Here is a 57,671-nt window from a genome sequence, read left to right on the forward strand (position 1 = left end):
ACATATAGGGAAACATGCCGTTTGTGCAGGTAATTTACTTGCAAATGAGAATGTTACTCATGTTATGCTCAAACACTTCGAACAAAGTAAAGGCACGTTAGCTGAGCGTTTACTTTATGCATTAGACGCAGGAAAACAGGCTGGTGGAGAAGCAGGAGCAGTACATTCTGCTGGTCTTTTGGTTGTTGACAAATTGGAATGGCCAATTGTTGACTTACGCGTGGACTGGTCAGATCAACCCATTTCCGACCTTATCGCACTATGGCAGATATATGAACCGCAAATTGATGATTATGTTTTAAGAGCTTTAAACCCGATCAATGCTCGCAGCTATGGTGTTCCAGGAAATGAATAAATTTTTCGAGGGTATACAATGGAGGTGTATCCAAAGTGTTAAATCGAATTTCTTTAAGACAAATGGAATACTTTGTTGCAACAGCTGAATGTGGCAGCATCATTATTGCTTCGGAGAAGATACATGTATCCTCTCCGTCTATTTCTGCCGCAATCGCACATATTGAATCAGAATTACAAACCCAATTATTTATTCGCCAACATGCCAAAGGCTTAATCCTCAACACTGTTGGTAAAAGTGTGATGTTGGAATGTAAGAAGATCTTAAACCAAGCTTCAAGTTTATATTCCCTTGCGGCAGAATTTTCTGGTTCCATACGTGGGCCGTTAAAAGTAGGCTGCTTCCCTGCTTTTACCCCGATGATCTATGCCGATATCATCAATGGATTTTCCAACTTATATAAGCAAGTTTCTTTAGACCTTTACGAAGATGATCAACAAGCACTTCTAAATGCGCTTATACGTAATGATATTGATCTAGCTTTAACTTACGATCTCAATATTGATGAAAATATTATTCATTTTGAAGCTTTAACGAAATTGCCACCTCATGTATTGGTCAGTGAGGAGCACCCTTTAGCAATATTGCCTGTTGTAAGCTTAGAAGAACTTTCAAAGTACCCGATGATTCTTTTAGACATGCCCTTTAGCAATGAATATTTCTTATCATTATTTAGAGCTCAAAATCTTACGCCCAATGTTGTGCGTTCTTCAAAAAATATCGATGTCGTTCGTTCAATGGTTGCCAATAATATTGGCTACACGATTTTGAATGTTCGCCCGAAAAACACCTATAGCCTTGATGGTAAACGTCTGGTCCGTATTCGTATTGCGCATGAACATCGCCCGATGTATATCGGCATTGCGACACCGAAAAATGTACCCAAAAATATTGTTGTAGAAGCGTTCATTAGTCGTTGTAAAAGCTTTATCTCCGATCATTTTATTTCGGGTATGAGTTCGCCGCATTTCTACGATCCCTATATAAAAGCCCAAACACAAAAGGATTCCTCAGATGTCTAATCTGTCGAGTATTCAACTACTTAAAAAACTTGTTGCATTTGATACGACGTCCTACAAAAGTAATCTAGAACTAATCATGTTCATCAAAAACTTACTTGAACCTGCGGGAATCAGTATCACTTTAAATTTTAATCCAGAGCAGACCAAAGCCAACTTATTGGCAAGTATTGGTCCTAAAGACCAAGCTGGAATATTGCTCTCTGGACATACCGATGTAGTTCCAGTTGAAGGACAAGCGTGGAGTACCGAACCTTTCCAAGCCCTAATTAAAGACGATAAAATTTTTGGTCGTGGTACTGCTGATATGAAAGGTTTTATCGCCTGCGCGATACATGCCATGTTAAAAGCAGCACAAATGCCTGAATTGGCTAAGCCTCTACACCTTTGCCTTTCCTATGATGAAGAAATTGGCTGTATTGGTGTACGCGGAATCCTTGGCCTACTCTCTGAATTAATTATTCAACCAGAGCTTTGTGTGATTGGTGAACCCACCACTATGAATATTGCCACAGGCCATAAAGGCAAAGCAGTATTTAAAGCAATTTGTCGTGGACAAGAGGGTCACTCCGCTTTAGCCCCGTTATATGTCAATGCGATTTATTGTGCTCAAAATGTTGTTGAGGCCATTACCACAACACAAAAACAGATTGCGGAAGGTCCGATTGTCGATATGGGCTACGATGTTCCTTATACCACTGTACATGTCGGGAAAATACAGGGTGGTAAAGCTTTAAATATCGTTCCCAATGAATGTGTTCTAGATTATGAGATTCGTAATGTTGCAGAACAGAATACGGAGTCAGTTCAAGCGAAAATTTTTGAATATATCGAGCAAAGCCCTTATGCAAAATTTGTCAGTTTTCAAGAAATCAACCAATACCCTGGACTGAATACTTCAACCACTATTCAAGCAGTCAAATTTTTACAAAACCTCCTTGATCCAGCAACCGAACTACAGAAGATTTCATTTGGTACAGAAGGAGGATTATTTCATCAACAATTAAATTCTGCGGTATTGGTTTGTGGTCCTGGTTCTATTCAAGTTGCGCACAAACCTGATGAATATATTGAAATCTCGCAGATGCAACAATGTGATGCATTTTTTGAACGTTTGCTCAATCATATTAAGCGTTAAGACGTGACTGTGGATTTAAAAAGTTAGTTAAAAAAAATAAGTAACGCTTTTAATTTGTTTTTTCTAAACCCAAGGCTTGTATAAAACAAATTCACAAAATTGGCGAAAAATAATACGGTTAAACCTACTATATCGCTAAAATTTTAAGGAAGATGAATGAAACTAAAACAGGATTGGCTAGAACAACGCGCGCAGATAACACTGCCAAGTTGTGCCTTTATCGCCGGACAATTTATAAATACCACGCAGACCTATAAAGTATCAAATCCAGCCACCGCTGAGTTTTTAGTCGATATGTCAGCATGTGATGCCAATGACGTTGATCAAGCTGTTCAACATGCGAGAAGAACCTTTAACAATGGTGTCTGGTCTCGGTTAGCACCGCGTGAACGTAAGCAAATACTCAAAAAACTTGCTGAACTTATTCGTGAAAATGCTGAAGAGCTTGCCTTACTCGAAACCCTCAATGTAGGTAAACCGATTCAGGATTCACTGCATGTTGATATTCCAGGTGCAGCATCTTGTTTTGAATGGTATGCAGAAAGTATTGATAAAATTTATGATGAAATTGCCCCCACAAGTGTAGATCAACTGGCCTTAGTCAGTCGTGAACCTGTAGGTGTTGTCGCAGCTGTGGTCCCGTGGAACTTTCCGCTTGATTTGGCAAGTTGGAAACTTGCACCTGCCTTAGCAACTGGAAATTGTGTTGTATTAAAACCTGCAGAGCAATCGCCCTTTACTGCATTAAAACTCGTTGAGCTCGCAAAACAAGCTGGAATTCCAGATGGTGTATTGCAAGTGGTTACTGGCTTAGGACATATCACCGGTCAAGCACTTGGACGCCATCCAGATGTTGATTGTTTAGTCTTTACTGGATCTACCGAAACTGCAAAAAAGTTTTTGGCTTATTCTGCTGAATCGAATATGAAACCCGTTTGGCCAGAAACAGGTGGGAAAAGTGGCAATATAATTTTTGCTGATGCTGATTTAGATAAAGCTGTCGATAAAGCGATTTTTGGTGCTTTTTATAATCAAGGTGAAGTGTGTTCGGCAAATTCACGGATTTTATTAGAAAAAAGCATTTCACAACAATTTATAGATAAATTTATAGCCAAAGCCAAAACACTTAAGATTGGAGATCCTCTAGATCCCAATACCACGATGGGCTGTTTAATTGATCATCAACATGCGGATAATGTCAGAGCTGCTATTGATCAAGCCAAGGCTCAAGGTGCGCAGTCTCATATTATTCCGTTAAATTTAGATGCTGCTTTAGATCCAGCAACCTATGTAGCACCAACCATTCTAATCGGTGTCAATCCTGATTTTAAAATCTTCCATGACGAAGTTTTTGGTCCTGTGGTTTCAATCACAACTTTTGAAACCCAAGATGAAGCGATTGAACTTGCTAATGACTCAATTTATGGATTAGCTGCCTCAATTTGGACCAAAGATATTCAGAAAGCAATTCTTCTTTCTAAACAGCTTTTAGTCGGCACAGTCTCTATTAATACAGTAGATGCTTTAGATGTGAGTACACCATTTGGAGGATATAAACAGTCTGGTTATGGGCGTGATTTATCTTTACATGCAATTGATAAATTTACACAGTTAAAAACCACATGGATTCAACTGTAATTGTACAAAATGGTTTAGATTGGCTGAGTTAAAATTGTAAACCCGAAAGAGCACTCAATCAGTCAAAAAGAAAGATTGAAAGTGCTCCTGATGATATAAGGAAAATTTACACAATATAGCGTTTGCTTAACCCCCATTCTGCCAATATTCGACGGTAAGTTGTAGATGAACGATCTGCTTCAAAATGTGCTTCCATTGTAATATCTAATGGAAGCTCTTCTGGTTTTTGACTCTCTACCATGTCCTGATCCTCTGCAAAAATTTGTGCATTAAAATCGTAAACTGCCTGCAAATCGCCTGTGGTATCAAAATTACGGGTGAGTGGTACAAATAATCGAGTTTTGTTATGTGATACAGGACAACAGGCATTTAAAATTTTCAATATACCCTCGCGTGGAAATTCAACCTTTAACACCGCTGAAAATGGTGGGTAAACATCAAAAATTCGTTTCCATAAAAAGCCCTCTGGTGCCAGATGCTGTAAGCCATGCGGGTAGTTGCTCACATTACTGACATATTCAGTATGTAAACCATAGTCTGTACGCTCAGTGGTGTATTTGGGTACGACAGGATTTTCAGCATCTGCAAAAGACTGCTGATGTACCCAAGCAAAATGTGCGACATCAATAAAGCCTTCCAATTGCCGCCCGCTTGAACCCGCAATGTCAACAAATGGCGGCAGTACGGGCTGATGCTCAGGATCATCCCAAGTGTCCAGTATTGGAAAGTTTGCATGGCTTGCATCACGACTAAATAAACTTGTCCAAACCAAACCATATTTTAAAACTACAGGAAATTTGGTGAGACTAAAGCGCTCTGAGATATTTGTCAGGTCTGGCTGCGCTGGAATTTTTGTACATTGACCTGCTGTGTTGTAATGCAATCCATGGTAGGGACAAACAATCTCTTCACCTTGCACCCAACCTTTGCTGAGTGGTACACCACGGTGCGGGCAAATATCACGCACCAACTGAATCGCACCACTTGCCGTTTGATAAAGCGCCATTTTCACATCGAGGAGTTGTACTTGTTGTGGGTCTGTTGTGACATCTTGCACACGTGCGACAGGATACCAATGCTGAGCAAGTATTTCCCAGTCTTTAGGTTCAAAACCACTACATTGTGGCTGACTAAACAAGTTCAGAACTGGAATTGCATTCATACAAAACTCACAGAATATATTTAATTTCATGATCTTATGCTGTGATTTCAGCATAACGGTCAGCTAAAATCATGGCTGAGTTTTACATTACGAATTTTGTCTAATTCTGTCTATTAGAATGTTTTACTTATCTCATTCTAAAAAATAGAACACCTATCTGAAAATTATTTTTAGAAAAAACTCATCATTGGCATAAAAATCGCTTAGTGATCTGTAATTTTAGCGAGTTTCAAATTTCCTTGATTTTCATTGCTTAGGAATAAGTCCGTGAAATATAAATAATGGACAGCCATATGCCTGTGAATACAACTTTTTCACGATTTTCAGATTATTTTATTGCCGTTGCCAAGACAGGCAGCTTAAGAAAAGCAGCAGATCAACTTTATATTTCAGTATCAGCGGTACATCGTCAAATCGCACTTGCTGAGGAAGAGTTTGGCATTGATCTTTTTGAACGTTTACCCAGTGGTTTAAAACTGACACTTGCTGGAGAGTTACTCTATGCGGATTTGATTAAGTGGCAAAAAGAATTTCAATTAACCCGTAATCGTTTTGATGAAATTCAAGGGCTTTCTCGGGGAACAATTGATTGCGGATTGATTTCTGCACTCAGTGATGGCTTTGTTTTAGATTCAATTCAATATATGTATGACAACTACCCTTGGATCAATTTTAATTTTCATATCCAAGACAGTGAAACTGTGTCAAATATGATTATGGACGCTGAAATTGACTTTGGAATTTTATTAAACCCTAAAGGCCATCATCAATTAGAGGTTTTATCTTTTGTCGAAATCCCAATCGGTTTTGTTTTACCTAAAGATCATCCTTTAACAAAAAATGAGAAAGTTTATTTGTCAGATAGTGTCAACGATAAACACTTGATTCCTGGTGCACCGTTAATTATTCATGATTATGTGCAGACCTTGTATAAGCACCATAAATTTAGCCCACAGCAGCACTTAAATTGTAATGACATTCGAATGATTATGTCATTAATTCAAAAGAATTTAGGTATTGGCTTATTGTCATTTATTGATGCATATCCATATTTAGAACGTGACGAGCTTGTTTTTAAGCCGATTCGAGAAAAGGGTTTATATCCATTAACACTGGCTTTATGTGTTGCACCAAAACGACAACTTTCACGCGTGTCTCAAATTATGATTAAGCATCTTATTGAACAAATCGAAGCATTTAAGCTCAAGCTGACCCCTTATCAATAATCAGCTTTAGCTATGTTGTAATACATGAACAACAGCCCTTAAGCAGCAAAGCAATCACGTGTAGCTGAGTGATGACTAGCAATAACTCCCTAAACATATATGAATCAAAAGCGTTAGATTTCCAATGCTGAATTTAGATTCAGTAATTTAAATTCAGCATCGACCTAGCAAAATTTAATCTAATGGATTACCAATAATATTACTGATAATGCCACGCATAATATGTGGGCCTTGTTCTTGACGTAAGTCTTGATACCACGCTTCGGTCACAGCTTCATCTTTCATATGGGTCACATCACAGCGTTTGCGGGCACGTAATACTAACTCATTGGCGCGCTCATTACGTTTATTTTGATAACGTTTTAACGCATCCTCTAAGCCTAATGTATTGATTTGCAAAGCGCGTGCTAAGTAAATTGCATCTTCCATGGCTTGGCAACCGCCCTGACCAATATCAGGTGTGGTACTGTGAGCCGCATCCCCCATAATCACCACCCGCCCTTTATAAAACTGGGTAAAAGGTTCAATATCATGAATTTCTACTCGATTGATTTTTTGCTCATCAATCGCTTCAATTAAGTTTTGAACGGGCTGGCACCAGTCCTTAAAATATTGTTTAAAGAGTGTTTTATATTGGGCCTTACTGTTTTCTAAACCTACAGGTAATGGCACATCAAAGAAGAAGTAAAAACGTCGGTCTGCCACTGGCATAAGCGAAACACGTTTTCCCTCTCCAACAAAGGTTGTCCATTGATCGGCTTGGGCAAACTTATCTGAAATTTCGACTAAGCCATTCCAATTGACATAACCTGCATAACGACGTTCAACCTGTTCACCCAGTACATATTGGCGGGTCAGCGAATGTGTTCCATCAGCACCAATTAACAATGCTGTGGTGACTTCACTGCCATCTGCAAACTGAACTTTTATGTGTTGATCTACTTGTTCTAGTGCAACCATTTTTTTCCCAAGATGAATATCGTCACGGCCAAATTCATCCATCAACATGTTTTGTAAATCTGCGCGGGAAACTGGATAAGGCCGTTGCCCGACCTCTTCAATCAAAGGCATTAAACTAAACTGGGTCATGTGCTCACCAGTTAAGCCATCGATATAGGCTAAATGATCCATTTGACCACCAAGTTTGGCAACTTGATCCGTTAAGCCTAAATAATTTAAACACTTAACACCATTTGACCATAAAGAAATAGCAGCACCTACAGCTAGAATTTGTTCAGTTTGTTCATAGATGGTGACCGAATGTCCGAATTTTTTTAGTGCAATACCTGCGGTTAATCCCCCCATACCTGCACCGATAATAGTAATCTCCATCTATTTCTCCTCTGTCTGTTTCTTTAACACTTATGACTAAAATGCTAAAAACGTGCCATTTATTTAAAAATCACAACATTCCTTAAGCAAAGTTGGCATAGGCTATGCATGATGAGGACGGTAAGATATTGTTTTTATGAGTGCTTATTGAACTTTAAACACTGATATCAATCAATAAAATGATATAAATCGTAATATGAATGGTAAATAAATATGGCAACTTTACTTGCACCAAGTTTTGAGCTTCCTGCACATTTGCAACAATACAGCAATTTGGCAGATCCCCGAATTGGTACAAAAGTACTTGAATGTTCAGATGATTTTTTTGCAGAAGCACAACGAATGTTGCAATTTAATCCACCCATTTTTGTAGAAGATAAATTTGATGATCACGGCAAATGGATGGATGGATGGGAAACCCGCCGTAAACGCCATGCAGGCTATGACTGGGCAATTGTTAAATTAGGTGTTGCTGGAAAAATTACTGCATTTGATATTGATACCACTTTTTTTACTGGGAATTATCCTGCTTCCGCTTCAATTGAAGCCTGTTATGCACCAAATGGGGACTTAAGCAATGCACTATGGCAGCCCATTCTAGATAATTCCGTTCTTGGCCCCAGCCAACATCATATTTTTGACATTAAAAACTCAGCAGTCTTTACCCATGTACGCTTAAATATTTTTCCTGATGGTGGTATTGCACGTTTTCGCGTCTATGGTGAAGTGCAAATACAGATCCAAGATCGCCAACGTACATTAGATTTACTGGCACTAGAAAATGGTGGACGGGTGATTGCCTATAGTGATGCACACTTTGGTCATCCTCGTAATTTGATCAATCCGAATCGTGGGATCAATATGGGTGATGGTTGGGAAACCAAACGCCGCCGTGCACCTGGATTTGACTGGTGTATTTTGGCCCTAGGTCAAAGTGGTGTAATTGAAAAAATTGAAATTGATACCGCACATTTCAAAGGCAATTTCCCCGCTCAAGTATCGATTCAGGCGATTTATATTGAAAATGCGACTGATCCACAATTGATTCCGCAAAGTATGTTTTGGCCATTTCTACTCAATGCTCAGGATATGCAAATGGATCATATTCATGATTATGTAGCAGACATTTTAAACCATGAAAAAATTTCACATATTCGTGTCAATATGATTCCAGACGGTGGCATTAGCCGTATCCGATTATGGGGTAAAATTGCAGAGTGATTTTATGAAATATATCCAAATTCAGCCATTAACTGCTGAAGCTTTTGCAGCATTTGGTGAGGTCATTGCCTGTGCTGGCAATGACTATTTCCATATCAATGGCGCGCATACGGAACGCTATCATGCTTTATCTTTGGCTCAAGCGGCTAATGCTGAAGTCGGGTTGAGTATTTTTCGTAATATTCAAAAAACCCAAGTGCCTTGCGAAATTCAAATGCTTGAACGTCATCCAATCGGTTCACAGGCGTTTATCCCGATGCAAGGTCAATCCTTCTTGGTTGTTGTTGCAGCGGCTTTAGATCAGGATCAACCTGATCTTGATCATATTTATGCCTTTGTAAGCAATGGCCAACAGGCTGTAAACTATCGTGCAGGCACTTGGCATCATCCGTTATTGACGCTTGAAGCACCCAGTGACTTTACTGTAATCGATCGGATTGGTGAGGGTCACAATTGTGATGTTTTTCAATTTAATGAAAATATTGTCCTGACCTTATAATCACCATTTCATAACAGCAAATAAAAAATGCATGGATCAAAACATTCACACTAAAAGTGCTGAGAAGTACTGAGATAAGATTTTACCCTATGTTGTTAAAAAACCAGTGCAGCATTATTCAGTGTTGCGCTGGTTTGGAAAAATGATCTTAAGCTTATCTCAATCCTATTCATGCATTTAAAAACATGATCAGATAAAGATCATTTAAAAATGATATTTAATTAAGGCACTGACATTATTTTCATCTTTGCCTGAAATCCCATATTTATTATTCCAAACGGAATATTCAACGCCTAAATACAATTTCGTATCCGGTGAAATATGTTTACCCGCATTCCATTTCCACTGGGTGGTCCAGTTTAACTCACTGGCATGATCATCTTCAGCGGTTGACCAATCCAGAAAACCATCAACAAGAAAATCTTCTGATGCAATTTTAAAAGGCACACCAAAAACAAAAGTCAGCTGATAATCATCATCTATATTCTTATAGTTGTCTGCTTTATAAAAGTTTAATTGTGCATACTGGAAATATGGAATTGCTAAATCTACCCCGATCCCATACAGATAATTGTTAAACCCTTCACCGCCTTCCCATGTTGTGGCAATGAGAACGTCTTTGATTGGTCCTGCTTCCAACTTATGCCCTGAAATCGCGCCTAAGCTCAATCGTGGTGAAACTTCAAAATAGGTCTCATTGCCTGAAACATCATTATTGGTACGATCCGCAAATGCAAAGAAGTCCCCATATTTTAATTTGGCTGCATATTCAAAAGTAATGGTCGATTGGTCATCTTCCCGAGCAATTAATTCATAATTTTTTCCATATAATCCAGTAATGCTAAAGTCTTGCCAAATAGGCGCAGCATGAGTGCTAAAAGCGGTGCAAACCAAAGTTGAAAGCGCAGCAAATTGTGTTAATTTCATTGTATAAATTCCCCATCAGAAATAGCGGTAAACACCTGCGTGAATAAGCAAAAACAAAGCCAATTTTTTACATTTGGTCAAAATTTCATAAAAAAAGCCCAAATCAATGGGCTTTAAAATCATGAAAAAACTAGTTCTATAAAAGCTAGCTTCCACGATACGTGGAATAAGCAAAAGGGCTGATTAATAGAGGAATATGATAATGTTGTGCAATATCAAGGACTGAAAAATGAATCACAACTTTTGGGAAAAACGTTGCTAAGGCTAAACGGTCAAAATATTCAGCAGTATAAAAAACCAAACTATAATCCCCTGTTTTAATTCCACTTAAATTAAAATCTGCAACCCGTCCATCTTCATTGGTCCTTGATTCTGCAACAATATTGTCTTGGCTATCCAATAATTTTATCAGAACATTTACGGCAGGCTTGCCAAGATGCGTGTCTAAGATATGGGTACTGATCATGTTATTTCCTTTCTAAACATTATTTTAATTAAATCAATCATTTAAGCTTTAATTTTCACTCAGTTCATGATTGAGTCTTAACATTGTAATTTCACCAAGTTGTTGTTTAACAATACGCTGTTCTGTTTCAGGATCATTTAATAAACGATATTTCAGTGCTTGTAGAATTTCAGTCTGATCTAAGCCCATAGCACGAATTAAAAAAATATGACCAAATTTCTTTTCATAAGCAATATTGCCTTGCAATAAAGCATGTTGTGTTTCAGTGCTCTGTTTTATTGCTGATTGCTCTTGATGAGAAAATGCTTGCTCTTTTTCACTCAGCACTGCCTGAGCCTTTTTTTCACCGATCCGTGGGTGTGTCGCTAATGCATTTGCAATTTCTAACCATGTCCAAGTTGAGGCTTGTGCTTTTGCAAAATCCATTAACGCTTGAGTGTTGACAAATGGACGTTGTGACAAAATTTCATCTGACCAACGTTGAATGTGCACACAATGCTTGAGCAAGGTTGTAAGCTCTTCTGATGATGCTTGATTAAATTCTTCTATTTTCACAAATAATACCTATGCTTGAGTTCACTAAAATTTTCAAACACTTTTATATAAACTTTGCTGCGCGCTTTACTGCATTCAATTAAAAATAAAGTGCTTACCTTAAAAGCCACATCCTCATAGCGACAATTATGCGGCTGGATGGTGTTTAAACCAATGTTCAGCGATATCACCGCGACGACAGATCCAGACTTTTTCATGTGCCTGTATATAATCTAAAAAACGCTGTAATGCTTTAAAACGACCGGGACGTCCCAGGATACGACAATGCATTCCAATCGATAGCATTTTCGGCTCAGTTTCACCTTCTGCATAAAGCACATCAAAGGCATCTTTTAAATATTGGTAAAATTGCTCGCCACTGTTAAAACCAGCAGGCGCGCAGAACTTCATATCATTACTTTCTAAAGTATATGGAATGATCAGGTGCGGGCGGCTTTGGCCTTGTAAATCGGTTAAGTTTGTCCAAAATGGCAAATCATCACCATAGTAATCACAGTCATATTTGATCTGTGGAAATTCAGCCAATAATTTACGAGTATTTGGGCTATCTCGCCCTGTATACCAACCCATTGGTGTAGTGCCAAATAAGGTTTCTAGAATGCTAATTGCTTGATCAATATGCTGACGTTCCGTTTCAATATCTATATTTTGGTAATTTAGCCAACGCTGTCCATGTGAAACCACATCGTAATGGGCTTGTTGAATGGCTTCCACAATATATGGATTACGTGCCAGCGCCATGCCCACTCCAAATATGGTCATGGGTAAGTTACGCTTTTTAAACTCATGATGAATACGCCAGAATCCTGCACGAGCGCCATATTCATACATCGAATCCATCGACATATGCTTGTCAGGAAAACTTGCTGCTCCCACGATATCAGATAAAAACTGCTCAGAACCGGCATCACCATGTTCGATATGGTTTTCAGCACCTTCTTCATAGTTAAGAACAAACTGTACCGCTATTTGGGCTTGATTGGGCCATGCTACTTTGGGTACTTCACCGTGATAGCCAATGAGATCTCGTGAATAGGGAGTATTTTGGATTTGGTCTATTAAGTCTTGCCCACGTAAATAAGTTTTATTCACTCAAACCGCCTTTAAACTTTTCAATCACCATTTTTTAGTGTGAATGATCAAGCAGTTTTTATGCCAATCTCACTCATGCTTTAGTCAACGGGTTGGAAAGTTAACTGCACCTGATGACTTTTTCCCTTGAAAATATAGTGGTGTTTTCCAATTTGAAAACTTTGATTAGGTTGAAGAGCACTTTCCTGCTGAGTACGTACAATCATCGTATTATTTTCATCCGATTCTTTTAACAAGAATTGATAAATTTTATCCGTCATCTCTGCATCTAATAATTTATGCTGGATTCTATTTTGTAGATATTGATCTAAACGTTTTGTATAAAGTTCTATAAGTTTTTTATCACCAGAACTAAAAATGCGATCAAAATTATTTAAAGAAGTCACCTCTTTATTTACTGAGCTTAATCCTGTGGTTTTAATTGCACTCACTTCAAATTGATCAGTTCGTTCAAAAACCAGATTCAGACTTTCGAGATTGTCTGAAAAATTTGCATCTTGTTGTGAATATTGTTCATAAATATCACGAAAAAGTTTTTGATATTCATAGGATATAGACGCGTAATCATACAGATTAAAGTATTGCACCTTACTTACATCAGCTAAGTATTCAGCACATTTTTTCCCACATTGTTGTTTTTGTTGTTGACTGATTGCATTGGTCACTAAGTACTGTGTATAAAATTGATGCGCATCATCTAGATATTGAATCTTATGCGTCCATTTATATTTCACCAAACTTGCATCACCTGCTGCAAGGTAAGTTTCATATCTCAGAATTTTTCTCTCTTTTGGTAAATCTTTCTCCCATAAGTCACGATATTGATTTAAAATTTTAACGCCCGATATGGTGAAATCAGAAGCCGCTAAAGCACAATTTTTATCTTCTAAATAACCCAAAAAATCTGAAACAAAAATAACATCCATCGAATACACATCTATTTTTTCAGAATTTGAACGATTTAAAAATTTATACAACATGTTAAGAGGCATATAGCTTTCAAGCCCCTTACATTGTGTTTCAAGAGGTTGCGCAAATTGAGTTAAATCTGACTTTAAAGCCACAATATCTGCATATGTAGATACAGGTATAAACATAAAAACCGTCAATAGAGCAATTTTTCTTATTATAAAATTCATGCTGTTAATCTCATTTTATTTAAAAATAAAAAACTCTGTATTGTCTAATTGATGATTTAACAATGCATAACGAAAATCACGCATTAATTGTGATGATAATTCTCGCTTTTGCTCAACCAGCATTTTCAATAACTGTAAAAACTGACCATGACTAAATACCAGTAAATGATCATGTTGATAGTGTACTTTTAATGAATCCAAGTGTGAAATAAAGTCCGTAACGCGTTGATAAAAATTGGCAAAAGATTCAGCGCCTTCACTTGTCACTAGGTTCACATCTGCTTGATTCCAATAATCATCTACCCAAGGTTTTCGTTCCTCTAAAGTGGTATTTTTACATCGCGTATCGGATAAGTAAGAAAACTCCTGAATATCCAAAACTTGAGGTGTAATTTGATCTCGTAATAAAATTGGTTCAGCTGTTAGACGTGTACGGAGGAATGGCGAGATAAAAATTTGCTTTGCTGGAGGTAAAACATCAACAAGTTTTTGCGCCTGTTCATGTCCAAATTCGGTTAAAGGAATACTTGCATGTGACTCAGTTTTACCGTTTACATTACCCAAACTTTGTGCATGACGGATTAAATAAATACTCATATTCACCTTTACTATTTTAATTTTTAGACAACATTTAAAAAACAATGATAATTCAAAATCAATCATCTGGAATTTAACAAACGTTTGCAGAATAACAGTTGAGAAACTAACTCATATATTAGCGCTTTAGAAACAAAGTTTTCTCTACTGCTCTTCGGTTTACTAAACCTTGTACTGTTTTGCCACCTGCTTTGATCCAAACATCAAATTGATGACTGGCAGCTTGATAATCAGAGGCATTCAATAATTTTAATAAAGTTGAGTTTTTAAAAGCACCGATACCAATGTTATAGCTCAATGAAACCAACGCATCAAACTGATTTTGATTTAACGGCACATTTACAGCAGCACTTACTGCTTGTTCAAAACGCCTAAGGTCATATTGCATATAGTTTTTTGCTTGTTCAATGGTACAAGTATCACCATACTGAACAGCTTTTCCATGCGGGTAAATCGTCGTTCCATAACCGATGGTACACACACCAACACCATCATCATAGGCTTTAAGCTCTAATCCCTCAAAACCACAAATCAAATTCACACCTTGAGGACTTACATGAGTAATTTGATCTTGTGCAAAGCCAATCTCAGCATCTGTATCCACGGCCACTGCAATGTCTGAACCAGAATAAGCTTGATGATGTTTATTCAATGGTTTTGAAAACAACGTAGAAAATAACTTGGAAAAAAATTTAGACCAAAATTGCGTCATCAATAAAACTCAAAAAAAAAAGAAAAAGGTTATATCGCTGTACCTATACCACCCAATATTAAACATAGCTTTTTGAATAAATAAAGTTGTCTTTGGTTGCATTGGGTATAGATCTATTGATTTTAAATAGAAAAACTCCGCTCTTATCATAAGAAAGGAGTTTTATCTTCTTGTTGCTGTTGATATACATATAATTAAAACAAGAAATAACGCTGTGCCATTGGTAATACTTCAGCAGCTTCACAAGTTAGATGTACACCATCTGCACGAACTTCATAGGTTTCAGGATGCACATCCATCACAGGACAATAGTTATTATGTTTCATGTCTTGCTTAGTGATGTTTCTGGTATTTTTACAAGGTGAAATTAACTTCTTTAATTGTAATTTTTCAGCAACACCAAGTTCAATTGCGGCCTGTGACAAGAAAGTAATACAGGTATTATGTACGCCTCTTGGATATGCCCCAAACATTGGACGGTAATGTACCGGCTGAGGTGTTGGAATTGAGGCATTAATATCCCCCATTGGCGCTGCCGCAATCATACCACCTTTAATGATCATCGATGGTTTTACTCCAAAAAACGCAGGTTTCCACAACACCAAATCAGCAAGTTTCCCTTCTTCTATAGAACCAATTTCATGGCTTAAACCATGAGTAATGGCGGGATTTATTGTATATTTTGCAATATAACGCTTCACCCGATTATTATCATGGTACTGATTATCACCTTCTAATGGCCCACGTTGCACTTTCATTTTATGCGCTGTTTGCCAAGTACGTAAAATCACCTCACCCACACGCCCCATTGCTTGAGAGTCAGAAGACATCATTGAAATTGCGCCGAGATCTTGCAAAATATCTTCTGCTGCAATCGTTTCGCGACGAATACGACTCTCAGCAAATGCGACATCTTCAGCTATCGCTGGATCTAAATGGTGGCAGACCATGAGCATGTCTAAGTGTTCATCAATGGTATTGATGGTATATGGACGGGTTGGATTGGTTGAAGATGGTAAAACATTTGCCTGACCAATGGCTTTTAAAATATCAGGTGCATGACCACCACCCGCACCCTCAGTATGATAAGTGTGAATAGTACGATTTTTAAATGCCCCCAGTGTTTCTTCAAGGAAACCACTTTCATTTAAAGTATCAGTATGAATCGCAACTTGTACATCATATTCATCTGCCACAGTTAGACAATTATCAATTGCAGCAGGGGTAGAACCCCAATCTTCATGCAATTTCAGCCCCACCACACCCGCTTTAATCTGCTCCGCAATCGGTTCAGGTTGACTCAAATTACCTTTGCCCAATAAGCCAATATTCATAGGTAAATCATCAATGGCTTGCAGCATGGTTGAAATATGCCATGGCCCCGGTGTTACTGTTGTTGCCGATGTTCCTGCAGCAGGACCAGTACCACCACCAATCATGGTCGTTGTCCCCGACATTAACGCTGTTTCAACTTGTTGGGGGCAAATCCAGTGAATATGGGTATCTATTCCACCTGCTGTAAGTATTTGCCCTTCACCTGCAATCACCTCAGTTGCCGCACCCAGTGGAATGGTAATATCGGGTTGAATATCTGGATTGCCGGCTTTACCTATTTTCCAAATTCGCCCATTTTTTAATCCCACATCGGCTTTAATAATTCCCCACCAATCGACAATCAATGCGTTGGTAATCACCGTATCTGCAACATCTGCTGCAAGTAATTGAGATTGTCCCATCCCATCGCGAATAACTTTGCCACCACCAAATTTAACTTCTTCACCATAGGTCGTGAGGTCTTGTTCAACTTCTATAAAAAGTTCGGTATCTGCTAAACGTACTCGATCCCCAACGGTAGGACCAAACATTTCAGCATAAGCTCGACGTGACATTTTCATTTTGATTATCCTTTTAGTCCAACTTACCCATCACACGCCCTGCGAAACCATAGACTTCACGTTTTCCGACCAGTGCAACGATTTCTACATCACGTCGCTGCCCCGGTTCAAACCGAACCGCTGTACCAGCCGCAATATTTAAACGAAAACCTTTGGCACGTTCACGATCAAATTGCAAAGCATCGTTGGCTTCATAAAAATGAAAATGTGAACCCACTTGAATCGGTCGATCACCTATATTTGACACTGAAATTTTCAGTACGTCACGACCGACATTCATTTCAATATCACAATCAGGTGTAATAATTTCACCAGGGATCATATGCTTATCCTAATTTTGAAGAAGTGTTCTATACAATCGGTTGATGGACTGTGACGAGCTTCGAGCCATCTGGAAAAGTAGCCTCTACTTGCACTTCGGCAATCATCTCAGGCACACCCTCCATCACATCATCACGACTGAGTAAGGTAGTGCCAAAATGCATCAACTCACTGACAGTCATTCCATCTCGCGCACCTTCAAGCAGTGCTGCGGAAATAAATGCAATAGATTCAGGATAATTGAGTTTTAATCCACGTGCTTTGCGACGTTCTGCAACCAAACCCGCTGTAAAAATCAGCAGTTTGTCTTTTTCAGTAGGATTGAGTTCCATATGTATTTCCTAAAGTTCTCACATTTTTTTATGCAAAATATGTGCTCAGTTTTAAATTAAACACGCAGATTTTATTTCTAAAAGGTGATCTTTAAATGAATCAAGTTCGCCAAATGCGTGGAAATGCTTCATCCAAATCAAACCAATATCGCCTTAATCTGGCGCGAATTGCTGCAAAAGCATCATGACAATGTCGAACATCATCGCCTAAAAAACGTGCACTGATGACATCCCCCAATAAGGTTAACCTTACAGGCATATCCATTCGCATCATCAACTCACGAATTAAATCAATATGTGCCTCTAAATAAATGTTTGCTCGAAATTTTTCGGGAGGAACTGCCCATAAACTCCCCATAACGGCATGATTATTCATGCCTAGACAAGAACTTAGCCAACGATCATTGCCTTTAAAACTCAGTGTGTCTGCCACCAGTAACTGCTGATTTCGCCATAATTTAAAATGACTGTGATAAGCACCAGATTGAAATTTTTCATCTCGAGCTTGACGACCAATTACCAACATATCCCAACCTATAAAGCTTGCTGTCTGATCAAGCTGAATCAAGGTTTCTGAGTGAGCATTGGCACCATCAAATAACATGGTTTCTTGAGGAAGCCATTCAAATACAGCATTGTGTTTAACTGAGATATGGATATGTTGATAAGCTTGTTTGCCATTGGTTCGATACCATTTACCAGCACCTGGGGTTGTGACTAAGGCATGGGCAGCATCATCTACACTGATCTCAAATGTTAAATGATCGCCACCTGCAATACCCGCAGGCGGATGGACAATAATCGCATGACAAATTCCAGTTTTTTCTGGCCACAGCATCTTTTGCACACGTACAGGTCCAAAATGTCTACGATGCGCCAATATCGTTCGCTCAGTTTGAGCCTGAAAACCCAATTCGAGTTTGGCATACCAAAGGCGCTGATCAGGAAGATATTCCACTAAACTTATCATGGCCGCCTTTATAAATTGATATTCGCAATTAAGCGCTTAAACATTAAGCCAAACCAATAACCGCAACGATTGCAGCCAAAGTACCAATAATTTTCTTGCCATATGGAACGTACTTTTTGATAAAAGCACCAATGCCTAATCCACCCGCATAGATCAATGTCATTGCTGTCACCATACCTAAAATCAGTAAGCTGGCATGACCTGATTGGCCTAATTCAGCGCCATGTGCAACACCGTGAAAACTTGCCAATAGAACTGCTGTAATAGGTAAAACTTGATTTGATTTTGTCCAAAGTGCTATAGCCAATAAAACCAATGACGCAATAATGCCGTACTCAGCAACTGCTGCTGGAATAAATCCTTGGCTACCGATCATAAAGCCAATCACCATCGCTACAGCTAATCCAATCAAGCCGAAAAGCTTCCAGCGTTGATTTGCCGTCCACATCAATACACCAAATGCGATTGCCATCATCAAATGATCTAAACCTGTAAATGGATGAATAAAGCCTGCCCAAAAACCGGTATGGTGATCATGTCCAGGGTGAGCTAAAGCCAATACAGGTAAATATGCAGCACATGCCATCAGACTGTGTTTTAAAAAACGCATTCAAATTCTCCTTTGATTATTTTTCAATTCAAATAATTACAATTATTTTTAATATCGCGAATAAGCTTTAATCTCTACGCTAGCTAAGCTTTAAATAAACCTTGTTTTTCAATAAACTCAATAATTTGCTTTAAACCATCTTGAGTTTTCATATTTGAAAATAGAAAAGGTTTGTCACCACGCATGCGTTTTGCATCTTGATCCATTACATCGAGATTTGCACCGACCATTGGGGCTAAATCTGTTTTGTTTATAATCAATAAATCCGACTTGGTAATGCCGGGACCACCTTTACGTGGGATCTTTTCACCACCCGCAACATCAATCACATAAAGGGTTAAATCAGATAATTCGGGACTAAAGGTAGCGGCTAGATTATCTCCACCACTTTCGATAATAATCAGCTCTAAACCATCAAATTTTTCACAAAGATCATCAATTGCAGCCAAGTTAATTGAAGCATCTTCACGAATTGCAGTATGTGGACAACCACCTGTCTCAACACCAACAATACGTTCTGGTGACATCGCTTCATGACGAGTTAAAAAATTAGAATCTTCTTTGGTATAGATATCGTTGGTCACAACCGCCATATTATATTTGTTGCGTAAAGCAAGGCATAAATTCAAGGTTAATGCTGTTTTACCTGAACCAACAGGACCACCTATTCCAACACGTAAAGGGCTACGTTCTGTCATCATTTTTTCCTTTTCTATGCTTCATTCTCAATAAAAAATAGCGAATGAAACGTGTCATTTATGATCTGAATAATCGTGAATATAAAGTTTCATGCGACATACTTAACATCGCATAATTGGGCAAAGCACTACTTAACTCATCATCTTCTAAGGCCAAGGCACGCACTACGGCTTGAGGAATTAAGCCATGTAAGTGCCACAAAATTCTTTGACCGCTCATTTGCCCTAAAGGGACAGTTTTAACCGCACCTAGCACTTGGTTCTCTAAAACAGTAAAGCTATATGCCGTCAGTACATCCACCAGATTAAGTTTTAATGTCCCACATAAATGTGCGTAAACTGGTACAAAACCAAACTGCTTTTTAATCTCAGGTTGCTGTTTTAAAACATCACGAATCCAAGCATTCATAGAAAATGCCAACTGCTGAGATTCAGCCCGTAATTCTTTCGACTCACGGCTCGCTTTATAAAAGTTAGCCCAATTTAAAAATTCAGCTTCGTCTAAATAATGTTGCATCAGACGTTTTAAAACGGGGAGTTCAAACCTAACCAGCAACATTTCCAGCACTTCTTCAAAATAAGCAATACTGCTTGCTTCATCATGAATCAAACCCTGATCAATCGCACTTTCTACCCCTTGCGAATAGCAATATGCACCGATGGGTAAGGCTGTCGATGACAGGGTCAATAGACTTAATAGTTGAGATGCGTTAGTGATGGACATGATGTAAAGCCTTAATCGGGCTTAAACGATGATCATGCTGATGTTGTGCATATGCCCCACTTTCAGGTTCAAATGGATGTTCAACTTCATCTACTGTCAGCCCTAAACCTTGAATCATTTCTGCAAGGACATGATCAGGTTCAAAATAAAGTGCTGTTGGAGTAAGCATTAATGGGACATGGCGATTTCCCAGATGATATGCAGCTTTAAGTAAGTCAAAACTATGCAGTGCCGAAACTTGCATTAATTTTTCAGCTTTGGCATCTACACGTAACACTTCACCTTGTTCAGTTGCAATATAAGAACCACTACGCAAAATGCCTGTACGTGGTAAATCCGCACCAATATCGCGCCCATTATTTAAAGTTGCACGAAAACGGCTCTTTTGCCGAGTATCAAAAGTCAATTCAATACTTTCAGCCTCAATGTTTGACTCTATATGGTCTAGACGTTGCGTATAAATTTTCATACTGATCCACTTATCTATGGCACTTGATTTAAAATGTTCCAAATTGATGCCAAAATTTTATTCATAAATATCGGTTTGCATTAAATTAAAGCATTTATCATGCCAGTTTTTAGAATCGTAAGAATTCAAAATGCATCATATTTAGAACGCTAGCCTAAAACCTGAGATCAAATTTACATGAGCGAGATTTCAATAAAAAATCAGGACAATTAAACGTTACAAAATAAAACCATAATAAAATTATGTGTATTTCACAAAAGCTTGAAATAACACACTTTTGATCAACTAAAATTCTCATCGACAATTTGCGACTAACAGCGCAATGTGTTATCAATGAATAAATAATCAGACAAAAAAGGGAGAAACTTATAATGGCTTATCAACACATACTGCTTGCTGTAGATGACTCTCCTATTTCTTATGCTGCACTTGAACATGCAGAGAAAATTGCACTTGCTTTTAACTGTAAAATTACTGTGATGAGTGTGATCGCAGTTGATCCTTTTAAAGGCGTCGATTTTTATAAAATAGCGCCTGCTGTAACTCAATATTTATTTGAAGCTGAAAAAAATGCTTTAGCACGTTTAAAAGATATTCAAGAAACTTTAGTTCACCATGGTGTAACGACAGTAGATACCAAAGTGGTGCGTGAAGTTCCTCCTGCTACTGGAATTTTAGATGTTGCAGATGAACTCAATGTGGACCTTATTGTGATGGGTTCCCATGGACGTACTGGTCTGAAGAAATTCTTCTTAGGGAGTGTTGCACAAGAAGTGTTGTCTATTTCTCCACTGCCTGTGTTGATTATTAAATCTACCCAAGAAGAAGCTTAATTTTTATTTGAAATGTTAATTAAAAAGGTGTGATTATGACTTATCAAAATATTCTTGTCCCAGTTGACGGTTCTGACATTTCTTTTTCTGCATTAAAACATGCTGCTGCGATTGCAAAAGCCTTTGGAAGTAAAGTCACTGCGATCAGTGTCGTTGCTGAAGACCCTTTTGCTGCTGCTGATTTTTACTATTCGCCAGATATGTTAAAAGATTACATTCAAGAAGCAATTAAAAATGCGGAAGAAGGTTTGAGCAAAGCCAAACAATTGGCTGAACAGCAAGGTGTTCAAATTGATACACAAGTCGTGAGAGACTCGGTTGCAGCTGAAACCATCATTAAAACTGCTGAATCATTACATACAGATTTAATTATCATGGGATCACATGGGCGTAAAGGCTTCCAAAAGTTTTTCTTAGGCAGCTTTGCGCAAGATGTACTGGGTCAAACCAAACTTCCTGTATTGATTGTCAAACAGTGATTGATTAGGGTCTGTTGACATTCCATAAATGGCTTGCGTCGTAGAAGAATTGCCAACCGCTCCTAAAAACCAAATAAATAAAACCCAGTTTAGCTGGGTTTTATTTATGCAATGTCTATATCAAAGATAACTTGGGAAACTATTAAACTGCGATAACTTTGACTAAAATGGTTTGAGATTCTTCAAAATCATCAAAAATTTGCTTACGGCTAAGTTCTTTGGACTTTACTTTAAAATTATGATTTTGATAGTGAATGATCTCAGGTATTTGATCAAAATAATTTCCTTCGGCTTCAATACTTTCTTCAAATAAGGCTGTGCCAAGCTGATATTCTCTACTTTTTAAGACAACATACTTAACAGTCGTTTTCATCATTCGCACTCCATTTTCATATGCACTTTATTTTTATTTATATCACTTTTTGACGCATTTGAAATATAAAAATTTATCATATTGCATAGTAATTCTACAATTGACCCAAAAAAGGAAAACCCACCTGTTGAGAAGTGGGTTGACTGCATATTTACAGACTTTACGCTGATTATTCTTTTAACTTTCTTTGATTGTTATTTGATGCTTATTCTTGGTTTTTGTTGTTTGTGCAATCATTATGGCAAATGAATATGACAAACTTATTTCAACTCAGCGTTCTTTTGATTAATTTTTTCTCTGATAAGCCATGTGGAGCTAACATCATGATTTATATTTAAAAAAATTAAAAAAATAATTAAATTTATGACTCGATATGCTTATTTTTTATTTGGTTTTCTTGCAAATTCCCTCAATTCACTTATAGTTAAATTATTGAATATAAATAATTAATTTAGAGTCATACCAATGCTTTTAAAACAATGTTGTGATCTGCTTGAAAGAAAGAATTTAACAGTCGCATTTATTGAAAGTGCAAGTTCTGGTTATTTATCCAGCCAATTTTCGATCTATAAAAATAGTGGTGCAGATATTTTATTAGGGGGCTTAGTCAGTTACGACCCTTCTATTAAAATTTCAATTTTACAGATAGATCCATCCCTCATCGAAAAATATAGCGCTGAATCAGTTGAAGTCACTAAAGCGATGGCAATTCAAGGGAAAAAGCTCTTTAGCGCTGCAGATATCGTTGTCAGTTGTACCGGCTTACTTAAACCTGGTGGTAGTGCTAGTATTGAAAAACCAGAAGGTACTTTTTTTATCTCAATCCATTATCAAAACACATTGTCGAATTTTAAATATTTTATTGAAGGTGAGCCGTTGACTCGTTTAAATCAATTAACTGAAAATGTAGCAAAGGAAATATTAAAAATCTTAAATTTTGTTTAAGATTTATGCTATGCCTTAACTGAAATACAAATTACTGAAATATTTAATTCACTTTTTAACTAAAAAGCGGTAAATTTTACATAGATTATCAACATATCAATAACACAAATGAACTTATTAGGAAGCGGTATGAAACTTCAATTTGCGGTAATTTCTTCTTTAGCATGTTTAACTTTGGCGGGTTGTGCTGGCTCTTATCCAGAAAGAGTTGTTACAAAAGGCCCTTTAATCTGTGAAGCAAATGAAGTTTGCCCTGAACTTTCTATGCGTTGGAAAGATGAAGTCCGTGATGGCTTTAAAATCACAGCAGAAATTAACAATCCAACAAAATATGATATTACCCAATTTGTCTTCTTAGTGGATGGTCAGCCATATACATATTCAACCATTAACTCGACACAATACGCGGGTACAGTTTCATCAAACTCGATTAATGTTCCTGTCAGCTTTCTTAACTCATTCCGTAATGGTAAAGAAATCTCACTTAAATTGGTAACCAACCAGGGTGATGTTGAACGTTCAATCTTAAAGGCAGATGGTCAACAGTCTTCTGCATACTTGACTTTCTTAAAGGGTTATACAGGTCAAATTGTTACTCAATAAGACTGAGCAGCATAGATATAAAAAAACCAGACAAAATGTCTGGTTTTTTTAACTCAAAATCTTTAACTTAAAATAATGAATCCAAGATCATTCAGCTAAATTTGTTGAGCAACAAGTATTAAGTAAAAAACAAATCATTTGAAATTTACTCTAATAATTAAAGGTATTTCAAAACTAAAATACCCTCTCTTATCTCAAATATATTTGCTATTTAGGTTCAATTGGGGCAAATGGTGCAACCACATCCGCATTTTGTGCACGGTGACGCATAAAATGATCCATCAATACAATGGCAAGCATGGCTTCAGCAATAGGTGTCGCACGCACGCCCACACAAGGATCGTGACGACCTTTGGTGAGTACATCTGTATCTTCACGATCTAGATTAATGGTTTTCCCTGGTGTAGTAATACTTGCGGTTGGTTTTAACGCAATCGCTACACGGATGGTTTGGCCTGAAGAAATACCACCGAGAATACCACCAGCATGATTGGCTAAAAACCCTTCGGTGCTAAGTTCATCACGCGTTTCATGACCAAATTGTTCTGCAACTGCAAAACCATCTCCAATTTCAACACCTTTCACCGCATTGATTGACATCATGGCATGAGCAATATCAGCATCTAAACGATCAAATACGGGTTCACCCCAACCTACAGGTACTTTTTCTGCAAGGATCTCAAGCTTTGCACCACAACTGGTCCCCTGTTCACGTAATGATGTCACCAGCGCTTCAAAACGTGGAACTGCATTGACATCACCACAGAAGAATGGATTATTCGGAAGTTCATTCCAATCTAAAGCTTGTGCTTTTTCTGTACCAATTTGCGTCACATGTCCACGAATCACAATCGCAAATTTCTCAAAAAGAAATTTCTTTGCAATCGCACCCGCTGCCACACGCATCGCCGTTTCACGTGCGCTTGAACGACCACCACCACGATAATCACGGAAACCATACTTTTGCGTATAAGTATAATCCGCATGGCCTGGGCGGAAAGTTTGCGCAATATTGCCATAATCTTTAGATTTTTGATCTGTATTACGGATCAATAAACCAATTGAAGTTCCTGTCGTTTTACCTTCAAAAACTCCAGAAATGATCTCAACCTCATCTGGCTCTTTACGCTGAGTGGCAAACTTAGAAGTGCCCGGTTTACGACGATCTAAATCAATTTGTAAATCTTCAGCAGATAATTCAAGACCCGGTGGCACACCATCAACAATTGCCATCAAGCCTACGCCGTGAGATTCACCACAAGTCGTTACACGGAAGAGTTGTCCAATACTGTTACCTGCCATGCTTACGACTCCTTAAGCTTGAATAGATTGAATAAATAAATCACGGAATGTACGACATTGTTCAGCAGTCAAAGCAAAAATACCTGTACCGCCTTTTTGGAACTGTAACCAGTAAAAATCAATCGTATTAAAATTCTGTTTCATTGCCCATTCTGAGTTACCCACTTCAATCACGATTAAACCGTCTTCAGTTAAATAATCAGCAGCTTGAGCCAACATTTTTCTCACTAAATCCAAACCATCTTGGCCTGCTGCTAAAGCAAGTTCAGGTTCATGATGGAATTCATCTGGAAGATCAGCCATATCTTCAGCATCCACATACGGTGGATTTGAAACGATCAAATCATATTGATTTTCAGCTGGAATTTTGGCAAACAAATCTGACTCAAGCAAAGCCACCTGATATTGCTTATTGTGATGCTCCGCATTAATAGAAGCCACTTCTAATGCTTCTTTAGAAATATCAGTTGCATCTACTTCTGAATCAGGGAATGCATATGCCAGCGCGATCGCAATACAACCTGAACCCGTACACATATCTAAGATACGTTGCGGTGTTTTAGGATTAGGGTTTTCAGGTAAGTTATTCACGCCTGCACGAGTTTGCCCATTTTCATCTAAACAATAAGGTGCAAAACGGTTTTCGATCAATTCAGCAATCGGTGAACGAGGAATTAACACACGCTCATCAACATAGAATGGCTTACCAAAGAAATAAGAGAGGTTAAGTAAATAAGAGGTTGGAATTCTTTCATTTACACGACGTTCGAGTAGATTTAAAAACTCAGCTTTTTCACTTGGCAATAATTTTGAATCTAAAATTTCAGCATCCGCCTTCCATTCCAAAGAAAGCGTTTGTAAAACCAAGGCAGAACTTTCTGCGAAATAATCTTCTGTACCTTGACCCAAATGTGCATCGTATTGACGTAAAGCTGTAACCCCAAAACGAATAAAATCACGAATTGTTGATAGGTTTTCAGCAGCTTCCTGTAAATGTTCAGGGCTAATAGTCGGTCGATCCACTTAAGGTTTCTCCAAGGTCATATTTTTAAACGCCTTATGATACCTTGTTTTGCATGACATTTATAATGCTTTACGACAATTTACTTAGCAATTATTTTATAGCGCAATAAAGCACTATAAACGATAGCTTTGTTTCTCTAACATATTGGCTCTATTGACTGTTTGTTTGAGGGCACAATTGTAATACTTCATTTTATAATCATCAGAAACTGATTTATTCGACTCACCACACTGCTGATCTCGAAGTTTAAACCATTGTTTCTGATATTTCTTTTGAGCTTTCTGTTGCTTGTCTGTATACAGATCCAACGTCTGTTTAAATAATGATTTCAAACGATCATCTTGCTTACTCAACTCAGTTTTCATACAGCTGGCAAGTGTTGCCGAGCTTGAACCTGCCGAATTCATACAGTTTAAGTAGTCTGAACTATAACCGATCGCCTGAGTGTGCATCGGCAATAATACAACTAAACTGATACCCCAATACTTTAAATACATCCAATTCCCCTATCCCAAAATCATTATTTTAATCCAAAGAACTCAGGCACTGATTGTCAACAATCCCCTATGCAAAAGAGTGTAAAAGATTTGAAACTAAATACAATCATTGCAGATAAATTATTGTTAAAACTTGATTTAAAGCAATCAACTTTATTTCACCATGTCACTCGTTTTTTAGATTTATTTTCAAGCCTATTGTTGTATGTTTTTAAAAAAATCAATGCGCTTGGTTATAAAATATAAACTTATTTGTGGCAAAATTGCTGAGATTGAGCGCTTAACTTGAAATTGGGTCATTTCACCTTTATATATACAACAAGTTTTTAAATATTTATGAATTTAGTCAATTTATGAGCTACAAACATAATAACCTCATGGCAATGCGTCAGTCATGGTGGGATGATGAATCCACTCCAAATGTTAAAATTGAAAAGCAATTTTTTCAACAAACCCTCACTGAACAAGGTGTTTACGAAGCGCCTTCTCTAGACGATGTAAAATATTTTTTCTTTAGCTTGCCCAGCATTATCATTGTTAAGGGCTATGCACTTGGTTTTACTAATCAAAGCGTTAAAGATCTGATCATCAATTACATTGCTTCAAATAAGCAAGGTTTAATACTCCGGAAAGAGCTTAAAATCCAATTTAGAATGTAAATTTTAATATTGCTTAGGCTATTTTGATGGAATTAATTTAATTCCCCCCATTCAGCGAATTGAACTGTTTAAATACAGTCATTCCATGTAATATTCCTTACAATTAGTCATCTTTTTATCTTTTCGAATCTCTTATAAAGGATTTTATCTTCATGTCAGATCAGAACGAAAAGCTCAAACAGTTAAAAACCTCATCAATGGATCGTCGCTTATCAATTGCAAAAGCATCGTTATTGGCAGGTACACGCTGGGCGGCTTCAAGTGCGAGTTCAATCTTTTCAAGTGAAGAAGAAAAAGAAAAAAAACGTAAACAAGCTATGAAAGAACAAGCCAATTACCTTGTTCAAGAAATTGGCAAGCTAAAAGGCTCAATTGTTAAAATCGGTCAAATGATGGCGCTTTATGGCGAGCATTTTTTACCTGAAGAAATAACTCAAGCATTAAACACCCTCAATAATCAAACAGTTGCCCTTGCATGGCCTGCGATTAAAGAGCAATTGGTCAGTCAATTGGGTTCAAAACTCAACGATCTCACCATTGATCATGAGCCGATTGGTACAGCTTCGCTGGCTCAGGTTCACCGCGCAACACGTAAGTCAGATGGATTGGAGCTGGTTCTTAAAATCCAATATCCAGGTGTAGCCGACGCCATAGACTCAGATATGAGTCTATTTCGAAATATGCTTAAATTGACACGTATGGTGCCACAAACCCGTGAGTTCGATCAGTGGTTTGATGAAGTGCGTGAAATGATGCATCGTGAAGTTGATTATAAAGTTGAAGCGGCAACAACCCGTCGTTTTGGCCAGCGACTTAAAGAAGATCCACGTTATGGCGTGCCACAAATTATTGATGACTATTGTACCAATCAAGTCCTTTGCATGACTTTTGAACGTGGTGTACCCATCAACAGCCCTGTCATGCTGTCTTTACCACAAGAACGACGTAATCTTTTAGGTGAAGCATCACTTGAAATCGCAGTTCGTGAATTGTTTGAGTGGGGCGAAATGCAAACCGACCCGAACTTTGGCAATTACCTTGTTCGCTTGGGCAATGGTGAAGAAATAAAAGATAAAATTATTTTGTTAGATTTTGGCGCTATACGTCAGTTCGATGACCAATTACTTCGCGTAGCTTGTAATTTAATTAAAGCGGGCTATAACCACGATGCAGAAGCAATGGTTAATGCGATGTCGGGCTATGAGTTCTTTGATGCAATGCCTTTAAGCATTAAACCCGATATGGCAAAAGTATTTTTATTGGCAACAGAAGCATTTAGTACACCTTTAAATAATCCAGATTTACCTGCTGGGGTGATGGATCAACATAACCGCTATGACTGGAAAAAAAGCCAGCTACATAGCCGTGTGATGCAACGTGCTTCAAAATCAATGGCTTCACGTTATTTCAGTATTCCACCAAAAGAATTTATGTTTATCAGTCGTAAATTTATTGGTGCTTATACATTTATGACGGTGATTGAAGCAAAGACCAATGTCCGTAAAATGATTGTACCTTTTGTTTAATCTTTTTAGTTTTCATACAGGCTAAACGAGATTGTAAAAGTTTTAAAAATGTCACTTTTACCAATACCCAACAAATGTTGGGTTTTTTTATTTTAAAATAAATAATAAAAATCAAAATATTAATAACAAATACACCCTCTTCTCTACCATTCATCCAAGGTCAATCACTTTGTCAACTTTGACATAGTTTTTTATTTTTATGCATGTCAGGATTGTTGTATACCGACACTAAAATACAGGGACTTCGGCATGACCAATATGGTAAATAAAGCTCAAGGTTTGGGTTTAAATCTAATTACAAAAATTGCAGGTAGTGATTTACTTGATCAGTTTAAATTGCGCAAATTTATCGAAAGATCACTTTATCAAGGGTCTAAAGCTGGTTTTAAAACCTTAAGTGCAACACAAAAAGCATTTAAATCGGATTCAAATGTAACTAAACAACGTCTACCCAATCAGCAAAAGTCCCTATTTGATTTGAGTTTGACTGAAGAGCAGCAAATGACGGTGGATGCCATGGATCAATTTGCTTCCGAAGTACTTTATCAATTGGCCCATCAAGCGGACCACGACGAAAAGTTCCCAGCTGAACTTTGGCAACACAGTACCGATTTAGGTCTAAATTACTATGCACTGCCTGAAGCTTTAGGTGGTGTCGCATCTGAAAAAAATATTGTGAGTAATATTTTAATTGCTGAACGCTTGGCTAAGGGGGATTTTTCACTTGCTGCAGGTCTGCTTTCTACTTTTAGTGTCATCAATGCAATCACGCAATGGGGTTCTGAAAAAGTTCAATCTGTTTATTTAGCAAATTTTGCCAATGATACTGATATTCAAGCCACTTTTGCAGTACAAGAAGCAACCCCTGCATTTAATCCATTACGTTTAAAAACCAAAGCAACTGCCAACAATGGACAATTCAGCATTACTGGAGAAAAAACTTTAGTGCTATTGGGTGCAACAGCGGATTTATTCCTTGTTAGTGCAGACTTTAAGGGTCAAGCGGACGTTTTCGTTGTAAAGCGAGATCCAAGTATTACAGTGAAAAAATCACCGGCAATGGGCTTAAAAGCAACTGAAACGGTAACTTTGAAGTTTGACAATACCCCTGCCCAACGTCTAGGTGACGACGATTTTAATTACCCTGCATTTTTAGATTTAGGCAATCTAATGTGGTGTGCAATGGCTGTTGGTAGCTGTGAAGCGGTTAAAGAATACAGCATCAAATATGCCAATGAACGTACTGCATTTGGTGAGCCTATTTCACACCGCCAAAGCGTGGCATTTATGATCGCAGATATGGCGATTGAAATTGATGCAATGCGTATGCTGATTTTAAATGCTGCCAGTCTTGCAGAAGCAGGACAACCCTTCCATAGAGAAGCGTATTTAGCCCGTCTACTTTGTGCAGAAAAATCCATGAAAATTGGTACAGATGGTGTGCAAATTTTAGGTGGACATGGTTTTACTAAGGAACATCCCGCTGAGCGTTGGTACCGCGACTTACGTGCAACAGCTGTTCTACATTCTGGCTTACACGCTTAATTTAGAAGATAAAGGATAAAAATCATGAATTTACAAAATCCAAAAAAATTCCAAATGCTTTTAGATCAAGCACACGAAACTGCATTAAATGTTTTACGCCCAATTTCTCGTAAATACGACAAAGCGGAACATGCCTATCCTAAAGAACTCGATATGCTGGCTTCTTTACTGGATGGTATGAATGACGGTGGTGATGGGCTCAATGCTGGCGCTGCAATTAATAAACGTGGCGATATCGACAGTAATAATAAAAATGGCACCAATATGTCGACTGCCTTGGGTGTAATCGAAATGTGTTATGGCGATACTGGCCTATTGCTGACCATGCCTCGTCAAGGGCTGGGCAATTCTGCGATTGCGGCAGTCGCCAATGATGAACAGCTTGAGCGTTTTAAGGGGACATGGGCTGCGATGGCCATTACTGAACCTGGTTGTGGTTCTGACTCTGCTGCGATTCGCACAACCGCAACCAAAGATGGTGATGACTACATTCTGAACGGTGAAAAAATATTTGTCACCTCTGGGGAACGTGCTGACTCAGTCGTGGTTTGGGCAACTTTAGATAAGAAATTGGGCCGTGCTGCAATTAAATCTTTTGTTGTGCCTAAAGGTACACCTGGCATGAAAGTTGAACGCCTTGAACATAAACTTGGTATTAAGGCATCGGATACAGCCGCAATCAGTTTTATTGACTGCCGTGTCCCAGGAGCAAATTTACTCGGTAATGCAGAAATTGATGTAGCCAAAGGTTTTGCGGGCGTGATGGAAACCTTTGATAATACCCGCCCACTTGTTGCTGCCATGGCAGTGGGCTGTGCCAAAGCATCTTTAGAACGTATTAAAGACATCTTTAAAGATGAACTAGATCCCGACTATGCAACTCCATATTTGCAAACATCCAATTTGGCTGCACAAATCTATCGGATGGAAGCAGAATGGGAAGCTGCACGCTTACTCACCATAAAAGCCACATGGATGGCAGATAACAAAAAACCAAACTCTCGCGAAGCTTCTATCGCTAAAGCTAAAGCTGGGCGTATTTGTAATGAAATCACGTTAAAATGTGTAGAGCTGGCTGCCAGTGTGGGTTATAACGAAGATGAATTGTTAGAAAAATGGGCCCGTGATTCAAAAATACTAGATATTTTTGAGGGAACGCAACAGATTCAACAGCTGATTATTGCCCGTCGAGAATTGGGTAAATCTTCGAGTGAATTAAAATAGTGTTGCAGTAAAACTTGTAAATTTACTTATTTATCACTATTCAATTGCTAAAGTTTTGATCAGTTGAATTTTTAACTGATCACAAAAGGTAGAATTTTTGTTATAAAAATTCTACCTTTTTTATTTTCATTTACTTATGTACCAAATTAGAACGATACAAATACAAGATAATCCGTCGATCGCACAAGTCATTCGTGAAGTATCTAAAGAATTTGGCTTAGCGCCTGAATCAGGCTTTGCTGTAGCCGACCCGATCCTGGATGATTTATATCAGGTATATGCTCAACCCAATGCCCAATATTGGGTTATTGAGGATGCAAATGGTCACGTTGTTGGTGGCGGAGGTCTTTCACCATTACAAGGTGATGCAACTGTTTTAGAGATTCAAAAGATGTATTTTTTGCCTGAACTTCGTGGTTTAGGATTTGCTAAGAAAATTTTGGAAAAGTGTTTTGAATTTGCGCAACAACAAGGCTTTCAGTCTTGTTATTTAGAAACCACTCAAGATCTCTGGCAAGCCATTAAACTTTATGAAAAGTTAGGCTTTAAACATTTATCACAGCCTAAAGGTAATACTGGTCATAGTCATGTTTGTGAAGTTTGGATGCTTAAAACATTGCTTTAACTCGTCATAAGCTTGCTCAATTCACTTTGGTCGTATTTTCATTACTTTCAGGACATTACACAATGTTATTATTGTCTAAATCACTCGATATTTTGAGTGATATTTCAATACGACTTAAAAAAATGGATGATTGGCAAAACAGTCATTGAAATTGCTTAATGGTGATTTACAATGAAAAAGTTTAGATAATTTAATTTTTATGCGTAGAACATCATCATTTATGAGTATTGTGTGAAATTAAGGGAATGTATAAACAATGTTGTATTTGGAAGATTTAAATATTGGTGATCATTTTAAAAGTCGTGAGTACGAAATGACTTTGGATGAGGTTTTAGAGTTTGCACATAAGTATGATCCGCAAGTTTTCCATACTGATGCTGAAAAAGCCAAAGATCACCCGATTTTTAAAGGACTTGCTGCAAGTGGATGGCATACGTCTGCCGTCACCATGCGTCTTTGGACAGAATGCTTCCCTGTTGCTTATGGCTTAATTGGTTCAGAATCAAGTTTAAGATGGCCCAAACCCACGCGTGTAGGCGATAAAATACATGTTGATGTCGAAATTGTATCTATCCAGCCGTCTAAAACCAAAAATGATCGCGCAATTGTGACCTATGTAACACAAGCAAAAAATCAAGATGACGATGTATTGCTAATTTCAACCACTAAAATTGTGGTATTTAAGCGCAATTTTGATGCACATTAATCCTAAATTTGTCTTACAATATTTAAGGGTTTTTCCATATCATGACAATATGATTAAACAAGTAAAAACAATGTTCAGAGCAATGGAAAGCACATGAAAACAGTCTCAGCTCGCCAAGATCAGGGAATTCCTGGTGTTTATGGACTATTATTATTAGATATTGTTTCTCGTTGGGGATATAGCGCAGAAACACTGTTCGCACCCTTTAATTTTACCAGCGAACAGTTAGCAGATCCTGAGTGTCGGATTCCGACACCACTTGCCAATGAATTGATTAAACACGCATTAAAACTTACAGGTGAAAGCACCTTAGGCTTTCATCTTGGTACACAAATGCGTATTTCAATCCATGGCTTTATTGGTTATGCCATCATGACAGCACACGATATTACCGATGCGCTTGTCTTAGCCAACCGTTTTATCCAGTTGCGTATGCCCTTTCTACAATTGTATTTTTCAACTTTTGGTGAAAAAGCCACACTTCAATTGCAATGTGATATCGAAATCGAACCTTTGCGCACAGAAATTGTGATGGGGCTAACCTTTGGTATTATGACCATGGCAAAAGCTTTGACTGGTATTGATTATTTGCATGGCGATATCGACTTTGATTTTCCCAAGCCTGATGGCTTTGACAAATACATCGAGAAACTGGCAAAGCAATACAATATGCGTTTTGAACAGCCACACCTCATTGCAAGTTTTGACAAATCCTACTTGGGCTTAAAAATGGTCAATGCTGACCCGATTGCCAGTCAAATTGCGATTAATCAATGTGAAGCAGAACTTTCAGCTTTGGGTGAAAGACGTCGTTTGGCGATGCGTGTACGTGATATCTTGACTCATTCGGAACAGCATTATTTAAGTATTGAAAATGTCGCAGATCGTCTGCATATGTCAGACCGTACATTAAAGCGTCAGTTGGCTGCAGAAGGTACTTCTTTCTCTACACTGGTAGATGAAGTACGTTATCGCCATGCCACATCGTTACTGTCACGTACTGATTATACACTGGAACAAATTGCAGATGAACTCGGATATAGTGATGTTGCAAACTTTAGTCGTGCATTTAAACGCTGGAGTGGTCGTAGCCCAAGTAGTTGGCGCAAAGACCCATACTTATAATGTGATTTATCACAATTATTTGTTTCGATGAATAAGTTTATCAGTATCTCTGCTTTCTGTTTTGATTAAAAAACCTGTATAACTCGTGCCAAAAATAAATTGATTAATGGAGTCATTATGAATCATCCTTCAGATTTGAAATATGCAGCTACACATGAATGGGTAAAAATTGAAGGTGATCTTGTGGTTACTGGTATTTCTGACCATGCTCAAGATGCTTTAGGCGACTTAGTCTACGTTGAAGCGCCTGAAGTAGGTAGTCATGTAGTTGCTGGCGCTCAGGCTGGTGTAGTTGAATCCGTTAAAACAGCATCTGATATTCATGCGCCTGTTTCGGGTGAAGTTGTAGAAGTGAATACTGCACTCGAAGATGATCCAGATTTTGTGAATGACGACCCGTACGGCAAAGGTTGGATTTATAAAATTAAACCAGACAATATTGCAGATGTTGAAAAGCTGCTCAGCAATAGCGAATATGAAGCAGGGCTTTAAGTTTTAAAAGCTTCATTAAAAAGACCAGAATGTTCTGGTCTTTTTGTTTCTCTTAAATTAGATTAATACTATTTCCTTAAATCAAGTCGAGTAAGAATAGGTCTACTTTCTCCTATAGTATGGCAACCATTAATCCAACCTTGAATTACAGTTTGGCTATGAAAAGCAGATAAAAGTGCAGCATACACTTCTTTGAATAATGGATGAGTTTTTCTTAATACTACTTGATTTGCTATTTGACATCCCTCACCAGTCGCTACATTAGCTTTCAATTCAATAATTATATCTGTTCCGTTATCATGTACGACTAATCCACTTATTTTTGTGGGTGAGAATGGACTATTTGCAAATACAGAACTGCAAAATAGTAGATTAAAACAAAATGCTATGATTATTTTTTTCATTCTTTTACAGTCCAAATAAAAATATTAATTTAGAACCCAACTATTTTTTAATAAAACCAATATTTCAAAATCCACTACATACATATTAATAAAAAATTAATTATTTTAATAGTTTATCCAATGGATATTGATTGGTAATATCAATTTCATCTAATTCGACTCTTATTTTATCAAAATCAAAATATACATTGAGATAATTATCTTTAAAACCCGATATCTCAATCAACTTACTTGAACTGGAGTAATAAAATTTTATCGTAGATTTAGAAGGCATATTGTAAATCAATATCCATGGCTCAATTACCAAGACAATATTACTCTTGGAATTTTCTGTGTAAGAAAAAACATTATATTCCATAATAATCACCCTAAGCCTATTCTTAAAAATTATATTAACCACGTGTTCCATATTCACTTTTTTAAAATTACTAAAACTTTGTTTAATTGTTGAGCAATTTGGCTTTCATCATTCATATATTCACCACCTCCAGGTCTATATGATGCTAAAAATAAAATTGTTTCAGTAATTAATTCATCTTTAATAATTAAATTTTCCAAAAGAACTTCAATCTCTTGAGTGTTTTTAAGTGAGATATCATCTTTGTTAACAAACTTTTCAATTTTATCAATTAATTGATTGTAATCCATATTATTACTTAACCCACGAATTAACAAATACAGGAATTCAATTTCTAGCCACTTTTATTTATTCTTCTTAAATTATTTTTTTAATATTGACTCAATAAACGGTAAAAGCACTAAAAAAAATAAAATAAAAACAGAAGAATAATTAATTTTTTTAACTACCACCCTGTCTTCAACGTAAGAAAAATAATCACACACAACCACCCATAATATTTTTAAAAAAATAGAAAAAAATATGCTAGTCCAAATTAAAATTCCTGTTACCCAATCATTCTCAACCTTTATAAGATATTGACTATATACATAGATAGAAGCTGGAAATAATAATATTAAAAAAATGATTATTGATATTAGCATATTTAATATACTTAAAATTCGATTCATTTTTATCTTAAACCTTTTTTGTAAAGGTATCCGGCTAATTTTAGCCTCTGTTGATGACCCTCTTTGATTCTTAGATTCATAACAAAAGCAGTATGCATTATTTCATTTGTGGTAGTACTGTCCTCAATGAGGGATAAACCATTATTTTTGTATAGAATAGATAAAAAAATTCTATACATGGTAAAAATTTATTAATTAATTTACAATATGCTTTTATATTCGCATACTCCACACTAATAAAGGCTATGTATTCAGAAAAATACTGTAATAATCCTCTATAATCACTAATGAAATTTTCTTGAATTTTTTAAATTAATCATATACCACCCTATCAATAAGTGTAAATTAATAATTAATCAATTTTAAAGGAACCTTATTCCACCTACATAGTTTAGAATAAAATATAAAGTTACTTTATCTCTATATTCCTTATTAAATAATTAAAATTTAAATCATGGATGTATTTTACTCCTTCTTATATATTCTTGGTCTATCTTGTCAATTTTTATTTCAGTAGGTATTTAATTATAAAACTCTTCAATTTTCCAGTTACATGTTTCCAACCTTTCCCTCAAATCAATTGGTAATTCACTAATTCTCAAACTAACAAACACCATTTTCTTCTCAGATAATATTCTTATTTTTGACAATGTACATGGTGGTTCACCAATAAAATAAACTTTTCCATCATTTAAAATTAATAATATATCTTTTACATTTTTATACTCCAGGCTGCCATATAAAAATTATTATTATTTTTCATTAATTCACACCCACTTATTATAATAGATAAAAGCATTAATATGTGATACATATCGAACACCATTTACTTTATCTTCTTCAAGATTACATTTATAATTGGTAAAAAAAATAAAAACAAAAAAACAAAAAAAACATAATAATTAACAAATTTAACATACCTCTTTGAAATAAATATTTCATTTCTAAAAAATATTATTTTTATAATAAATGAAAATAAATAAACAAAACCAGTTAAAATTAAGAAAATCCAAATAATCACTCCTAAAAACCAATCATTTTCAAGTTTTAAAATAAGCTGACTTTTAATGTAGCAATATAAAGGATATGTTATTAAGATAAAAGCTAGTGTAGATTTAAAAAAATCTACACTAGAAAATACTATCTTCTTCTTCATCTAAATTTTTCCTATTAAAGTACTCTGTTAGATAACCATAGAACTAAAAAATAAATCTGAAATTTTCAGTTAAGAAAAAGATCATATTATCTTAACCCTTGTTGATATAAGTAATTTGCTAAATCTCTTCTACGTTGTGCAACTTCTGGGGTATTAGGCTCATAATAAAAGTGCCCTATACCACCAATTTTTTTTTGCTCCGCCAATTTACCAACATTCGCTATAAGTTCTATGGCTCCCATTCCAGCATAGATTGGATCTCCATGTTTAGTTAAATTAACAATAATAATATTTTTAATGTTACTATCATTAGAAAGACGCTCCAAATAAGAACTAGATATAGGTGAGCCTATTAGCACTAAATTATCAATTTTTGTATTAATTTTAGAATAATAGGAAGCTAAATCAGCAGCTACTATAGAACCATAGGAATAGCCAATTAAATTAAACTGTTCATTTTTTGAATTTTTTACCATATATTCTGGCAAAGAAATATTCATATTTAAATTGTTATTATAACCATAACGCATTCTTATAGTCATTGGTCCATCAATCATCCATTCACCAAGCCCTCCAATAGAATATTCAATTGGTCCAGCAAATACGTTCTTAATATTTGACAGCATAAAGGCTTCTACTTGGTCCTTAATATAGTTACCATTCAATCCAGCCCCTCCAAAATAAACTGTCAACTTTCCATCAGGATCTCTAAAACTATAACTATCATTCCAACCATACTGATAACGATTAGTCTGCCCATGACCTTTCATAATATAAGTCACTGGATCAGGCTGATAAAACCTCCCCAACACAGGGTTATAGTGTCGTGCCTTTAAGTAAACCAAATCACCTGCATCTTGAACCCCACCAACAAAAGCATTGGGATTCTTTAAATTGCTTGGTTTCTTATATTGCAGTTGTTGACCAAAAGGCGCGTATTGATAAGACTGACTGACCACGCCCTGTTCATTGATCACTTTTAAGGTTGAACCATCAAAGTTCTGGACATGATATTGAATCCGATCCTTAGCCAGCGTAAGCTGACTAAGAACGAGGAAGAGACTTAATACAATCAATTGAACTGTTATTAACCAGATCTTATTTGGCTGCATATTGTTATTTTTCATTTTTGTTTTCATGATTTATCCCCTTAGTCATCTTCTAAGATCATATCTAAGATTGCAGGCAACCATGCTGCCATATCTTCATTAGGATCAGGCTCACTTGGTTGAATCAGCGGGTCTAAAACACCTTTTGCACCCAGTAATTTATACTCATAACCATCTTTGTGACCATCACCATCTGAATCTGGATTATTTGGGTCAGAACCGATAAAGCGTTCAATATAATCAGGTAAACCATCATCATCGCTATCCACATAACTCTCTAACAAGCTATTGATACCAAACTCAGCCCCTTCGAAATCATTCATCAAATCAAAGCCTTTACTGTTGGCATCTGGATAACGTTCTAAAGTTGCAACTAATTTTCCAGCAACATAAACATAGGCTTTGCTATAACCTGATTGATGGTTGATGTCATAGACCAGATTGCCTGCTGAATCATAAACATAGTCAGTAATACCATCATCACGAACTGCGCGAACACGCAAACCATCTGTATTATAGATATAGCTTTCATTACCATTTTTACTGATACGATAGTAAGCATCATAATCTAAGGCACGGACGCCATCATTAGTGACATTCCCCATCGCATCATAGCTAAAGTTATATGCTGAACCACTAACATTCGCTAAACGTGATGTGCCATTCACATAGTTATAAGTGTAGGAAGCAGGTGCAACGATTTGACTCTTAGAGGTAATATTGACTGAACTAATATCATCATTGTTATATAAATACTGATAACGTGCCTGATCAAGCTCAACCTGTTTCATTAAGCCTGTACCAAAACGGTCAATTGTGGCGTTATAGGTCGCACCGCAATGATCACTCATTCTATTGATACGATTTAATGCATCATAGCCATAACCAATATTGAGTACACATTTATTTAAACTGGTAGAACTTACACCTGTAGGTAAACCATTGTTTGAGTACGAATATGTCCAAGCCACGTCAGCATTTGCTTGTACAGATGTAAGTTGACTCAATATATTGTAGTTAAGCCCTTGAATCACACTAGGTATTGAATAGACTTCACCCAAAGCATTTTGATCTGACAAATTCACAGATTTGCCGTTTGGATAAATAATCGAAACCACTTGATTCAAGTTGTTATAACCAAATGTAGTGGTATAACCATAATTAGCATTATTGGAATTTATATTTTGTGTCAGTGTTACAACACGACCAAAACCATCACGACCATAGCCTTGTGAAGTATTGGCATTATTGGTTGAATTTAAACGTCCTGCTAAGCTATAACCATAATTGGTGGTTATACCGTGCCAAGCCCGAGAACGAATCAAATCATTGATTGGATAATATTCAATTGTTTCGACTGAACCATCTTGATGGCTAATGGTTTTAATTCGCCCAGTCGCATCATAACCATAACCCTTTTGCCCATTGATACTATTGTCTTTTTCGGTCGCTAATGTGCCATTACTGTTATAGGTATAACTTTGTGTTGAAGCACCTGAAGCTGCAAAAGTTGGTTTTAACAGACCTAAATTATATTCAGTTGAGGTTGTGAATACAGAACCATCACCACCTTTACGACTGACCAGTGTTTTTAGATTTGCACTAAAATCGCCAGCAGCCAAATAATCAGTTTCAGTAACACCATAAGCATCTGTTGTTAATGCAATAGCACCGTTACGCCCACCACATGATTGATAGCAGTAGTTTACGGTTACGCCATTATCAATTACAGTTTTTGGTCGGTCAAAGACATCATAACTTGTGGAAATCCCCTCACTTGTACCTCCAGCAGATGGATTTGAACTATAGATTACATTTCCAAAAGCATCATATTTACTTGAATTTACCACCGTCTTATTTGATGTATTTGCAGCAGAATAGATCAGTAAACCATCACCATTATATTTTTCTGTTTTGTTATAACTTGCGCCATTTTGCATTGTTCTTACAATGTTTAAACCATTGTAATCAATAGTCGTATAGCTTAAACCAATAACTGGTGTTTCAATTTTTAAACGACCTGCATCGTCATATTGGTTTTGTGAACGAACACCATCTGCATCTGTATGGAAAATAATATTACCAAAGTCATCGATCACATTGGTTTCTAGGCCACCATTGGCTAAACGAATATTGGCGGGTACACCTTTTTTATAGGCAGAGTATTGAGTAATTTGTTGACCATTGCCTACATCAACTTCCATTGGTAAACCAGTATGTTTATCTCCAGCAACATAATCGGAGAAACAACTAGCAAATTTTGACCAAGCAAAATCAGCAAGGTTACCTAAACATGAACTAAATGAAACAGTTTCATATTTAAATTTGGTGATACGTCCTTCTTTGCTCTCCTTCGTGATTGCACCTTGAGCATCATATTCAAGAGATTGTGTAGTGTAGTATCCTGAAGCCTTTTCACGAGGTAAACCTATAATCCATGGTAAACTACCATCATTAACTGAAGCATTTGTAGGGTCTGCATTAAAATAAGCAATATACGTAACTGGTAACGAAATTGAGCGAGAGCCATTTAAACCTGTAAATTCAGTTACTTGTGGATTACCATATTGATCAAATTTACTATAAATTGTGCTATATGTACCATGATGATTAATCGTTTTGAAATATAACCTAACAAATAACACATCTTCATAATCAGTATAGTTATCGCTAGTTGTTTTTGGCTTCTGTCCAATAGGGTTTAATGTTGTCCAATTATAGGATTCTGTACGTGCATCAATTGTTACTTTTTTAAGTAGCCCATGTTGAAAACTTTCAGCACTACCACCTTCAAAAGCATTCATGATATAAACATATACTTTAGATAAACCTGTCGTATTGTCCTTGGTTGTTACTGTTGTTGTTTGTTCTTTGTTATCTTTATTTCGACCGTAGTTATAGATAATTTGTAATGGATTAACATCTACGCCTGTATAGCTAGAACTGTTTACTTTAAATGATTTAGTTTCAACAAAGCCTGGACGAGACTCGTTAAATAGATAGTATGACCAACCAACAGATTTCGCATTTACAAGACCATTTGAGGAGCCTTTAAAATATTTAATCCCAGTCAAATCACTATAAAACCACATATAGCCTTGTGAAGTAACACCATTAACAGACTTAGGATGGTTTCCTACGATTCGATACGGTCCACCATAATCATATGTAATAGCATCTCCACTTACATCACCAACAGTTCTCAAATAGACACTTGCAGCTTGTTTATTTTGAACCTGACTAACAGTATTGGTACTACCTGGAATAGTGTCATTATTTAGATAGTTACTGTTACTCCCTTGATAATATACATAGGCTTTCCATACTAAATATTTATTATTTATGTATCGGTTAATTTTAGTTAAAACCACGTCACCTTCGAAATTAGAAAAATCATTTTTATTTTCTGTAACTATTGATCCATTTTTATATTTAGCATATGACAATATCACTTCATCATTGGCTGATATATCTTTCCCATCAAGTTGATGCTTAATACTTTCTAAAAATAATTTAGCTGAATTATTATAGCCTTGATAGGTTTGATTGGTATTTTCTATCTTATGATAATTCATGAGATAGGATTCACCAAACTGATTTTCTACTTTTGAGGCATAAATGCTTACACGTCCAGCAATATATTGACTTGCAAATACAGTTGGAAAGCCTGTTTGGTTTTCTCTATTTTGACTAGGAAATAAATAATTAGTCCCATTCGGAGCTCGTACTCTAAAATCATTTCCACCATTTTCACATGAAATAAACCAGTTATCTTGTGAGATATAACGAGCTGATTGAGGATAACCAGCTACATTACTTTTAATTGGATAGAATGTAATATTTTTTTGACCAGGAAGATACAGTGTAATTGGTCTTTGGCGAGTGTCCACCTGTGAATATAAAGAAAAATCCGTTTTAGATGTATAAGTTCTTGAGTAATCCCACTTTATTGAATCAACAACACCATAGCCATTCCATTTTTTCTCAAGTAGTGCCAATAATGTATTTGCATATGCATTTGTATTTACAGAAGTAATAAAGCCAGCCATATTGACTGGCCTTCCATTCCCATCTTTTAAAACTACTGGTGAATTAGAACCCTTAATATAAAAACTAATATCAATATTTTGCATTCCTAGTAAACTACTACTAAAATTTTCAACTAATTCTTTAGCAAATACATCATAGCTATTTGAGTTTTTATAAATCTCCTTCACACCATAATTAGTTCTAATAGATACTTTTATTATTTTATTATTTTCAAGAGCAATTTTATACATAAACAATGAAATATTTAAATTAGTAACTAACGCATTAATTACAGCTTCATTGTCTTTTTTATTTTCAGATAACAATAAGTTACTATAAGTTTGTAGCGCATCTGGAACAGTAGTATTCATCCCAGGTATTCCACCTAAGGGGTTATAAGGAATTCTGGTATCAATTTGAAACGCTAATCCAACATTTTCATTTGATCGCGGATCAACATTTCTTTGTGCTGCTGTAGATACAGCAATTGCGTAAGCTAAATTTTTAAAATAGTTCGCATTAGCTAATGATAAAAAATCTTCTCTAGTTTCATTTTTATATCCGCCATCAATAATATTCGTATCGTAGATAGGATTTCCAAAACTATTGTTGCCAGTTTTGGCATCTCCATTGGCTATGCATATACCAGCTCCGCCATCGCCTTGAAGTTTTGTAGATGCCCCTGTCATCATCACCAATCTTGGTGACTCTAGCTCCCAGTTCCCCATAGAGCGAAAACCATTGTTTACCTTTCCATAAGAACGAGACAAGGTGAAATTCAGTCCTCTCTCACCTTTTAATGTGACTTCAGGCACGTCATAAACAAGGTTACCACTCATTAAATCGACGTAACCATTGGGTGTTTTTTCTTGTCCTGTATCACCCACACTTTGGTCTGATGGAAAAGATGTCATTGCAACAGACCAATCTATTGGTCCAGCATAAAGTATCGAACTCAATAGACTTAAAACAAAACTTAATATTATTTTCATAAATGCTATCCATTTTATTAATTTTTATTTTCGATTAAGTATAACCATTTCTATATCTTCACCGTCATACCATCTCGTACATGTATTTGCACCAACTATAATTACTGTTTTATTAGTAGCTTGAGCCATCATCAACATTCCCAGTTGCCTTTTTCCTGTAGGACTGTTTTCATTTTTAATCATCATATAAGCTTGCTTGTTTGCACAATTTGGAGTATTCGATGAACGAGTACCACTCACATAAATGTAAACTAAACCATCGTGATCACGTACTAAAATAGATTCAACTTTTCCAGTGTAGTCACTGGCTAAAGCATTCCCAACAAACACTAGTTGAGACATCAACAAAACAAAGAGCACTACTTTTTTCATTTTTAACCCTATTTACTTTTTCTAATAAGTTGTATATAAAAAATACATATTTTTAAGAAAAAATACAAGTTAAACACAATTAATCCATAAATTAATTAGGAAGACTAAAATGATAAAGAAAATTATGCTGATTTTGATGTTAATGGTAACCAGTATTGTTTCATTTGCTGCTGAAGAAATTTATGCAAGAAAAATTCTTAGTATTGGATGCCACCATGTAGACGGAACATGTTATGCAAGCTTGTCAGGGGAGCCTTTTGGTAACACTTTGTCTTGTCCATATAAAAATGTAAATCAATTCCGTTTTGACGCTAGCACTACAAATGGAAAAAGAACATATGCCTCACTTTACGCAGCTTACTTAAGTAAGAAATTTGTAGATGTTTATTTAGATGGATGTTCATCAGATGGTAGACCATCTATCGTTTGGTTTCATATTTATTAATTTAGCAAGGTATGCTTATGAAAATTATAATTATTTTTATTAGTGCATTTTTCTGCAATATCTCTTTTGCTCAGGTGGATTGTGGTCCTTATAAAGTAATGCAAATTCAGACACAAGAAACTGATTTATTAGCACTGCTTAAATCTCAAAATGGTCAAGAATCTTGGAAACAGATTGGCTCATGGTCAAAACCATCAACGAAGCCATACTTAGGTATCTTAATGCAAGCATATGCGATGAAAAAGAATATAACTTTGCGCTATTGGCAGGACAATTATAATTGTGATGAAACTGATTATGTAACCGTACCATGGATGGTAAGAATGTGGTAATTCAAGAAATTTTTATACTTTGACATCACTTACTACTACAGTACCAAAAATTTCTTCTTAAGAAACTAATTTTATTGAATTTAATTAAAAGGTGATACTAATGAAAAAAATTATTTTTCTAATACTTATTTTGATTAATCAATCTATCTTTGCTGCGAGTTGCACTGGAAGAGTGAGTGGTGTGTCTATAAATCCCAAAACTGGTGGACTTTTAGCTAACACAGTAGGTGGTTTAAGCAGTCCTATACTCTGTAGTACCTCAACAACTTTAAATGAAATTTCTCCATCGAATTGCAGTAAATTATTTGCTGTATTACTTACTGCTCAGGTTACAAAGAAATCTGTAACTTTATATTTTTCTGGTGCACAAAGTTGTTCAGATTTCCAACCATGGACTTTAGCTCAAGGGTTTTATCATTATATTTTAAATGATTAATTGACTATCGATAGATTGCTAAATTCAAAAGTTAATTTTTAAATATAAGGTACTGAAACATGAAAAAAATTCTATTGCTCTCTGTGTTATTAACTCAACAAATTTTTGCAGCTGAGACATATGTATCTGGAAGAATTTCTGATATTACAAGTACCACTGATGGATTGTTAGTCCGTTTAGAAACTAGAGAGGTTCCAAGAATTTGCGAAAATAGAAATCCTTGGGGTTACTTAATCATCCCACAAGCCAGAAAAACAATTCTAGCAGCATTCTTAATGAATTGGGCTAGAAAAAAACCTCAAGTAACTCTATATGTCGATGAAAATCAAGGGAATGCATCTTATTGTACAATTAAACAAATAGATCATAAAGATTAAGATGAATAATAAAGTTTTATTAATGTCCTTGCTTAAGGTCATTTTTTAATTACTTTCATTGTGAAATATCATATAAATCATAGCAACTAAAGAGTAGTAGATATATACATTAAACCTTATTCTAAGCCAACAAAACTAATGTAAAAGTTAGCCATATAAAACACTACCCTTTATCCCATCATATAAAAATATGATGGGATTTTTTATAAAGTGCTATTTTAAAATTATAAAGACACAATTCGATACTGTGTTTTACGCTGTCCGCAACAACTCCTGTTTCGAAAGCTGCTCTGCAACATCCAACAACAATTGCTCCGTCTTATTCCAACCCAAACAACCGTCTGTAACAGATTGACCATAAGTCATATCACAAGAAATTTTTTGATTACCATTCACCAAATGACTTTCTAGCATTACACCACGTACCTGGGTTAAATGTCTTTCTTCAATGATTTGCTGCAAAACCAACGGTTGCTTTAAAGGATCTTTACTGCTGTTACCGTGACTACAATCAATCACCAATGCGGGTAATTTCCCTTGATGCTGCTGGCGGATCTGTTGGATCGATTCTGCATCATAGTTTGTGCCTTTATTTGAACCACGTAAAATGATGTGCGCTAAAGGATTACCATGACTATGTACAATACAAGGTAATCCTTTTTGACCCATGGCAAGAAATTGATGAGGATGACTTGCTGATTGAATTGCATCTAAAGCGATTTGAATCGAGCCATCTGTACCATTTTTAAAACCAATACTAAAAGGCATATGGCTTGAAATCTCACGATGAATTTGTGATTCACTGGTACGTGCACCAATTGCACCCCAAGCCAATAAATCATCAAAATATGCGGTTGCCATAGGGCTTAGAATTTCGCTGGCGATTGGCAAGCCTTTTTCAATAATTTGTAAATACAATTGGCGTGATTTTTCTAAGCCCAATTGCATATTGGCAGACCCATCTAAATTTGGATCGTATAAAAATCCTTTCCAGCCTACTGTTGTACGTGGCTTTTCAATATATGCACGCATCACTAGAAAGATCTGATCTGACACTTTTTCTTGTAATTGTATTAAGCGATCTGCGTATTCCAATGCGGATTTTTCATCATGAATAGAACATGGGCCAGTAATCACCAACAGACGATCATCTGTACCATCGAGAATATTTTCAATTGTTTGGCGTTGCTCGGCGAGCTGTAAAGCGAGCTTATGTTTTAATGCAAATTTTTCTTTTAACTCATAAGGCAAACTGAGTTGAGTTTCTAAGGTTTGATTTTGTTGTAAAGCAATATTTAGTGCATTCATGATGTATTCCTTTGGACTCTCTAAAGTCCGAACTTTTATTTGAGCGTATGGGATCTATTCAAATGGGCGATCAGGTTTTTCACTTGACCAAAGTAAGTCCAATAAAAGTTGCTAAAGTATACGTAGTTAAATTTCATCATGACATTCTCCAAAATCTTTACACTTAATTGATTCAAAATATTTTTAACATTCAGATATAAAAAAACCTGATCGGTGTTGCCGATCAGGTATTAACTTTGATGGGCAACCAATTCATTGCCCGAACGACTTCAGGCAATTATCTAAAAAATTGCCAGAAATAATAAGAAGTAGCGATTACAGGTTGCTTTTTCATCTTTATGTCGTTCATAAAAATCTATATTGAATTTACAATACCTGTAGTCTGTAGACTTTTCAAGCCCTTTTTTAAAGTTTTTCTATATTTTATGTATGGAATACAAATGATTGAGTTAAGGCACAATTTAACCCAATCATTGTGGTTAATCCCAAGCCCCTTACTGCAACATTTCTTGCACTTGTTCTGCACAAATTGCTTGGCTAAATAAGAAACCTTGGCCAAATTTACAGCCCACGGCTCTTAAATTTTCCAGCTGCTGAATCGTTTCAATCCCTTCTGCAATAATATCTAAAGAGAGAATTGGGCCTAATTTTGCAATACCTTCCACGATCGCTTTAATTGACTTTTCTTCATGCATACGATTTACAAAGTTGTAGTCAATTTTTAAACTATCTACAGGGTAATCACGAATATGCGTCATCGATGAATGCCCTGTTCCAAAGTCATCTAAGGCAATTCGAACGCCTTCTTGTTTAAGTTTTTTCAATGCACGGATAACATATTCATAGCCACGATCAGCCAAAACATGTTCAGTAATCTCGACTTCAACAAGATGATGTGGAATAGCATACTGGGTCAAGCGCTTTAATAAAATTTCCGCATAATTATCCCGCATAAACTCTACAGGTGAAGCATTGATTGAAATCGGTACAACGTTAAAGCCTTGCTTGATCCAATGAGAAATATCTGTAAATATTTTATCGTGCATGGTTTCGCTAATTTTGGTCGCTAACTCAAAATCATTAAATGCTTCAGCAACTGTTGCGGGTAAATAAACATTGCCCTCTACATCACGCCATCTGAGTAATGCTTCAAAACCAATAATTGAACAATCATCCAGTTTCACTTTAGGTTGATAAAATGGTTCAACTTGATTGTTACGGATAATTTGACGTGCTGTATTTAATTGCTTCGCTTTACTTTGGGCAATTTCAAACATGTCTACACCAAACATACGAATACCACCACGACCACGTTCTTTGAGGTCATTTAAAGCAGCATCTGCACATTTCAACAATCCTGAACCATCTTTGGCATCATGCGGATAAATTGAACCACCGATACTCATGCCACCATTCAACAATTTACCGCTATAAGTAATAGGCGCATCAAGTTGTTGTAATAATTTTTTGGAAACAGCCTCGATCTGTTCATGACTTTCAACATGGTCAATCACCACTGCAAACTCATCACCACCAAGTCTTGAGATATAGGCATTCTCATCTAAACAATGCGCGAGACGTTTAGACAAGACCTTAAGCAAATGATCACCAGCAGAATGACCTAATGTGTCATTGATATGCTTAAAATGATCTAAGTCAATCAGTAATAATCCAATTTTGCTTCGGTTCTCTCTGGCTTTAGAGATTGATGCCTTTAATCTTCTTTTAAATGCACGACGATTCATCAAACTCGTCATTTCATCAAATTCACAGATCACTCTGAGTTTTTCTTCTGCAATGCGTTGTTTGGTTATATCTCGTGAAACACATAAAATACTGGTGGTTTGACCATTTTCATTGACAACAGGTGTTAAGATATTGTCCCAATACATGGTTAGATTACCAAAGACACTTTTACCTGCAAATCTAGCATTTTTCCCTTTTGCCGCTTCTTTAATGGCTTTTTTACCCTGTTCACGAACTTCTGGTGGCAATAGTCCGAGCCATTCCATACCAAAAGTTTTTACTTTTTCTTGTCCAAGCAGTGCAATACAGCCAGATTTATTCATATGTGACACATAACCATCTGGTGTAATAATTTTGATACAGTCGACACTGACATCAAGCATGTCTGTATTGGCTTTTAACGACTCGCTGGTTTCGCGTAATAACGTTGCACGATCATGGATATTGGTACAGGTTATGGTCCAATCATAAAACTGTTGTTTATAAACCGTACTTTGAGCAATCAGTAAAAACCATTGATAGTCGCCGTTCACATGGCGAATACGACATTCTTTTTCAAAACGTTGACCGGTTTTTTGCGCGGTTATCCAAATATTATAGATATGTTCTGCATCATCAGGATGTAAGCATTTAATCCAATCGGAATCGCAAATATTATGTGTATCTACACCAATAAATTCTTTTAATGGGGTATTACAATAGCCAATCCCCAATTTTGTCACCCAAATAAGGTGCGGTATCAGATCTAAAGCTTCTTTGACTTCATTCAAAATTTGTGCAGATCGAGGAGTTATAGACTTTGGAAATGAACCCACCTGATTCAAACTCGAATGCAAAGGTAAATAAATGCCTGCCATAAAATAATCCTATCTATCAACGCAAAAATTAAGATAAACCAATGTTCAAACTTATATGTATTTTAAATAACCACAGATTCTTGTATAACCCAAGTGTCGAGTCGTTATTTTTTTAAAAAAACCATGTGATATAAGTCACACTTTAACCAATAAGTTTAAATTGTATACAATAACGTTTATAAAATCTATTCTTTTAAGTTTTCAGGTATGTTTCAAATTTATGACAAACCTATGTTTGTTTAAATTATCCTTAAATATCAACTTGATAAATAAATTTTATCTTTTGTAATATCAGCAACCCTGCTCCCTCTTTTGGTTTTTTCTAGAGAAACTTAATTCCATGTTCCGATTCTAAACTTATTAACAACAACCTTAACAATAATTGTAAAAAAATCAACTAATGAATGGTTTTTAATCATCTTAAATATGTATTATTCTAAAAAACTAAATAAACATCCATTATTAATAAATCGAATGTTGTTGAATAAAAATTGAAATCATTATCATTTAATAAGTAAATTTTACTCCAAGCAAATTAATTAAAATAATTTAAAGGTAATTTTAAATAACGAACACCATTCATTTCAGGCTCAGGAAATTTACCAGCGTTCATATTAATTTGAATAGCTGGAAGGATCAGTTTCGGCATAGACAATGTAGCATCACGTTGTTCCCTCATAGCAATAAAGGCTTGTTTAGTCACTCCTATATGGATGTGGATGTTTTCTTCACGTTGGGTCTTGATGTCTGTTTGACAATGAAAATCTTGGCGTGATTCTGACAAGTAATCATGGCATAAATACAACCGAGTATGCTCGGGTAAGTTAAAAATTTTCATTACAGAATCATAAAGTTGTGCCGCACTGCCCTTTGGAAAATCACAACGCGCTGTGCCATAATCAGGCATAAATAAAGTATCACCTACAAAGGCTGCATCACCAATCACATAGGTCAAACAAGCTGGAGTATGACCAGGTGTAGGGAGGTTATATGCCTCTAACTCGCCAATTTTAAAAATTTCATGATCCTTAAATAAATAATCAAATGAATGCTGTGCTTTTAAAGCCTCATAATCAAGATGATAAATTTGACTAAAAATATCTTGAACAGTCACAATTTTTTCACTCATGGCGATTTGACCGCCTAAATGTGCTTTTAAATATTGCGAAGCTGTTAAATGATCTGCATGTACATGTGTTTCAAGAATCCACTGCACTATAAAATGATGCTTTTGAATATACTCAATAATATGGTCTGCATGTGTTGTCGATGTTGTTGCAGATGCCGCATCATAATCCAATACACTGTCAATAATGGCACAATATTGAGTAGCAGGATCAACCGCTACATAACTAAAGGTATTACTGGCTTCATCAAAAAAATCTTGTACAAATGGATTCATAAAAAATTATGCTCCTGTCAATTTGCGATGAATCAATACGCCAAACAGCATGGCAACAATAAAATATAGGGCTTGATAATGACCTAAACCAATCAATGTAAATGCTGGTGCTGGACAAATTCCAGCAATTCCCCAACCTATACCAAAAATGAAAGCGCCTGCAACTAACTTTGTATCGAGTTGGGTATTTTTTGGTAATTCGATCACTTCATTAAATACAGTCACGGGTTTGCGTATCGCTTTTTGAAAAGGAATAAATGCGACTAAAATTGCGCCGATCATCACAAAAGCCAGACTTGGATCCCACTGCCCGAATATATCTAGAAAACCGATGACTTTTGCTGGATTCGACATACCCGAAAGCATTAATCCTACAGAAAATAGCCCGCCAAAGATGAATGCAAAGATATTTTTCATGATTAAGCTCCAATCACATGACGCATCACATACACTGTGATAAATCCAGCCAGCATAAAGGTACAAGTCGCAACAATTGAGCGTTTAGACAAACGACTTATCCCACAAATTCCATGACCACTGGTACAGCCTGATCCTAATCGTGTACCAAAGCCAACCAATAGACCTGCGATGACAAGTAAAATTGGGCTTGTCGTTAGCATCACAATTTCAGGATTAAAAATCTGTCCATAGATAAATGGTGTGCTGAATAAGCCCAATAAAAACCACAAAGCAGGTGTTTTAAAAATTCTGTGTGGATTGAGGACTTGTGCAATTAGACCACTTACCCCAGCAACACGACCATTTACAAATAAGTAGCCAACTACAGCCAGCCCAAGTAGAACTCCACCCAAAAAGGCGAGTATAAAATCATGCATTGCTTTAAACCCATACAATATATGTTTTTATAATATATAATTATTTAAATTAATCAACCTCATCTTCAGATAATGATATATAGAAATATGCAAATCAAAGGCATAACTGCAAATATAATACCTATATGCTTTGCTAGAGAATTGCACAGCTTATTTTTTAGTTTTGATTTAAATCACTGAATGGCTTTAATCATATTTATGAATAATAATCAAAAACTTATAATTCATTTTAATTTTTAATGCTTTGCCAATAGACTTCTTTCATCAGTCCTTTTTAAAACGATAAATCAAGATAAAATCCCCTTCATTCTAGCCTTATTCCAAAGTAAGAAGGAACTTTCAATACCAATATATTTCACTCAACATGATCTTTTTTGCTTTATAAAACAGATCTAATCATCAGATTAATTAAATTCATTCAATACTTTGTCTACAAACCATTTAGGGAAATACTCTACAACAGGATTTAGTTTTAGCACTTCAGCCTTTTCGATCTCTGCAATAAAAGCTGCTTTTTCACCGTGACTTGAATTATCAAAAATATATGCACGATCTGAAGCTTCAATTGCCAGCATCAATAAATCTAAACTGCGATAATAGCGCTCACAGATTTTCTGCACAGGTACAGCATGACCACCTGTAGCGACCCGATATTGCACGCGTCCAATATTAATTTTGGGGTCAACAGTTGCCACATAGTACAGATACGTTTTAAAGCCTTGTTTCTGTGCTTCACGTAGAAACTCAACTTTGCTGATATGCGACATAACAGTTTCAAAAGTGAAACTTATTTTTAACCTTAAAAATTCCATCCGAATAAAATCGATAATGCGTGCGCAAAGATAGGAGTCGATTTCATCTCGGTCAAATACAATGAGTCCATCAACAATTTGTGGTTTTAACGATAATAGCGGAACAACTTGCTCATTCTTTTTACGCTTTTTTTGTTTTAAAAATTTGAGTAGCGCTACGTTTGATAAATCATGATGATAATCATCTAAGCACAAACTTTGAGTCGCAGATAATTGTTTCTCAAGCTCATCTGCATTTAAATATGCCCCAATCTGATGGGGCGCTAAATAGTCTTTAATTGTGCTTTTACCTGATCCATTTGGACCAGCAAACATTCTTATTCTCGGCTGTCGCATATAAAGTTATGCCATCACCTCTTGTTTCTTTTTACGTTTTAACACACTGTGTTTAAGCTTGGGAACCACATAGGCAGAAGATAAATCTTCAACAACTTTGATCACACCATTGTGTTGTTGTACCAGCTGTTGATCTTTTACATAAGTGATTGTAGCGTTTGACTGACTTGCATGATTAAATGCCGCACTAAACGCATTTATAGCAAGCACTGGAATTGTTGCTTCCTCACGTAATGTCGTCTTCATTGCTGTAAATGTCGTCATGTCAAATATCCTCAGCTTGATTTTTAGCTGTAGTTACATCTTAACATATCACTTATTTTTGTCTATTTATTCAACTGTAAGCAGAGGAAATCTATTTCTGTAGAAAGTTAAAACAGAATGTGAAGATATATTCACAAAATTGATTTAGAAATTCATCAAAAAACATATGCTAAAAGCCATACGACAAGCCCTGACACAGTTATACTGTGCTAAATAATGGATGGAATCTACCGATGTCTAGTGATCTTGAAATTGATGTAATGCGTGAATCAGCTGCATCAGTCGTGACTATTTTAAAATCTTTAGCCAATACAGATCGCTTACTCATTTTATGCCATCTTGCTCAAGAAGAGTTAAATGTTTCGCAAATAGAAGAAAAAACTCAGATTAATCAACCGACGCTTTCTCAACAATTGATGATGTTACGTAAAAGTGATGTTGTTTCAACACGTCGTGATGGGAAGCAAATTTATTATTCTATTAAAGATCAAAAACTGACGGTGGTATTAACAACCTTATATGATTTGTATTGCCCGCAGGTTTAATACACATCTTAGCATCTAGATAAATTTAAAATAAAAACAAACAATTCATTATATAAGTTAGCTGTCGCTATTTTTCTTAGCATTTTTTCTGCATAATATATATGAAAATATGCTAATGAAGTTCCAATGGCTGCTCCTAAAGTTCAACTCAGTAAAATACTCCCTGCATGGCAATGGCTGCAAGACTATAATGTCCCTAAATTTAGGGCTGATCTACTTGCTGCTTTAATCGTCATTGCAATGCTTGTACCACAAGGTATGGCTTATGCCATGGTTGCTGGGTTACCTCCAGTGACAGGCTTATATGCCAGTATTTTACCCATGATCATCTATGCCATTGTTGGTGGTAGTCCAACGCTTTCTATTGGTCCTGTTGCACTGATTTCCATGATGACCTTTGCTACACTTGAGCCTCTCTATGAGGTGGGTTCACCTGTATATATTCAAGCAGCATGTTTATTGGCACTTCTCGTCGGCATACTTTCAAGTTTACTGGGAATTTTTAGATTTGGATTTTTAATCCGTTTAATCAGCCATCCTGTGATTAAGAGTTTTATCATCGCATCCGCAGTATTGATTGCACTCAGCCAAGTTAAATTTATGCTCGATGTACCCTTAAAATCTGGCAATATTATCGAGTTTATTCAAAGCCTATGGCTATACATTAGCTTTACCAGTATTGAAACTTTAATTTTTGGTATCTGTGCCATTCTGTTTTTGATTTACATTCCGGTTTTTTTAAAATCTAAGTTTTGCCAATCTTTTGCACATTCTCTTCAATTCTGGGTGAAAGCACTGCCCTTGGTTCTTGTGTTTATTTCGATTGGGTTAATACATTTCCTGCATATAGACCAATTTGGTATCAAAACCGTGGGGGAGATTCCTTCGGGATTTCCACCAATTGCCATGCCCTACTGGCGTTGGGATTTGGTGATCCAGCTTTTACCCGGTGCAGCCATGATTACCATGGTGAGTTTTGTCGAATCTATTTCTATTGCACAGACCACAGCGTTTCAGCAACGTAGTGAGCTTAATAGTAATCAAGAGCTGATTGCACTGGGTTTAGCCAACTTTAGCGCAGGTGTCACGTCAGCATTTCCTGTGACTGGCAGTTTATCACGTACAGTGGTTAATGCAGATGCAGGCGCAAAAACGCCTATGGCTGGTGTTTTATCTTCAATTTTTATCGTGATTGTGAGTTTATATTTTACTGGTTTATTTAAAGAGCTTCCTTTGGCGATTCTCGCTGTCACCATTATGGTCTCAATTTGGAAATTGGTTGATTTTAAACCCTTCATTGAAACATGGCGTTATTCCAAAGCCGATGGGATTGCCATGTGGGTCACATTCTTTGGGGTGTTGTGTATCGATATTTCAACAGGTTTGATTATTGGTATTGTTTCTACATTTTTATTGCTGTTATGGCGTATTAGCCGCCCCCATATTGCCGTCATTGGCTTAGTTGAAGGCACGCAACATTTCCGCAATATTTCAAGACATGATGTTTTGACCAGTACCAATATTGTGTCTATTCGTATAGATGAAAATCTAAGTTTTTTAAATGCCAATACTTTAAAAGAATTTATCATTTTAGAAGTCAGCAAACATCCAGAGCTACATCATGTGGTGATCAATTGCTCAAGTATTAGTAATATAGATGCAAGTGCTTTAGAAACTTTGGAAGAAATCAACAGTGATTTAAATAAATTAAAAATTCAAATGCATCTCACGGAAGTCAAAGGTCCAGTCATGGATCGTTTAAAACAGTCCAATTTAATTCGGCAGCTCAGTGGAAATATTTATTTAACGCATTACCAAGCAATGCATCAATTGGATGCTCAAACTTTTAGTTAAATAATCGTTTAAATTATCAACATTTTTTATTATGATTGCTGAAAAAGCTATATATTTTTTAATATCTTAATTTTTATGGCGAAATTGTATTATTTAAGTTTTCGCTTTTAGGTATAGAATACGCGGCTTGTTCATCGATTTTAGACCAGTTTAGGCATAAAGGTTCAACATGTTTGCTGTCCTAGCACGTTTAAGTTTAGTTACTCGTATTCTTATTGCCATTATTCTTGGTTTTATAGTTGCGTATCTATTCCCCAATTCAGCCCAATATTTCATTATTTTAGGCGAGCTTTTTATTAAAGCATTAAAATCCATTGCACCAATTCTTGTATTTGTCTTGGTTCTCTCATCTATTGCTAACTTTAAAGTTGGTGAAGGCGCGAGCAACTTAAAACCAATTCTTGGATTATATGCAATTGGAATGTTACTGGCTGCTATTAGTGCAATTACGATAAGCACAATGTTTCCAAGTACTTTGGTTTTTGCACATGCAAGCGAAGTGACTTTACAGCCACCAGGTAGCGTAGCAGAAGTATTAAAAAATCTACTCCTTAGTTTTATTACCAATCCAATAACAGCCTTACATGAAGCGAATTTCATTGGCATTTTAGCTTGGGCTGTAGGCTTAGGTGCAGCACTTCGTCACGGTTCAGAAACCACTCAACAAGTGATTACAGATGTTGCGGATGCAATTAATGCCATCATTCGTGTAGTGATTGCATTTGCTCCTGTAGGGATTTTTGGCTTAGTTGTTGCTACATTTGCACAAGCAGGTTTAGAAACCTTAAAAAACTACGCGCACTTAATTGCTGTACTTATTGGTACCATGCTTTTTGTAGCCCTCGTCATCAATCCATTGATTGTTGGTTTTGTGATGCGTAAAAACCCATATCCTTTGGTTTTAAAATGCTTAAGAGAAAGTGGAATCACTGCATTCTTTACCCGTAGTTCTGCGGCAAATATTCCAGTAAACCTTGACTTGGCAAAACGCTTAGGGGTAAATGACACCACTGCTAACGTTGCAATCCCATTAGGTGCAACAATTAATATGGCAGGTGCAGCGGTAACAATTACCGTGCTCACCCTTGCTGCTGTGCATACACTTGGTATTCAAGTTGATATCGTCACTATGGTGATCTTATCTGTGGTTTCTGTGGTAACAGCTTGTGGTGCGTCTGGTGTTGCTGGTGGTTCTTTGTTGTTAATTCCTGTGGCTTGTGGTTTATTTGGTATTCCTTCAGAAATCTCAATGCAAGTGATTGCAATTGGTATGGTGATTAGTGTGCTTCAAGATTCAACAGAAACAGCATTGAATTCCTCGACTGATGTCTTATTTACAGCAGCAGTTGATCTTTCTAAAAAGTAATATACAAGGTATATGAATAAAAAGAAGGAATTATGCCTCTACAGTATTTGCCCGTTTGGATTCAACTAGGTGCATTTATGCTTGCAGTCAATGCAGGCATAATTAATGTGCTTGGTTTGATTACCGTCCTTCATCAATCCATCTCTCATATGACGGGCAATGCCAGTTTATTTGCGCAAGCATTAATTCATCAACAATATGATCATGTACTTTACCTTTTCTTGGTCATGCTCAGCTATGTGATTGGATCAAGTTATAGTGGCTTTATTTTAGGCAATAGCAATTTTAAACTTGGTCGTAGATATGGTGTTCCACTCAGCCTTGTGAGTGTGTTTATTTTGCTTTGCTGGTTATTTATTCCTTATTATCCAAAATATGCTTTACTCTGGGCAAGTACCGCAATGGGAATGCAAAATGCCATGGTCAGCCACTATAAAGGCACAATTATCCGCACTACACATCTTTCAGGGGTTTTAACCGATCTTGGTTTGGCTTTAGGCTATCTTTTTCGGGGACTCGGTATTGAAAAGCGCCGTGTCACATTGCATTTTTTGATTCTTTGCGGATTTATTCTGGGTGGGCTGATTGCCAGTATCGTGTATCCTTATT

Annotated in this window: 62 protein-coding genes (2 of these 62 running past the window's edge); 27 read left to right on the forward strand and 35 right to left on the reverse strand. The window is 36.4% G+C overall.

Annotated features, from left to right (window positions below; genetic code table 11):
• The 4 genes from ASC84_RS02215 to ASC84_RS02230 all read left to right on the forward strand — a co-directional run.
• A protein-coding gene (locus tag ASC84_RS02215) for a DUF1028 domain-containing protein (RefSeq protein ID WP_056511252.1) crosses the window boundary here: on the forward strand, positions 1 to 355 show its 3' portion. 317 nt of this gene lie to the left of the window's left edge; 355 of the gene's 672 nt are visible here — the last part of the coding sequence; its start codon lies off the left edge, out of view; its stop codon occupies positions 353 to 355.
• A gap of 35 nt (positions 356 to 390) precedes the next feature.
• Entirely contained in the window at positions 391 to 1,377 is a 987-nt protein-coding gene (locus tag ASC84_RS02220) for a LysR family transcriptional regulator (protein WP_056511255.1), read from the forward strand.
• The gene (gene argE, locus ASC84_RS02225; RefSeq protein WP_056511258.1) at positions 1,370 to 2,512 is read left to right on the forward strand and encodes an acetylornithine deacetylase; all 1,143 of its coding nucleotides are present in this window, start codon (positions 1,370 to 1,372) and stop codon (positions 2,510 to 2,512) included. The genes ASC84_RS02220 and argE overlap by 8 nt, the downstream gene beginning before the upstream one ends.
• Before the next feature lie 156 nt (positions 2,513 to 2,668).
• A complete protein-coding gene (locus ASC84_RS02230; protein WP_056511260.1) occupies positions 2,669 to 4,150 on the forward strand; it encodes an aldehyde dehydrogenase in 1,482 nt (493 codons plus the stop codon).
• A 106-nt stretch (positions 4,151 to 4,256) separates the two neighbouring features.
• Here ASC84_RS02230 and ASC84_RS02235 read toward each other — a convergent pair whose 3' ends face one another.
• Positions 4,257 to 5,312 carry an aromatic ring-hydroxylating dioxygenase subunit alpha gene (locus ASC84_RS02235; RefSeq protein WP_056511265.1) on the reverse strand — a complete coding sequence of 352 codons (1,056 nt, stop codon included), beginning with the start codon at positions 5,310 to 5,312 and terminating at the stop codon, positions 4,257 to 4,259.
• Between the two features lie 293 nt (positions 5,313 to 5,605).
• Here ASC84_RS02235 and ASC84_RS02240 point away from each other — a divergent pair, with 293 nt between their 5' ends.
• Positions 5,606 to 6,538: a LysR family transcriptional regulator gene (locus ASC84_RS02240; RefSeq protein ID WP_056511267.1), complete on the forward strand. Its 933-nt coding sequence runs from the start codon at positions 5,606 to 5,608 to the stop codon at positions 6,536 to 6,538.
• Between the two features lie 174 nt (positions 6,539 to 6,712).
• Here ASC84_RS02240 and hpxO read toward each other — a convergent pair whose 3' ends face one another.
• Positions 6,713 to 7,870, reverse strand: coding sequence for an FAD-dependent urate hydroxylase HpxO (hpxO, locus tag ASC84_RS02245; RefSeq protein ID WP_056511272.1), 1,158 nt, complete (start codon positions 7,868 to 7,870; stop codon positions 6,713 to 6,715).
• A 213-nt stretch (positions 7,871 to 8,083) separates the two neighbouring features.
• Between hpxO and alc the strand changes: the two genes are divergently transcribed.
• Complete coding sequence (gene alc, locus ASC84_RS02250; RefSeq protein WP_056511275.1) at positions 8,084 to 9,091, forward strand: allantoicase; 1,008 nt, start codon at positions 8,084 to 8,086, stop codon at positions 9,089 to 9,091.
• A 4-nt stretch (positions 9,092 to 9,095) separates the two neighbouring features.
• Entirely contained in the window at positions 9,096 to 9,590 is a 495-nt protein-coding gene (locus ASC84_RS02255) for an ureidoglycolate lyase (RefSeq protein ID WP_056511277.1), read from the forward strand.
• Between the two features lie 204 nt (positions 9,591 to 9,794).
• On the opposite strand, the gene ASC84_RS02260 is transcribed toward ASC84_RS02255, so the two are convergent.
• The 15 genes from ASC84_RS02260 to ureE all read right to left on the reverse strand — a co-directional run bounded on the left by ASC84_RS02260 (position 9,795) and on the right by ureE (position 21,097).
• Positions 9,795 to 10,517, reverse strand: a complete 723-nt coding sequence (locus ASC84_RS02260) for an outer membrane protein OmpK (RefSeq protein WP_056511279.1) — start codon at positions 10,515 to 10,517, stop codon at positions 9,795 to 9,797.
• 145 nt (positions 10,518 to 10,662) lie between these two features.
• Positions 10,663 to 10,983 carry a hydroxyisourate hydrolase gene (gene uraH, locus ASC84_RS02265; protein ID WP_056511282.1) on the reverse strand — a complete coding sequence of 107 codons (321 nt, stop codon included), beginning with the start codon at positions 10,981 to 10,983 and terminating at the stop codon, positions 10,663 to 10,665.
• 48 nt (positions 10,984 to 11,031) lie between these two features.
• A complete protein-coding gene (gene uraD / locus ASC84_RS02270) occupies positions 11,032 to 11,538 on the reverse strand; it encodes a 2-oxo-4-hydroxy-4-carboxy-5-ureidoimidazoline decarboxylase (protein ID WP_056511285.1) in 507 nt (168 codons plus the stop codon).
• A gap of 126 nt (positions 11,539 to 11,664) precedes the next feature.
• Positions 11,665 to 12,630, reverse strand: a complete 966-nt coding sequence (gene puuE, locus ASC84_RS02275) for an allantoinase PuuE (RefSeq protein WP_056511287.1) — start codon at positions 12,628 to 12,630, stop codon at positions 11,665 to 11,667.
• A gap of 80 nt (positions 12,631 to 12,710) precedes the next feature.
• Complete coding sequence (locus tag ASC84_RS02280; RefSeq protein WP_227515077.1) at positions 12,711 to 13,727, reverse strand: hypothetical protein; 1,017 nt, start codon at positions 13,725 to 13,727, stop codon at positions 12,711 to 12,713.
• 57 nt (positions 13,728 to 13,784) lie between these two features.
• Positions 13,785 to 14,366, reverse strand: coding sequence for a histidine phosphatase family protein (locus tag ASC84_RS02285; RefSeq protein ID WP_056511292.1), 582 nt, complete (start codon positions 14,364 to 14,366; stop codon positions 13,785 to 13,787).
• A 118-nt stretch (positions 14,367 to 14,484) separates the two neighbouring features.
• Complete coding sequence (locus tag ASC84_RS02290; protein ID WP_056511295.1) at positions 14,485 to 15,078, reverse strand: lysozyme; 594 nt, start codon at positions 15,076 to 15,078, stop codon at positions 14,485 to 14,487.
• 194 nt (positions 15,079 to 15,272) lie between these two features.
• Positions 15,273 to 16,973 carry an urease subunit alpha gene (ureC, locus tag ASC84_RS02295; RefSeq protein WP_056511298.1) on the reverse strand — a complete coding sequence of 567 codons (1,701 nt, stop codon included), beginning with the start codon at positions 16,971 to 16,973 and terminating at the stop codon, positions 15,273 to 15,275.
• Between the two features lie 13 nt (positions 16,974 to 16,986).
• Positions 16,987 to 17,295 (reverse strand): urease subunit beta, encoded by a 309-nt coding sequence (locus ASC84_RS02300; RefSeq protein ID WP_004720299.1) that lies wholly within the window; start codon positions 17,293 to 17,295, stop codon positions 16,987 to 16,989.
• Positions 17,296 to 17,323: 28 nt separating this feature from the next.
• The gene (gene ureA, locus ASC84_RS02305; RefSeq protein WP_004720298.1) at positions 17,324 to 17,626 is read right to left on the reverse strand and encodes an urease subunit gamma; all 303 of its coding nucleotides are present in this window, start codon (positions 17,624 to 17,626) and stop codon (positions 17,324 to 17,326) included.
• A gap of 100 nt (positions 17,627 to 17,726) precedes the next feature.
• Positions 17,727 to 18,596 carry an urease accessory protein UreD gene (locus ASC84_RS02310; protein WP_056511301.1) on the reverse strand — a complete coding sequence of 290 codons (870 nt, stop codon included), beginning with the start codon at positions 18,594 to 18,596 and terminating at the stop codon, positions 17,727 to 17,729.
• 43 nt (positions 18,597 to 18,639) lie between these two features.
• A complete protein-coding gene (locus ASC84_RS02315; RefSeq protein ID WP_056511304.1) occupies positions 18,640 to 19,206 on the reverse strand; it encodes a HupE/UreJ family protein in 567 nt (188 codons plus the stop codon).
• Between the two features lie 83 nt (positions 19,207 to 19,289).
• A complete protein-coding gene (gene ureG / locus ASC84_RS02320) occupies positions 19,290 to 19,904 on the reverse strand; it encodes an urease accessory protein UreG (protein WP_004720292.1) in 615 nt (204 codons plus the stop codon).
• Positions 19,905 to 19,962: 58 nt separating this feature from the next.
• The gene (locus tag ASC84_RS02325; RefSeq protein ID WP_004720290.1) at positions 19,963 to 20,628 is read right to left on the reverse strand and encodes an urease accessory protein UreF; all 666 of its coding nucleotides are present in this window, start codon (positions 20,626 to 20,628) and stop codon (positions 19,963 to 19,965) included.
• Positions 20,615 to 21,097: an urease accessory protein UreE gene (ureE, locus tag ASC84_RS02330; protein ID WP_004720288.1), complete on the reverse strand. Its 483-nt coding sequence runs from the start codon at positions 21,095 to 21,097 to the stop codon at positions 20,615 to 20,617. The genes ASC84_RS02325 and ureE overlap by 14 nt, the downstream gene beginning before the upstream one ends.
• A 371-nt stretch (positions 21,098 to 21,468) precedes the next feature.
• Between ureE and ASC84_RS02335 the strand changes: the two genes are divergently transcribed.
• Positions 21,469 to 21,930, forward strand: a complete 462-nt coding sequence (locus tag ASC84_RS02335; RefSeq protein WP_056511305.1) for a universal stress protein — start codon at positions 21,469 to 21,471, stop codon at positions 21,928 to 21,930.
• Between the two features lie 35 nt (positions 21,931 to 21,965).
• On the forward strand, positions 21,966 to 22,409 hold the full coding sequence (locus ASC84_RS02340; protein WP_004720284.1) for a universal stress protein: 444 nt from the start codon (positions 21,966 to 21,968) through the stop codon (positions 22,407 to 22,409).
• 142 nt (positions 22,410 to 22,551) lie between these two features.
• Here ASC84_RS02340 and ASC84_RS02345 read toward each other — a convergent pair whose 3' ends face one another.
• Positions 22,552 to 22,782 (reverse strand): hypothetical protein, encoded by a 231-nt coding sequence (locus tag ASC84_RS02345; RefSeq protein WP_035372252.1) that lies wholly within the window; start codon positions 22,780 to 22,782, stop codon positions 22,552 to 22,554.
• 465 nt (positions 22,783 to 23,247) lie between these two features.
• On the opposite strand from ASC84_RS02345, the gene ASC84_RS02350 reads away from it, so the two are divergent.
• Entirely contained in the window at positions 23,248 to 23,727 is a 480-nt protein-coding gene (locus ASC84_RS02350) for a CinA family protein (protein WP_056511309.1), read from the forward strand.
• Positions 23,728 to 23,856: 129 nt separating this feature from the next.
• Positions 23,857 to 24,330: a hypothetical protein gene (locus tag ASC84_RS02355; protein WP_056511312.1), complete on the forward strand. Its 474-nt coding sequence runs from the start codon at positions 23,857 to 23,859 to the stop codon at positions 24,328 to 24,330.
• A 207-nt stretch (positions 24,331 to 24,537) separates the two neighbouring features.
• Here the strand turns inward: ASC84_RS02355 and aroC are convergent, their stop codons facing one another.
• From aroC to ASC84_RS02370, 3 genes are all read right to left on the reverse strand, one after another.
• A complete protein-coding gene (aroC, locus tag ASC84_RS02360) occupies positions 24,538 to 25,632 on the reverse strand; it encodes a chorismate synthase (RefSeq protein WP_056511315.1) in 1,095 nt (364 codons plus the stop codon).
• 12 nt (positions 25,633 to 25,644) lie between these two features.
• On the reverse strand, positions 25,645 to 26,655 hold the full coding sequence (gene prmB, locus ASC84_RS02365) for a 50S ribosomal protein L3 N(5)-glutamine methyltransferase (RefSeq protein WP_004720275.1): 1,011 nt from the start codon (positions 26,653 to 26,655) through the stop codon (positions 25,645 to 25,647).
• Positions 26,656 to 26,769: 114 nt separating this feature from the next.
• Positions 26,770 to 27,153: a lysozyme inhibitor LprI family protein gene (locus ASC84_RS02370; RefSeq protein WP_056511317.1), complete on the reverse strand. Its 384-nt coding sequence runs from the start codon at positions 27,151 to 27,153 to the stop codon at positions 26,770 to 26,772.
• Between the two features lie 353 nt (positions 27,154 to 27,506).
• Here ASC84_RS02370 and ASC84_RS02375 point away from each other — a divergent pair, with 353 nt between their 5' ends.
• The 8 genes from ASC84_RS02375 (at position 27,507) to gcvH (ending at position 35,055) form a co-directional block, all read left to right on the forward strand.
• A complete protein-coding gene (locus ASC84_RS02375; protein ID WP_004720270.1) occupies positions 27,507 to 27,812 on the forward strand; it encodes a hypothetical protein in 306 nt (101 codons plus the stop codon).
• Positions 27,813 to 27,964: 152 nt separating this feature from the next.
• Positions 27,965 to 29,338 carry an AarF/ABC1/UbiB kinase family protein gene (locus ASC84_RS02380; protein WP_004720267.1) on the forward strand — a complete coding sequence of 458 codons (1,374 nt, stop codon included), beginning with the start codon at positions 27,965 to 27,967 and terminating at the stop codon, positions 29,336 to 29,338.
• A gap of 258 nt (positions 29,339 to 29,596) precedes the next feature.
• Entirely contained in the window at positions 29,597 to 30,883 is a 1,287-nt protein-coding gene (locus ASC84_RS02385) for an acyl-CoA dehydrogenase family protein (RefSeq protein ID WP_171252521.1), read from the forward strand.
• Between the two features lie 24 nt (positions 30,884 to 30,907).
• Positions 30,908 to 32,107 carry an acyl-CoA dehydrogenase family protein gene (locus ASC84_RS02390; protein WP_004720264.1) on the forward strand — a complete coding sequence of 400 codons (1,200 nt, stop codon included), beginning with the start codon at positions 30,908 to 30,910 and terminating at the stop codon, positions 32,105 to 32,107.
• Between the two features lie 136 nt (positions 32,108 to 32,243).
• The gene (locus ASC84_RS02395; RefSeq protein WP_056511322.1) at positions 32,244 to 32,732 is read left to right on the forward strand and encodes a GNAT family N-acetyltransferase; all 489 of its coding nucleotides are present in this window, start codon (positions 32,244 to 32,246) and stop codon (positions 32,730 to 32,732) included.
• Positions 32,733 to 32,988: 256 nt separating this feature from the next.
• Positions 32,989 to 33,438: a MaoC family dehydratase gene (locus ASC84_RS02400; protein WP_004720258.1), complete on the forward strand. Its 450-nt coding sequence runs from the start codon at positions 32,989 to 32,991 to the stop codon at positions 33,436 to 33,438.
• A gap of 93 nt (positions 33,439 to 33,531) precedes the next feature.
• Positions 33,532 to 34,563, forward strand: coding sequence for an AraC family transcriptional regulator (locus ASC84_RS02405; RefSeq protein WP_004720255.1), 1,032 nt, complete (start codon positions 33,532 to 33,534; stop codon positions 34,561 to 34,563).
• 117 nt (positions 34,564 to 34,680) lie between these two features.
• A complete protein-coding gene (gene gcvH, locus ASC84_RS02410; RefSeq protein WP_056511325.1) occupies positions 34,681 to 35,055 on the forward strand; it encodes a glycine cleavage system protein GcvH in 375 nt (124 codons plus the stop codon).
• A gap of 68 nt (positions 35,056 to 35,123) precedes the next feature.
• Here gcvH and ASC84_RS02415 read toward each other — a convergent pair whose 3' ends face one another.
• The 7 genes from ASC84_RS02415 to ASC84_RS02450 all read right to left on the reverse strand — a co-directional run bounded on the left by ASC84_RS02415 (position 35,124) and on the right by ASC84_RS02450 (position 44,146).
• A complete protein-coding gene (locus ASC84_RS02415; protein WP_056511328.1) occupies positions 35,124 to 35,459 on the reverse strand; it encodes a hypothetical protein in 336 nt (111 codons plus the stop codon).
• 100 nt (positions 35,460 to 35,559) lie between these two features.
• Positions 35,560 to 35,817 carry a hypothetical protein gene (locus ASC84_RS23120; protein WP_056511339.1) on the reverse strand — a complete coding sequence of 86 codons (258 nt, stop codon included), beginning with the start codon at positions 35,815 to 35,817 and terminating at the stop codon, positions 35,560 to 35,562.
• Between the two features lie 53 nt (positions 35,818 to 35,870).
• Positions 35,871 to 36,107: a hypothetical protein gene (locus ASC84_RS02425; protein ID WP_056511342.1), complete on the reverse strand. Its 237-nt coding sequence runs from the start codon at positions 36,105 to 36,107 to the stop codon at positions 35,871 to 35,873.
• A gap of 72 nt (positions 36,108 to 36,179) precedes the next feature.
• Positions 36,180 to 36,488 carry a hypothetical protein gene (locus tag ASC84_RS02430; protein ID WP_056511345.1) on the reverse strand — a complete coding sequence of 103 codons (309 nt, stop codon included), beginning with the start codon at positions 36,486 to 36,488 and terminating at the stop codon, positions 36,180 to 36,182.
• Positions 36,489 to 37,730: 1,242 nt separating this feature from the next.
• Positions 37,731 to 38,783: an RHS repeat domain-containing protein gene (locus ASC84_RS02440; protein ID WP_227515078.1), complete on the reverse strand. Its 1,053-nt coding sequence runs from the start codon at positions 38,781 to 38,783 to the stop codon at positions 37,731 to 37,733.
• An 11-nt stretch (positions 38,784 to 38,794) separates the two neighbouring features.
• Entirely contained in the window at positions 38,795 to 43,774 is a 4,980-nt protein-coding gene (locus ASC84_RS22595) for an RHS repeat protein (protein ID WP_056511351.1), read from the reverse strand.
• Between the two features lie 24 nt (positions 43,775 to 43,798).
• The gene (locus tag ASC84_RS02450; protein ID WP_056511355.1) at positions 43,799 to 44,146 is read right to left on the reverse strand and encodes a hypothetical protein; all 348 of its coding nucleotides are present in this window, start codon (positions 44,144 to 44,146) and stop codon (positions 43,799 to 43,801) included.
• Positions 44,147 to 44,255: 109 nt separating this feature from the next.
• Between ASC84_RS02450 and ASC84_RS02455 the strand changes: the two genes are divergently transcribed.
• From ASC84_RS02455 to ASC84_RS02470, 4 genes are all read left to right on the forward strand, one after another.
• Positions 44,256 to 44,591, forward strand: coding sequence for a hypothetical protein (locus ASC84_RS02455; protein ID WP_056511359.1), 336 nt, complete (start codon positions 44,256 to 44,258; stop codon positions 44,589 to 44,591).
• A gap of 17 nt (positions 44,592 to 44,608) precedes the next feature.
• A complete protein-coding gene (locus ASC84_RS02460) occupies positions 44,609 to 44,923 on the forward strand; it encodes a hypothetical protein (protein WP_227515079.1) in 315 nt (104 codons plus the stop codon).
• A 100-nt stretch (positions 44,924 to 45,023) separates the two neighbouring features.
• A complete protein-coding gene (locus tag ASC84_RS02465; RefSeq protein WP_056511365.1) occupies positions 45,024 to 45,359 on the forward strand; it encodes a hypothetical protein in 336 nt (111 codons plus the stop codon).
• A gap of 59 nt (positions 45,360 to 45,418) precedes the next feature.
• Positions 45,419 to 45,736, forward strand: a complete 318-nt coding sequence (locus ASC84_RS02470) for a hypothetical protein (protein ID WP_056511368.1) — start codon at positions 45,419 to 45,421, stop codon at positions 45,734 to 45,736.
• 252 nt (positions 45,737 to 45,988) lie between these two features.
• On the opposite strand, the gene ASC84_RS02475 is transcribed toward ASC84_RS02470, so the two are convergent.
• From ASC84_RS02475 to ASC84_RS02505, 7 genes are all read right to left on the reverse strand, one after another.
• Positions 45,989 to 47,044, reverse strand: coding sequence for a 3-deoxy-7-phosphoheptulonate synthase (locus tag ASC84_RS02475; RefSeq protein WP_056511371.1), 1,056 nt, complete (start codon positions 47,042 to 47,044; stop codon positions 45,989 to 45,991).
• 494 nt (positions 47,045 to 47,538) lie between these two features.
• On the reverse strand, positions 47,539 to 49,647 hold the full coding sequence (locus ASC84_RS02480) for a bifunctional diguanylate cyclase/phosphodiesterase (RefSeq protein ID WP_056511372.1): 2,109 nt from the start codon (positions 49,645 to 49,647) through the stop codon (positions 47,539 to 47,541).
• A gap of 535 nt (positions 49,648 to 50,182) precedes the next feature.
• A complete protein-coding gene (locus ASC84_RS02485) occupies positions 50,183 to 51,049 on the reverse strand; it encodes an MBL fold metallo-hydrolase (RefSeq protein ID WP_056511375.1) in 867 nt (288 codons plus the stop codon).
• A 6-nt stretch (positions 51,050 to 51,055) separates the two neighbouring features.
• Complete coding sequence (locus ASC84_RS02490) at positions 51,056 to 51,466, reverse strand: DUF6691 family protein (RefSeq protein ID WP_056511378.1); 411 nt, start codon at positions 51,464 to 51,466, stop codon at positions 51,056 to 51,058.
• Between the two features lie 2 nt (positions 51,467 to 51,468).
• A complete protein-coding gene (locus ASC84_RS02495) occupies positions 51,469 to 51,885 on the reverse strand; it encodes a YeeE/YedE family protein (protein ID WP_056511382.1) in 417 nt (138 codons plus the stop codon).
• 404 nt (positions 51,886 to 52,289) lie between these two features.
• A complete protein-coding gene (locus tag ASC84_RS02500) occupies positions 52,290 to 53,033 on the reverse strand; it encodes a hypothetical protein (protein WP_056511384.1) in 744 nt (247 codons plus the stop codon).
• Between the two features lie 6 nt (positions 53,034 to 53,039).
• Positions 53,040 to 53,297 (reverse strand): hypothetical protein, encoded by a 258-nt coding sequence (locus tag ASC84_RS02505; RefSeq protein ID WP_056511387.1) that lies wholly within the window; start codon positions 53,295 to 53,297, stop codon positions 53,040 to 53,042.
• 233 nt (positions 53,298 to 53,530) lie between these two features.
• Between ASC84_RS02505 and ASC84_RS02510 the strand changes: the two genes are divergently transcribed.
• The 4 genes from ASC84_RS02510 to ASC84_RS02525 form a co-directional block, all read left to right on the forward strand.
• A complete protein-coding gene (locus ASC84_RS02510) occupies positions 53,531 to 53,842 on the forward strand; it encodes a helix-turn-helix transcriptional regulator (protein WP_004720219.1) in 312 nt (103 codons plus the stop codon).
• Between the two features lie 126 nt (positions 53,843 to 53,968).
• Positions 53,969 to 55,696 (forward strand): SulP family inorganic anion transporter, encoded by a 1,728-nt coding sequence (locus ASC84_RS02515; RefSeq protein ID WP_056511388.1) that lies wholly within the window; start codon positions 53,969 to 53,971, stop codon positions 55,694 to 55,696.
• Positions 55,697 to 55,865: 169 nt separating this feature from the next.
• Complete coding sequence (sstT, locus tag ASC84_RS02520; RefSeq protein ID WP_056511392.1) at positions 55,866 to 57,062, forward strand: serine/threonine transporter SstT; 1,197 nt, start codon at positions 55,866 to 55,868, stop codon at positions 57,060 to 57,062.
• Positions 57,063 to 57,094: 32 nt separating this feature from the next.
• Positions 57,095 to 57,671 carry the 5' portion of a YoaK family protein gene (locus ASC84_RS02525; protein ID WP_004720212.1) on the forward strand. Its footprint extends 98 nt past the window's final position, so 577 of the gene's 675 nt are visible here — the first part of the coding sequence; its start codon is at positions 57,095 to 57,097; its stop codon lies off the right edge, out of view.

The organism is Acinetobacter sp. Root1280, from assembly GCF_001425285.1.
In the GTDB taxonomy this organism is placed as follows: domain Bacteria; phylum Pseudomonadota; class Gammaproteobacteria; order Pseudomonadales; family Moraxellaceae; genus Acinetobacter; species Acinetobacter guillouiae.

Bases quoted from the DNA above. Each gene is read 5' to 3' on its own strand.
- ASC84_RS02240 (WP_056511267.1), top strand. From the start codon at position 5,606: ATGCCTGTGAATACAACTTTTTCACGATTTTCAGATTATTTTATTGCC.
- ASC84_RS02395 (WP_056511322.1), top strand. From the start codon at position 32,244: ATGTACCAAATTAGAACGATACAAATACAAGATAATCCGTCGATCGCA.
- ASC84_RS02230 (WP_056511260.1), top strand. From the start codon at position 2,669: ATGAAACTAAAACAGGATTGGCTAGAACAACGCGCGCAGATAACACTG.
- ASC84_RS02335 (WP_056511305.1), top strand. From the start codon at position 21,469: ATGGCTTATCAACACATACTGCTTGCTGTAGATGACTCTCCTATTTCT.
- ASC84_RS02385 (WP_171252521.1), top strand. From the start codon at position 29,597: ATGGTAAATAAAGCTCAAGGTTTGGGTTTAAATCTAATTACAAAAATT.
- ASC84_RS02510 (WP_004720219.1), top strand. From the start codon at position 53,531: ATGTCTAGTGATCTTGAAATTGATGTAATGCGTGAATCAGCTGCATCA.
- sstT (WP_056511392.1), top strand. From the start codon at position 55,866: ATGTTTGCTGTCCTAGCACGTTTAAGTTTAGTTACTCGTATTCTTATT.
- ASC84_RS02290 (WP_056511295.1), bottom strand. From the start codon at position 15,078: ATGACGCAATTTTGGTCTAAATTTTTTTCCAAGTTATTTTCTACGTTG.
- ureG (WP_004720292.1), bottom strand. From the start codon at position 19,904: ATGACAGAACGTAGCCCTTTACGTGTTGGAATAGGTGGTCCTGTTGGT.
- ASC84_RS02345 (WP_035372252.1), bottom strand. From the start codon at position 22,782: ATGAAAACGACTGTTAAGTATGTTGTCTTAAAAAGTAGAGAATATCAG.
- ASC84_RS02430 (WP_056511345.1), bottom strand. From the start codon at position 36,488: ATGAATCGAATTTTAAGTATATTAAATATGCTAATATCAATAATCATT.
- ASC84_RS02480 (WP_056511372.1), bottom strand. From the start codon at position 49,647: ATGGCAGGCATTTATTTACCTTTGCATTCGAGTTTGAATCAGGTGGGT.
- alc (WP_056511275.1), top strand. From the start codon at position 8,084: ATGGCAACTTTACTTGCACCAAGTTTTGAGCTTCCTGCACATTTGCAA.
- ASC84_RS02440 (WP_227515078.1), bottom strand. From the start codon at position 38,783: ATGAAAACAAAAATGAAAAATAACAATATGCAGCCAAATAAGATCTGG.
- uraH (WP_056511282.1), bottom strand. From the start codon at position 10,983: ATGATCAGTACCCATATCTTAGACACGCATCTTGGCAAGCCTGCCGTA.
- ASC84_RS02285 (WP_056511292.1), bottom strand. From the start codon at position 14,366: ATGAGTATTTATTTAATCCGTCATGCACAAAGTTTGGGTAATGTAAAC.
- ASC84_RS02300 (WP_004720299.1), bottom strand. From the start codon at position 17,295: ATGATCCCTGGTGAAATTATTACACCTGATTGTGATATTGAAATGAAT.
- ASC84_RS02425 (WP_056511342.1), bottom strand. From the start codon at position 36,107: ATGGATTACAATCAATTAATTGATAAAATTGAAAAGTTTGTTAACAAA.
- ASC84_RS02370 (WP_056511317.1), bottom strand. From the start codon at position 27,153: ATGTATTTAAAGTATTGGGGTATCAGTTTAGTTGTATTATTGCCGATG.
- ASC84_RS02455 (WP_056511359.1), top strand. From the start codon at position 44,256: ATGATAAAGAAAATTATGCTGATTTTGATGTTAATGGTAACCAGTATT.
- ASC84_RS02475 (WP_056511371.1), bottom strand. From the start codon at position 47,044: ATGAATGCACTAAATATTGCTTTACAACAAAATCAAACCTTAGAAACT.
- ASC84_RS02375 (WP_004720270.1), top strand. From the start codon at position 27,507: ATGAGCTACAAACATAATAACCTCATGGCAATGCGTCAGTCATGGTGG.
- gcvH (WP_056511325.1), top strand. From the start codon at position 34,681: ATGAATCATCCTTCAGATTTGAAATATGCAGCTACACATGAATGGGTA.
- ASC84_RS02255 (WP_056511277.1), top strand. From the start codon at position 9,096: ATGAAATATATCCAAATTCAGCCATTAACTGCTGAAGCTTTTGCAGCA.
- ASC84_RS23120 (WP_056511339.1), bottom strand. From the start codon at position 35,817: ATGGAATATAATGTTTTTTCTTACACAGAAAATTCCAAGAGTAATATT.
- ASC84_RS02340 (WP_004720284.1), top strand. From the start codon at position 21,966: ATGACTTATCAAAATATTCTTGTCCCAGTTGACGGTTCTGACATTTCT.
- ASC84_RS02235 (WP_056511265.1), bottom strand. From the start codon at position 5,312: ATGAATGCAATTCCAGTTCTGAACTTGTTTAGTCAGCCACAATGTAGT.
- ureA (WP_004720298.1), bottom strand. From the start codon at position 17,626: ATGGAACTCAATCCTACTGAAAAAGACAAACTGCTGATTTTTACAGCG.
- ASC84_RS02325 (WP_004720290.1), bottom strand. From the start codon at position 20,628: ATGTCCATCACTAACGCATCTCAACTATTAAGTCTATTGACCCTGTCA.
- argE (WP_056511258.1), top strand. From the start codon at position 1,370: ATGTCTAATCTGTCGAGTATTCAACTACTTAAAAAACTTGTTGCATTT.
- ureE (WP_004720288.1), bottom strand. From the start codon at position 21,097: ATGAAAATTTATACGCAACGTCTAGACCATATAGAGTCAAACATTGAG.
- ASC84_RS02515 (WP_056511388.1), top strand. From the start codon at position 53,969: ATGGCTGCTCCTAAAGTTCAACTCAGTAAAATACTCCCTGCATGGCAA.
- aroC (WP_056511315.1), bottom strand. From the start codon at position 25,632: ATGGCAGGTAACAGTATTGGACAACTCTTCCGTGTAACGACTTGTGGT.
- ASC84_RS02415 (WP_056511328.1), bottom strand. From the start codon at position 35,459: ATGAAAAAAATAATCATAGCATTTTGTTTTAATCTACTATTTTGCAGT.
- ASC84_RS02405 (WP_004720255.1), top strand. From the start codon at position 33,532: ATGAAAACAGTCTCAGCTCGCCAAGATCAGGGAATTCCTGGTGTTTAT.
- hpxO (WP_056511272.1), bottom strand. From the start codon at position 7,870: ATGGAGATTACTATTATCGGTGCAGGTATGGGGGGATTAACCGCAGGT.
- ASC84_RS02350 (WP_056511309.1), top strand. From the start codon at position 23,248: ATGCTTTTAAAACAATGTTGTGATCTGCTTGAAAGAAAGAATTTAACA.
- ASC84_RS02450 (WP_056511355.1), bottom strand. From the start codon at position 44,146: ATGAAAAAAGTAGTGCTCTTTGTTTTGTTGATGTCTCAACTAGTGTTT.
- ureC (WP_056511298.1), bottom strand. From the start codon at position 16,973: ATGAAAATGTCACGTCGAGCTTATGCTGAAATGTTTGGTCCTACCGTT.
- ASC84_RS02310 (WP_056511301.1), bottom strand. From the start codon at position 18,596: ATGATAAGTTTAGTGGAATATCTTCCTGATCAGCGCCTTTGGTATGCC.
- ASC84_RS02485 (WP_056511375.1), bottom strand. From the start codon at position 51,049: ATGAATCCATTTGTACAAGATTTTTTTGATGAAGCCAGTAATACCTTT.
- ASC84_RS02280 (WP_227515077.1), bottom strand. From the start codon at position 13,727: ATGTTTATACCTGTATCTACATATGCAGATATTGTGGCTTTAAAGTCA.
- ASC84_RS02465 (WP_056511365.1), top strand. From the start codon at position 45,024: ATGAAAAAAATTATTTTTCTAATACTTATTTTGATTAATCAATCTATC.
- ASC84_RS02500 (WP_056511384.1), bottom strand. From the start codon at position 53,033: ATGCGACAGCCGAGAATAAGAATGTTTGCTGGTCCAAATGGATCAGGT.
- ASC84_RS02380 (WP_004720267.1), top strand. From the start codon at position 27,965: ATGTCAGATCAGAACGAAAAGCTCAAACAGTTAAAAACCTCATCAATG.
- ASC84_RS02260 (WP_056511279.1), bottom strand. From the start codon at position 10,517: ATGAAATTAACACAATTTGCTGCGCTTTCAACTTTGGTTTGCACCGCT.
- ASC84_RS02505 (WP_056511387.1), bottom strand. From the start codon at position 53,297: ATGACGACATTTACAGCAATGAAGACGACATTACGTGAGGAAGCAACA.
- ASC84_RS02390 (WP_004720264.1), top strand. From the start codon at position 30,908: ATGAATTTACAAAATCCAAAAAAATTCCAAATGCTTTTAGATCAAGCA.
- ASC84_RS02355 (WP_056511312.1), top strand. From the start codon at position 23,857: ATGAAACTTCAATTTGCGGTAATTTCTTCTTTAGCATGTTTAACTTTG.
- ASC84_RS02495 (WP_056511382.1), bottom strand. From the start codon at position 51,885: ATGCATGATTTTATACTCGCCTTTTTGGGTGGAGTTCTACTTGGGCTG.
- ASC84_RS02460 (WP_227515079.1), top strand. From the start codon at position 44,609: ATGAAAATTATAATTATTTTTATTAGTGCATTTTTCTGCAATATCTCT.
- ASC84_RS02400 (WP_004720258.1), top strand. From the start codon at position 32,989: ATGTTGTATTTGGAAGATTTAAATATTGGTGATCATTTTAAAAGTCGT.
- ASC84_RS02490 (WP_056511378.1), bottom strand. From the start codon at position 51,466: ATGAAAAATATCTTTGCATTCATCTTTGGCGGGCTATTTTCTGTAGGA.
- ASC84_RS22595 (WP_056511351.1), bottom strand. From the start codon at position 43,774: ATGAAAATAATATTAAGTTTTGTTTTAAGTCTATTGAGTTCGATACTT.
- ASC84_RS02315 (WP_056511304.1), bottom strand. From the start codon at position 19,206: ATGCGTTTTTTAAAACACAGTCTGATGGCATGTGCTGCATATTTACCT.
- ASC84_RS02470 (WP_056511368.1), top strand. From the start codon at position 45,419: ATGAAAAAAATTCTATTGCTCTCTGTGTTATTAACTCAACAAATTTTT.